Source organism: Pseudomonas sp. SAS7 (genome assembly GCF_052112345.1).
GTDB lineage: Bacteria > Pseudomonadota > Gammaproteobacteria > Pseudomonadales > Pseudomonadaceae > Aquipseudomonas > Aquipseudomonas putida_Q.
The window spans coordinates 113,985-171,655 of the sequence record NZ_JBEGGO010000007.1; the positions used below are offsets into that span (position 1 = coordinate 113,985).

Sequence of the window (57,671 nt, forward strand, 5' to 3'; positions counted from 1 at the left end):
ACAAAGAGCAGAACCGCCTGGATATCCGCGTCGACCATGCCGAGCGACTGGTGCGCATTGGCAGTGAACATGGCCTGCAACTGGAGCCGGTGAACCGTGGCATCGGCCGCTTCATGCTGGCCCAGGCCGCACAGTGGCTGCAGCGCAAATGGCCGCACTACCGGGTGCAAGGCATGGCGCTGCCGAACAAGGATGCCCTGAACGAGGACTCACGCCTGCGCCGTGACCACTGCTTGCGCGGGGTGGGTATCGAGGTGGAGTACGAGGACGGTCAGCACCTGAAGAGCCGTACCGTGGACATGACCGTCGGCCAGCTGAAGGCCGCCTGGAGCAACGAGCGCTTGCAGCGGGTGGACATTCTGGACGCCGCCAACCTGCTGCAGCAGGCGGACCAGCAGTTGCAAGAAATGGAAGGGCAACTGCGCGAGCGCGATGAGCGGGTGGCCAAGTATCACCGCGAAGACAGTGGGCTGCGCTTTACCATTACCTGCCTAGTGGCGTTTGCGGTGTTTCAGGCGGGGTTGTTGATCTGGATAGCCACCCGCTGATATCGCGTGAGCGGGTGGATGATGGGGCTGCTTTGCAGCCCCAAATAGCCTAAACGCGGGCCTTGAACAATTCCTGATGCTGGCGGCACTGCTCAGCGGTGAGCATGAACACCCCATGCCCGCCACGCTCGAACTCCAGCCAGGCAAAGTCCACCTCGGGGTACAACGCCTCGACATGGATCTGGCTGTTGCCCACTTCAACAATCAGCAAGCCCTTGTCGGTCAGGTGGTCTGCAGCTTCGGCCAGCATGCGCCGCACCAGGTCCAGGCCGTCGTTGCCGCAGGCCAGGCCCAGTTCTGGCTCGTGGTGGTACTCGGCCGGCATGTCGTCGAAGTCTTCGGCATCGACATACGGCGGGTTGGACAGGATCAGGTCGAAACGCTGCCCCGGCAAACCGCCAAAGCCATCGCCCTGCACCGTGTACACACGCCCGTCCAGGCCATGGCGCTCGATATTCTGGTTGGCCACTTCAAGGGCCTCGAACGACAGGTCGGCCAGCACCACCTCGGCCTCGGGGAACACGTCGGCCGCGACGATACCGATGCAGCCCGAACCCGTGCACAGGTCAAGAATGCGCGCAGGCTCACTCGCCAGCCATGGCTCGAAGCGTTTTTCGATCAGTTGGCCAATTGGCGAGCGCGGCACCAGCACACGTTCGTCGACGATGAACGACATGCCGCAGAACCACGCTTCGCCCAACAGGTAGGCAGCCGGCACCCGCTCTTCGATACGGCGCTTGAGCAAATGCTGCAGGCGTACCCGCTCGTCGTCCTCGAGCATGCAGTCCAGGTAGCTGTCGGCCACCTCCCATGGCAGGTGCACGGCACCCAGCACCAGCAGGCGAGCCTCGTCCCAGGCGTTGTCGGCACCGTGGCCGAAGAACAGGTCGTGCTCGTGGAAGCGGCTGACCGCCCAGCGGATGTAGTCGCGCAACGTGCGCAGACGGGATGTGATCACGGGGTACTCCTATTTCAGACCGGACAAAAGTCTAACAGCCCCACCCGCACATTTGTTCGTTTGCAGTGCCCAAAGGCTAGCCACAGGCCAGTAACCATGCCGCTTGCGTTGTCAACCATTCCCATTGGCGTCAAGGCAGGGGACAATAGGTATACAAAAGCCCTTCCAAGGAGCCCTTGATGTCCGTTCCAACCACGATGTTCCGCCTCACTGGCCGCGACTACCCGCCGGCCAAGCTGAGCCACGCCAGCCTGATCATCATCGATGCGCAAAAGGAGTACCTCAGTGGGCCCCTGCAGCTGTCGGGCATGGACGAGGCCGTGGCCAACATCGCCAGGTTGCTCGACGCCGCCCGCAAGAGCGGCCGTCCGATCATCCATGTTCGCCACCTGGGCACAGTCGGTGGCCGCTTCGATCCACAGGGGCCTGCCGGCCAGTTCATTCCGGGGCTGGAGCCGCTGGAAGGTGAAATCGTCATTGAAAAGCGCATGCCCAACGCATTCAAGAACACCCAATTGCACGAAACCCTGCAGGCGCTTGGCCATCTCGACCTGATTGTCTGCGGTTTCATGAGCCATTCCAGCGTCAGCACCACCGTTCGCCGCGCCAAGGACTATGGTTACCGGTGCACCCTGGTGGAAGACGCCTCGGCAACCCGCGACCTGGCCTTCAAGGATGGCGTCATCCCGGCGGCACAGATTCACCAGTGCGAAATGGCCGTCATGGCCGACAACTTCGCTTGCGTGGCCCCCACCGCCAGCCTGATCTGAGCAGCTGGGCATGACCGCCCGGCAGCCGGGCGGAACCCGATGGGCGGCAGCAGGTCGAATTCCGGATATCCACAGAGGAGAGCGGAATGAAGCTTAAAGGCAGTTTCGACGCCAAGCGCCTGCGCCCGCGCCAGCCGCGCAACTGGGGCGCCCGCCTGGCGGCCGGCCTGTCGGCGCTGCTGGCGACCCTGGGCGTGCTGCTGGCCATGGCCGGCGTCGCAGGCCTGTTGGGCAACTACCCTGCCCTGCAAGAACTCAATGCCAACAAGCCATTGTCCAGCATCCTCACCGGGGCTGGCTTGTTGCTGCTGTGGCTGGGCGTGCGCTTCTGGCGGCGCAGCCGTATTCGCTTGCGTCGCGGGCGGGAACTGAACCTGTCGCCGCACCTGATGAAAAAGCACGACTGATGATTTTATGTCGCCTGGGCGGGCCTCTTCGCGGGTGAACCCGCTCCCACAGGGATATCACTGGACCTGAGGGCAGCGGTATACCTGTGGGAGCGGGTTCACCCGCGAAGAGGCCCGCACAGGCTGCACATGGCCCCACAGTCGCGTAAACTACGCCGCCCACGTGGAGGCATCATGCAAGACGACGATTTTTCCCTGTTCAAGGCCGAAGTGCGTGGCGTCAAGCCAATCCGCCACGACCGCGCCGAAGTCGGCAAGCCAAAGGCCGACCGCCAGAAGCTGGCTGGCCTGCGCCAGGCCGCGACCGTGCGCAGTGACAAGGCCCTGGTAATCGACGGTATGTCCGACCAGTTCGTCATCGACGTTGGCGCCGAAGACGAGCTTATGTGGCGCCGCGACGGCGTGCAGGAAGGCCAGCTGCGCAAGCTGAAGCTGGGCCAGATCCCGTTCGAGGGCAGCCTCGACCTGCACGGCATGACCGTGGAAAAGGCCCGCGAAACCCTGTGGGATTTCATCGCCGAAGCCACCAAGCTGGAAGTGCGCTGCGTGCGGGTTACCCACGGCAAGGCCGCACGCCTGGACGGCAAGCGCCCAATGATCAAGAGCCACGTCAACACCTGGCTGCGCCAGCACCCGCAAGTGCTCGGTTTTGCCTCGTGCAGTGCCCGCCACGGCGGCACCGGCGCGGTGTATGTGATGCTCAAGCGAACCATGCTCGAAGGCCGCGACGAGTAACGCCGCGCTTGCAGCGCCGCCCTCACCGCCGTAACCTTCGTTTTTGCGATTTTTTCCCACAGGTAGATCCATGTCCCTGGAACAGAACTACACCGAGATCCTCAGCCAGATTGGCGAGGACGTCTCCCGTGAGGGCCTGCTCGACACGCCCAAGCGGGCTGCAAAGGCCATGAAGTACCTTTGCCGCGGTTATGAGCAAACACTGGAAGAAGTCACCAACAACGCTTTGTTCAGCTCTGACAACAGCGAAATGGTGCTGGTCCGGGACATCGAGCTGTATTCGATGTGCGAACACCACATGCTGCCGTTCATCGGCAAGGCTCACGTGGCCTACCTGCCCAAGGGCAAGGTACTGGGCCTGTCGAAGGTAGCGCGCATCGTCGACATGTATGCCCGCCGCCTGCAGATCCAGGAAAACCTCAGCCGCCAGATTGCCGACGCCGTGCAGCAGGTAACTGGTGCCGCCGGTGTAGCCGTGGTGGTCGAGGCCAAGCACATGTGCATGATGATGCGCGGTGTCGAAAAGCAGAACTCGACCATGATCACCTCGGTGATGCTGGGTGAGTTCCGCGAAAACGCCGCCACCCGCAGCGAGTTCCTCAGCCTGATCAAGTGATTGGCTGCTGACCCCAAGCCGACCCTGCCGGGTCGGCTTTTTGCATTTCAGGAGTTGCCCATGATCGTCAAAGCCCTGCGGGTTGGCCTCGGCCAGCTCATCGTGTTCGGTGACTGGATCAGCCGCCCGGCCAAGCGCAAGCGCGACGCCGCTGCCCAGGCCCGCGTCGAGCAAGCGGCCAAGGGCCTGGCGCTGTACCAGTTCCATGCCTGCCCGTTCTGCGTCAAGACACGCCGCACCCTGCACCGCCTGAACGTGCCGGTGGCGCTGCGCGATGCGAAGAACGACCCGGTGCACCGCCAGGCCCTGCAGGAAGGTGGCGGCCGGGTGAAAGTGCCGTGCCTGCGCATTGAAGAGGCCGGCAAGGTGACCTGGATGTATGAGTCCAAAGCCATCATTGCCTACCTAGATGAGCGGTTTGCGTCGGCCTGACAGATTCTAGTCATCCTGTGCCGGCGATAGGGCCGGTACAGGATGAAAATCAACCCACCATCGGCACATGCCGCGGGTGGCTGCTGACACGCTCAAGCCATGCCCGGACTGCCGGGTAATCGGCCAGGTCGAACCCGCCCTGCTGCGCCACATGGGTGTAGGCATACAACGCCACATCGGCAATCGAGTACTGCTCACCCACCAGGTAAGGCGTCATCTGCAGCTGTCGCTCCATCACCCTCAGTGCCTTGTAGCCGCCCTTGTGCAGCTTGCGGTATTCCTCTACCCGCTCATCCGGCAGCCCCAGGTAAAACTGGATAAAGCGCGCCACAGCAATGTACGGCTCATGGCTGTACTGCTCGAAGAACTGCCACTGCAATACCTGCGTGCGCAGACGCGGTTCGCTGGGCAGAAACTCGCTGCCATCGGCCAGGAAGTTGAGAATGGCATTGGACTCCCACAGGTAGCTGCCGTCCTCCAGCTCCAGCACGGGCACCTTGCCGTTGGGGTTCATCGCCAGAAACTCGGGCGTTTCGGTCTCGCCCTTGAGGATGTCCACCGGGTGCCATTCATACGGCCGGCCCAGCAGGCTCAACATCAGCTTGACCTTGTAGCAGTTGCCCGACTGGTAGTCGCCATAGACCTTGTACATCGCCCCTCTCCCCTGTCGCCGTATCTGTATCGCCCTTGTAGGAGCAGCCTTGCGCTGCGAAGAGGCCGTTTCAGCCCATGCATTTGCTGCGCCTGTAAGGGCCTCTTCGCAGCACAAGGCTGCTCCTACAAAAGGCAGGTGCCAAACCGTGCAGTTTTTTAATTGCGCCAATAGTTGGCGACTGTACGGCTAAAAGCAATGGCCGCTGTATGGCAAGGATCAATCTTGCGCGCTGTAGTCTGAAAAAACTGCTTACACCTTTACAAGGACTTTGTTCATGACCGATGCCACTTCCGCGCGCCTGCGGCCCCTGGCAGACACATCCCCGTCGGCTGTAGTCGCCGGCTTCATCGCCATGCTCACCGGCTATACCAGTTCGCTGGTGCTGATGTTCCAGGCCGGCCAGACAGCCGGGCTGACTACCGCGCAGATCTCGTCATGGATCTGGGCGCTGTCGATCGGCATGGCGGTGTGCAGCATCGGCCTGTCGCTGCGTTACCGCACCCCCATCACCATCGCCTGGTCTACCCCAGGCGCTGCGTTGCTGATCACCAGCCTGGGCGGGGTGAGCTATGGCGAAGCCATTGGTGCCTACATCACCTGTGCCGTGCTGGTGCTCATCTGCGGCCTCACTGGCAGCTTCGAGCGCCTGGTCAAGCGCATCCCGGCCTCGCTGGCCTCGGCGCTGCTGGCGGGCATCCTGTTCAAGATCGGCAGCGAAATCTTCGTTGCGGCGCAGCATCGCACATTGCTGGTGCTGGGCATGTTCTTCAGCTACCTGCTGGTCAAGCGCCTGTCGCCGCGCTACTGCGTGCTGGCCGCGCTGCTGGTGGGCACGGCATTGTCCGGCGCCCTGGGCCTGCTGGACTTCAGCGGCTTCCACCTGGAAGTGGCCAAGCCGGTGTGGACCACGCCAAGCTTCTCGCTGGCGGCAACCATCAGCATTGGCATTCCGCTGTTCGTGGTGGCCATGACCTCGCAGAACATGCCCGGCGTGGCCGTGCTGCGTGCCGACGGCTATCAGGTGCCGGCCTCACCGCTTATTTCGGCCACCGGCTTTGCCTCGCTGCTGCTGGCGCCATTCGGTTCGCACGGGGTCAACCTGGCCGCGATCAGCGCGGCGATCTGCACCGGGCCGCACGCCCATGAAGACCCGAGCAAACGCTACACCGCAGCGGTGTGGTGCGGGATTTTCTACGGCATTGCCGGGGTGTTCGGCGCGACATTGGCGGCGCTGTTTGCAGCGCTGCCGAAAGAGCTGGTGCTGTCGATTGCCGCGCTGGCGCTTTTTGGTTCGATCATGAACGGGCTGACCGTGGCCATGAGCGAGGCGCGCGAGCGGGAGGCGGCAGTGATTACCTTCATGGTCACCGCCTCGGGGCTTACGCTGTTCTCGATTGGCTCGGCGTTTTGGGGGATTGTGGCGGGGGTGCTGGCCTTGATGATCCTCAACCCGCGCAAGGGCTGAGGTTTATTGGTGCCTGTGCGGGCCTCTTCGCAGCACAAGGCTGCTCCTACAGGAATATCATTGGGCCTGAGGGCTGTGGTGCCCTTGTAGGAGCAGCCTTGTGCTGCGAAGAGGCCCGCACAGGCAACAGACATTTCGGCCCAGGCTCACAACCTGAAATGCCCCACCATCCCCTTCAAATCAGTGCCCAACTGCGCCAGTTGCACACTCGACCGCGCATTGTCCTGCATCGCCAGCGCCGCCTGGTCCGCACTGCCGCGGATCTGCGTGACACTGCGACTGATCTCTTCCGCCACCGAGCTCTGCTGCTCGGCCGCTGCGGCGATCTGCTGGTTCATCTGCTGGATCAATGAAACCGCAGCCGCAATGCTGCCCAGCGCGCTCTCGGTGTGCAACGCATCAGCCACCGCCAACCGTACCAGCTCGGTACTGCCACGGATCTGCGCCACCGACTGCTGGGCGTTACCGCGCAGGCTGGCGACCAGTACCTCGATCTGCTCGGTTGACTGCCGGGTACGCCGCGCCAACGCCCGCACCTCGTCAGCCACCACGGCAAAACCACGCCCCTGCTCGCCAGCGCGGGCAGCCTCGATGGCGGCATTCAGCGCCAGCAGGTTGGTCTGCTCGGCCACGCTCTTGATCACTTCGAGCACGTCGCCAATGGTATGGATTTCGGCACTGAGGCTGTCGATGCCGGCGCTGGCCGTTTCCGCTGCCGCCGCCAACTGCTCGATGCGCTGCATGCTCTGGCGCACCACCTGTTGCCCCGACCCGACCTTGTCGTCCGCCGCCTGGGCCGCCTGCGCCGCTTGCTCGGCATTGCGCGCCACATCGTGCACGGTGGCAGTCATCTGCTGCATCGCGGTGGCCACCTGCTCGGTTTCCTCCTTCTGGCTGCCCACCTCACGGTTGGTCTGCTCCGTCACTGCCGACAACGCCTGAGCGCTACCCGCCAGTTTTTCGATGCCTTGCTGCAAGCCGCTGACAATGCCCGAAAGCCCCGCGGCCATCTGCTGCATGGCCTGCATCAGCTGCCCCACTTCGTCACGACGCGGTGCCTGGGCGTCAAAACCCAGCTCTCCAGCGGCAATGCGCTGGGCGCGGGCGATCACATGCTTGAGCGGGCCGACCACCGCGCGGGTGATCAGCCAGGCGGCCAGCACACCCACCAGCAGTGCCAGGCCGGTGGCCAGGGCAATGGCCACGGCATTGCGTTGCAGGTCACCCTGCAGGGCCTGCTGCTGCCCCAGGTAAGCCTGGTCGACCCTCCCGGTGACTTGCTCGGCACTACCCTGCAACTGGGCTTTGAGCCCCTGCTCAAGGGCCAACTGGTCGGTGTATTCGTTGAGTTTTTCCGAGAAGCTGCCGATGTGCCCGGCCACCTCGCCCAGCACGCTCTGGTAGCCGGCATCGCTGACCGCGCCCTGCAACTGGCCAACCAGGCTGGCGGCCTCCACCGTCTGGGCGATGCGCTCCTGGCTTACCCCCTCCTCGCCCTTGCGGCTTTTTTCCAGGCGCACCCGCGCTTCGTCCATGGCCTGCAACATCAGCCGCGACACCTGCGCCACCTGCGCTGCCTGCTCCAGAAACTCGCCCCCCTGCTGGCCCTGGGACTGCTTGAGGGTATAGACGCCGTCGTCGGCCAGACCGGCCTGCAGCACATCCAGGTTGTTGGCAACGCTGGACACCGACCAGCTGGCCATGTCCAGCGCCAGCTCCTTGGCCTGCACCGCCGCTACAAAAGCCTCGAACGCTTGGCCGTAGGCGGCCAGGTCGGTTTCGGCCGCCAGCAATGCCGGCAGCCCACGGGCGCGCTCGGCCAGGCCCTGCAGGCCGTTGCGCAAGGCCTCGGCCTGCTGGATGTCGGAGCGCAGGGCAAACGCCTGTTCATGCTGCCGCAAGCGCAGCAGGTCGGTATTGAACTGTGCCAGCTGGCGCAAACTGTCGAAGCGCTGGCCAACGCTGTTCAGCGCGGCGATACCGATAGCCGCCACCGCCAGGGTCAGCACCAGCACCAAGGCAAAGCCCAGGCCGAGTTTGCGGGCCATGCCCAGGTTGGCCAGCACACCGTGCTTGCTCGCGCCCATCGCCGATTCCCCTTCTGCGTGCGAGGTTATCCCGAAGGCCAAGGGTGGCAACGTTGCACGCCGATGAACAAGGGCTTGGCGTCAGGATAGTGTCAAATAGCTATGAGCGTGTCGTTTTCAGCTTGGCAGAGGTCGCCCTGCATGCTGGAGGAAGGCCTGGGCACGGGAATCCTGCCCATAGGCGACATTGATGCGCAGCCAGCTGCTGGGCGCGCCTTGATAATCGAAAGCACTGCCAGGAGTAAGCAGCACAGCATGCTCCCGCGCCACCTGCTCAAGGCTGGCAAAATCCCTGCCTGGCACCCGCGCCCAGACGAACATGCCGCCACAGGGCTCACAAAATACCTGCCAACCCGCCTGCTCCAATTGGCCGAGAAGCTTGGCCATGTGCTGGCCCAAGCGTACGCGCAGGCGCTGCACGCTTTTGCGGTAGCTGCCATTGGCGAGCATCTGGCCCACCACCTGCTCGGCAAAGCGTGACGTGCCGATACCGCTGACCATCTTCAACTCGGCCAGACGCGCCAGCAACGCAGGGTCGGCGACCAGGTAGCCGACCCGCAACGAACTGCTGAGGGTTTTCGAGAAGCTGGCCATGTAGATCACCCGTTGCTCGCTGTCGAGGGTGGCCAGGCGTGTAGCCGGGCCCTCCTGGAAGTCGGCATAGATATCGTCCTCGACAATGCGCAGATCATGCTCGCGGGCCAGCTCCAGCAGGCGGTAGGCGACTTTGGGTGTGAGGCTGGTGCCGGTAGGGTTCTGGTAAAGGCTGTTGATGAACAGGCAGCGCGGCTTGTGCGTGGCCAGCAGGGTTTCGACGGCCGCCAGGTCCGGGCCCTCTGCGGTACGCGGTACCGGCAGCATGTGCACCTGGTGCTGACGTAGCAGGTTGTACAGGTTGTAGTAACCGGGGTTTTCCACCAATACCGTGTCGCCCGGGCGCAGCAGGGTACGCACTAGCAGGTCGAGGCCGTGGCTGGCGCCGTGGGTAGTGAGGATGTGCTCGGGGCCGGCAGCAATGCCCAACTGCGCCAGGCGCTTGTGCAATTGCTGGCGCAGGCTGGCCAGGCCCAGGGGTGGGCAGTAGTCGAACAGGTCCTGCGCGGCGCCACGGCTTACCTGCCGCACCGCCTGGGCCAGCTCGGTTGCAGCGCGCCAATTGCTGGGCAGCCAGCCGCAGCCCAGTTTCAGCAACTCGTCATGGCCCTCGCGAAACTGCCGCCAGTTGCCGTCGCCAGACTCACCCCAAGGCTGCGTATCGTCAATCGGTGGCCCGGGCTTGCGCTCGGCGACAAAAAAGCCGGTGCCGTGGCGGGCCTCCAGCCAGCCGCTGGCGACCAGGCGGTCGTAGGCCTCGATCACACAGGACGCACTGACCGCCTGGCTGCGGGCCAGCGCGCGGATCGATGGCAGGCGTGCGCCGGGGCGCAGCCGTTGCTGGTCGATCCAGGCTTGCAGGTGGTCGGTGAGTTGCTGCACCAATGGGGTGGGGCCGGTGCGATCAAGGGAGAAGTGCATGGGTAAGTGTTCGCTGATTTTGAGCAAACAGTTAAGCATAAATGGAGTCACGGTGTGTCTGGCAGGTGGAATAGGCTGGCATCAGAGTGAGCAGGCCCGGCCCATTCGCGGGTGAACCCGCTCCCACAGGCTTTTCACTCCTCTCGCGGCTGTGGTGATTCTGTGGGAGCGGGTTCACCCGCGAAAGGGCTGGTACAGCCACTTGAGAAACCAGGACCCCTACCCATGCCCTCCGCCCCGGCCCGTCTGGCCTTCGCCCTCTGCCTGATCACCTTGGCCGTCAACCTGCAGGCCCCGCTGTACATCACTTACGCCGACCTTTCCGGCCAGGGCGCCGCTGCCACTGCGGTGGCGTTCTCCGGCTATGTGCTGGGCGTGCTGCCCGTGCTGCTTGCCCTGGGCGGCCTGGCCGACCGGGTCGGGCGCCGGCCACTGATTGTGGCGGCACTGGCCCTGTCGATGATCGCCACCGTGCTGATGCTACTGGCACCCAGCCTGCAAACCCTGGGCCTTGCCCGGCTGTTCCTGGGCCTGGGCACCGGGCTGGCTTCGGCCACGGCCACCGCTTACATGGGCGAGTTGATGGGCGGTGAGCACACCCCCCGCGCGGCCAACTGGGTCACCGCCAGCACCTCGCTGGGCTTTGGCCTGGGCGCAGCGCTGACCAGCCTGTTCCTGCTACGCGGCCCCAGCCTCACACCCGGCAGCTTCCACCTGCAACTGCTGTTGGCAGCCCTGGCCATCGTGCTGGTCTGGCGCCTGCCCGACCCGCGCCCTGCCCAGCGCAACCCTATGCTGCGCCTGCCCTGCTACCCGCGTGGGAGCGTGGCCTATGGCCTGGCCATTTTGCTGGCATGGGCCTGCGTGGGCCTGGTGATCGCCTTGCTGCCAAGCATCCTGCGCCAACATGGCCTTAGCGCTTGGTCAGGGTTTTCGACCTTCTGCGTGATCAGCTGCGGGCTGTTGTTCCAGCCGATGGCCCGGCGCCTGAGCAGCCGCACGGCCACGCTGCTGGGGCTACTGATACTGCCGTGTAGCTATGCGGTACTGGCCTGGGGCGCTGACGGTGGACAGCTCAGCGCAGTTTTGCTGGGTGCGGTGGCGGCCAGCAGTGCGTGCTACGGGTTTATCTACCTGGGCGGGCTGGCGGCGGTGAACCAGTTGGCCGGCAGCGAGAAGACACGGGCCAGTGCCGGGTTCTTTTTACTGGCGTACCTGGGGTTCAGCTTGCCAGTAATCTTTACCGGGTTGTTGAGTGACCGGTTGGGATCACAGATGGCGCTACTGGTGTTTGGCGGGGTTTTGGTGGTGGGCTGTGCAGCGGTTGGGCTGGCATTGCTGGCGGGCTCTATGAAAGCCGCACAGGCAGCGCGGTCGGTGTAGGAGCGGCCTTGTGTCGCGAAAGGGGTGCGAAGCGCCCCCAGGATTTCAGCTTCGCCGCTTATATTGCCGGGGCCGCTTTGCGGCCCTTCGCGACGCAAGGCCGCTCCTACAGGGGCCGCACCGCCTTCAGGCCCGGCGATATTCAGGCGAAGCAGGCCACACGTTATCGGCTCAGATCGCCGTGGCCCCACCATCCACCGTCAGGCAATGCCCGGTGGTAAACGCGGCGCCATCGCTGCACAGGTACAGCACGGCGCTGGCAATTTCCTCGACCTTGCCAATGCGCCCCACCGGGTGCATGGCGGCGGCGAACTCGGCCTTACGTGGGTCGGCCTCGTAGGCGCGGCGGAACATGTCGGTATCGATTACCGCCGGGCACACGGCATTCACACGGATACCCTTCTTGGCGTATTCGATGGCTGCCGACTTGGTCAGGCCGATCACCGCGTGCTTGCTAGCGCTGTAGATACTCATCTTCGGCGCCGCCCCCAGCCCCGCCACCGAAGCAGTGTTGACGATCGCCCCACCGCCCTGGGCCAGCAGCAAGGGCAGCTGGTACTTCATGCACAGCCACACGCCCTTCACATTCACGCCCATGATGGCATCGAACTCCGCCTCGCTGCCTTCGGCCAGGCGCTGTTGCTCAATCTCGATGCCGGCGTTGTTGAAGGCGTAGTCCAGCCGGCCAAAGGCGGCAATCAGGCGCTCGTGCAACTGGCGCACCTCGGCGTCGCGGGTAACGTCACAGGCAATGAACAAAGCTTCGCCACCTGCGGCGTTGATCTGCGCCACCGTCGCCTCGCCACCCAGCGGGTCGAGGTCGGCCACCACCACCTTCAGGCCCTCACGGGCGAACGCCAGGGCCGTTGCCCGGCCTATGCCGGCTGCGCCGCCGGTAACCAGCGCTACCTGGCCGGAAAAGGTCATGCTCATTGCGTGCTCCTTGGGGGATGGTGGGGTCAGAGCATAGTCAGCCACCGCCTGGCCGGGCAGCATCATCACACCAGCGGTTGGGCTACCATGCTTGTCAGTGATGTTAACCACCTGCCTACATCAACAAGGTAGATTGAACGCCTAGCATCTTCCACTGCCCACAAGGACCCCGCCATGACCCAGACCAACCGCCGCTTCCTGCTCGCCAAACGCCCGGTCGGCGCCGTGCGCCGTGACGACTTCACGTTCGAAAGCGTGCCCGCCGAACAACCTGGCGAAGGCCAGGTGCTGGTGCGCAACCTGTACCTGTCGCTGGACCCCGCCATGCGCGGCTGGATGAACGAAGGCAAGTCCTACATCCCCCCCGTCGCCCTGGGCCAGGTGATGCGGGCACTGGGCGTGGGCGAAGTGGTTGCCTCCAACCACCCGGCTTTCAAACCGGGCGACCACGTCAGCGGCGCGCTTGGCGTACAGGACTATTTCACCGGCGAGCCCCAGGGCCTGCACAAGATCGACCCCAACCTGGCCCCCCTGCCCCGCTACCTGTCGGCGCTGGGCATGACCGGCATGACCGCCTACTTCGCCCTGCTGGAAGTTGGCCAACCCAAAGCCGGCGAAACCGTGGTCATCTCCGGCGCGGCCGGTGCGGTGGGCAGCATTGTCGGGCAAATTGCCAAGGTCAAAGGCTGCCGCGTGGTCGGCATTGCCGGCGGCGCCGAGAAGTGCCAGTACCTGAAGGACGAACTGGGCTTTGACGGGGTGATCGACTACAAGGCCGAAGACGTAATGGCCGGCCTGAAGCGCGAATGCCCCAACGGCGTGGACGTTTACTTTGACAACGTGGGCGGCGACATCCTTGATGCCGTGCTGACCCGCATCAATTTCAAGGCCCGCATCGTGATTTGCGGCGCGATCAGCCAGTACAACAACAAGGAAGCGGTGAAAGGCCCCGCCAACTACCTGTCGCTGCTGGTGAACCGTGCGCGCATGGAAGGGTTTGTGGTGATGGACCATGCCAAGGACTACGGCAAGGCTGCGCTGGAGATGGCCGGGTGGCTGGCCAATGGGCAGGTGAAGAGCAAGGAAGATGTGGTGGAGGGGCTGGAGACGTTCCCCGAGACGCTGCTGAAGCTGTTCAATGGGGAGAATTTTGGCAAGTTGGTGCTGAAGGTGTGACGTTGTGAGTTGCGTTTGGGGCTGAAAGCGCATGCCTTGAGGGGTTTAGCGCCTGTTAGATCGAGCGCCGCCCGCGCGGCGCTCGATCTCACAGGCAAAGAAAATGCCCTGCCGGACCGTCCAGCCATCACACCTCATCCAGCCCGAAAAAAAAGGCCAGCACACGCGTGCTGGCCTCTTTCATCACCGCGGGCTTTTACCCACGAATTTCCGCAACCACAGCAGCCAGCGCCTGCGCCGGGTCTGCGGCCTGGCTGATCGGCCGGCCGATCACCAGGTAGTCCGAACCCGCATCCAGTGCCTGGCGCGGGGTAAGGATACGGCGCTGGTCATCCTGCGCGCTGCCCGCAGGGCGAATGCCCGGGGTTACCAGCTGCAGCGACGGGTGCGCCGCCTTCAGCGCCGGGGCCTCCAGCGCCGAGCACACCAAACCGTCCATGCCCGCCTTCTGTGCCAGTGCCGCCAGGCGCAGCACTTGCTCTTGCGGGTCGACATCCAGGCCGATACCGGCCAGGTCTTCGCGCTCCATGCTGGTCAGCACGGTCACGCCAATCAGCAACGGCTGCGGGCCGCTGCGCTTGTCCAGCTCATCACGGCAGGCGGCCATCATGCGCAGGCCACCGGAGCAATGCACGTTAACCATCCACACACCCATCTCGGCGGCAGCTTTTACCGCCATGGCCGTGGTGTTGGGGATGTCGTGGAACTTGAGGTCCAGGAACACTTCGAAGCCCTTGTTGCACAGGGTTTCGACAATGCCCGAAGCACTGCTGGTGAACAGCTCCTTGCCAACCTTCACCCGGCACAGCGCGGGGTCTAGCTGGTCAGCCAGCTTCAGGGCGGCCTCACGGGTAGGGAAATCCAGGGCGACGATCAGGGGCGTCTGGCAGGCGGACATGGCAGGGTCTCTTGGCAAGTCGAAAACGGCGCGCATTGTAAACGAAGTGACGCAGGCTTTGGGGCCCGCAGGTCACGGAATTGGCCCGGCGGCGGCTAGCTTCTATAATTGAACCAACGGAACGGGTTACTGCTCAAATTTCGTACAAGCAATACCCCACCACCGTTTAAGGAGAACGACAATGCCCTGGTATGCCTGGCTGATCCTCATCATAGCCCTCGGCTCCATCGTCGGTGGGCTGATGATGCTGCGCGATACGGCAAAAAAATTGCCACTGACCGACGAGCAGTTGCGCAAAGTGCATGAGCGCAATGCCGAAGCGGATGCCAAGGATGCGCAAGACCGCTAAAGCACCCGACATGCAATTGAGGGCCAGGGCGAAAAGCCCTAGCCCCTCCCGGTTACTCCACCATCAGCTTGTCCCGGTTGCGCTCCAGCAACGCGTTCCCGATCCCCTTGATCTCCTGTAATTCATCCACCGAAGCAAACGGCCCATTGGCCTCACGGTAGGCCACGATGGCCTCGGCCTTGGCTTTCCCTATCCCGTTCAACTCCTTCTGCAACGTCAGCGCATCGGCGTTGTTCAGGTCTAGCCGCGGCGCTTGCGGGGCCTGGGCTTGAGCAACTACCGGCACCGGCTCGGCAACCGCCGTGGCGCTGGCCGGGGCAGCGCTGAGGGAAAAAGACAAACTGGTGAACAGCGGCAGCAGCAGGTACGACAGAACGTTATTGCGCATGGACAACACTCCTTGGGTTGGTCATTTTCCAGCAGCCGTTTTCCTTCAGCTGCGCAACAAACCCTAGTGCTAAATCCCGCAGCAAAATAGCCACCATCAGCGGCCAATGGTTACAGGAATCGTCTGGAACCGGCACAACTTCGCCTACCCAAAAAAATCAGCAATGGCCTCCACGTCTGGCTTCGTCCACGTTAAACAGGCAACCGCGCCAAGCTGGTAGCCAGATCCCCTTCGGTCAGGTACGCGCTGCCGATCAGTAGCTGGCCATTTTCCTACAACATCCGCTGATCATGTCCCGCCGTGCAACCGGCCCTTCGCCGGCCAGCAAATCTCCTGCGTTTAGCTGGCACCCTGCTGACCTCCTGCTAGATTTGTTCAACAATGGACAACCGGTTTGCTTAAAGGACCCGAGCAAGAGGACCACCGCCGTGCCTCTCAAGACCCTTACCGTATTCGGTACACGCCCAAAGGCCATCAAGATGGCACCCTTGGCCCTTCAGCTATCTCTCACTCTTCCAAATTGTAAAAAAGTGTACGAAAACGGACAGAGAACTGTATCATTGGATCCATTATCTAGTGGCATTTTGATTTCATAAGGGCATGGCGTGGTTGGTGATCCCCAGATTTGGCAAAATGAATACCCCCATGTTGTGCGTTATCGCGATGCCACCCTGCATTTTCAAACCGCCCTTCCCCACTATACCCAGCAAGCCATCGAGCAGCTGGTAGCACATACCCCAACCGCCAAACGCGTGAGTGCGCCGCTGCCGTGTAGCGCCAGCAAGCTTTTCGCCAAACGCGAAAAGCTCGACTCACTGAAAAAAAAGTGGCGTATGAAGCGCGGTAACCCGAAGCGCAACGGGATGTACGACTGGCCCATCGAAGAGCTGATCAATACGCGTGAAGCGGCCAAGCGAGGCGCCCGCGTTCCGGGGCTGATCGGTTATGGATACACAAGCTCGAAGCTTGGGCTGATGCAGGATTTTTTCCTCATTACCGAGTTGCTGCACGATCACGTCGACGGATTGAGCAGAACCCGCGCGGCACCCGAAGCAGTGAGCGCGGTACTTGAGGCAACCTTTGAGCTGTTGCATGCCCTGCAGCGTCGAGGCGTTACGCATATGGACCTGTGGGTTGCCAATGTCATGCTCCCCGAACAGGGCAAAGCTCGCGCCATCGACCTGGAAAACTGCTTCTTCGGCCACACCGACTACCCCGATGAAACCCTGGGCTTCCAGTTTGGGTTTATCTACTTCCGGGAGATTTATCGGTACATCACCGAAGCGGACTATGACAGTGTGGTAGAGCATGCGCTGGCCAGGTACTTCCCGAACGTTGGTCGCACGGGTTTTGACCGCATTTATGCATTGGCCAAGCACCAGGAGGTGGGGCGCCTGGCGCGGCGTGACATCTTCAGCAACGGCGTGCTGGAAAGCCGATGGTAAAGCCTGGAGCCGGTTTGAGGTATGGCAGCTGGCTTGCCCTGGAGCCCTTCAGCTAATGGATCAGGGCCGTTATGCGGCCCATCGCCGGCAAGCCAGGCTGCGTTATCGCTCCAACGGGCCCTGGCGCCGCTGCAGATACACCCAATCCACGATTTCACCCTGGGGCGAGTAACCGCTGACCAGTTCACGCAACAACTGCCGCACACGGGTGAAGTCATCGTCGGCAACCGCAGCCAGCAACTGGGTCAGCCGCTCACGCAGCAACTCCCACGCCAGGAAGTCTTCGTTGGCGACCATGATCATCGGGTGGGCTGTAGGTGATACGTCATCGCCGATAAGCAACTCTTCGTAAAGCTTCTCGCCGGGGCGCAGCCCGGTGAAGTCGATGGCAATGTCGCCCTGCGGGTTGCCCTGGCTGCGCACACTCAGCCCCGAGAGGTGGATCATTTTCTCGGCCAGCTCGACAATACGTACCGGCTCACCCATATCCAGCACGAATACATCGCCGCCCTGCCCCATGGCACCGGCCTGCACCACCAGTTGGGCGGCTTCGGGGATGGTCATGAAGTAACGGGTGATTTTCGGGTGAGTGACCGTCAACGGCCCACCCGCCTTGATCTGCTCACGAAACAGCGGAATCACCGAGCCGGAAGAGCCCAGAACGTTGCCGAAGCGCACCATGGTGAAACGGGTCTTGTTCACCCGGGCAATCTTGCTGCTGTCCCCATACATCACCGGCGCCGCCTCGCGGCTCAGCGCCTGCAAGATCAGCTCGGACAACCGCTTGGTGCTGCCCATGACATTGGTCGGCCGCACGGCCTTGTCGGTGGAAATGAGCACGAAATTGGCCACGCCGGTCTGCAATGCCGCCTGGGCAGTACACAACGTGCCGTAAACATTGTTGAGGATACCTTCGGCAATATTGTGCTCGACCATGGGCACATGTTTGTAGGCTGCAGCATGGTAGACCGTATCGACGCGCCAGGTAGCCATCACATCAACCAGGTGCTGCTGGTTGCGTACCGAACCCAGTATCGGCAAAAGTCGCACCGACAGCGACTCGCGCAAACTGCGCTGCTCCAACTCGCTCAATATGCTGTAAAGGTTGAATTCACTGTGATCGAACAACAGCAAGGTGGTTGGCCCCAGCCCGATGATCTGGCGGCACAGTTCGGAGCCTATGGAGCCACCTGCCCCGGTGACCAGCACGGTTTGCTTGTAGATACAGCGTTCAAGCAGCCCTTCCTGGGCAGGTACAGGGTCCCGCCCCAGCAGGTCGGCGATGTCCACGTCCTGGATATCATCCACTTTCACCCGCCCACTGGCCAGGTCGGCGAAGGCCGGCACGCTGCGTACGTGCAATGGGTATGGCTCGAGGAAAGAAAGAATTTCTTTTCGCCTTGCGCGCGAGGCCGAAGGTAGCGCCAGAAGAATTTCTTGAGCCCCCGTTTCCTTGATCATCTGCTGCAAATGCTTGGGCTTATAGACCTGCAAGCCAGAAATGACGCGGTTGGCAAGTTCGCCATCGTCATCGATAAAAGCCACGGGCCGCATCACCCGCCCCATTCGCAGCGCAGCCAGCAACTGATTACCTGCCGTACCCGCACCATAGATGGCAACTTTGATCAGGCCGTCGTCGCGGTTGGCAAAGGGTATCTGATGCGCCCCGGTAAACCAGTCACCCAGAAAATACTGACGCATGATCAGGCGCAAACCGCCGATGATGACCATGCTCAACCACCAGTAGTTGAAAATGATCGACCGCGGCACGACCACTTGGTGGTTGCTGTACCAGTACACCACCACCGCCAGGATGAGCGATGACAGGGTCACAGCCTTGATGATGGTGATAAGGGCGTCATTGCCAAAATAGCGCATCACCGCCCGGTACATGCCAAACCGGATGAACAGCGGGATGGCCACCACCGGCGCCGCCACGAACAACCAGGCGTGCGTGACGATGGGGTTGTACATTTCATCGATGCCCAAGCGCACGATAAAGGACAGCCACAAGGCGAACCAGATCAGCGAGATGTCCGTGCATACCTGAATGAGGCGTTTCTGGCGCCGGGACAGATTGACCAGATACTGGCGCATTCTGTCTTTCTTCTCGTCGCTCATTCGGCACTCCTCAGCGCAAAAGAACCTCGTGTGAATGACCTGAGCGCTGGGTGGCCAGACCATAGGCCCAGCAGCGCTCTACGATGGCTTCCTTGCTCGTCCATCCTATTCCTTTTTCCCTGCATGGTAGGTGACTGCCAAGACTATCAGAGGCACATAAGCGACCAGGGTTCCAATGGCGCCATCAACCTTGAATAGCACCACCGCCAGCGCTATTGGCAACAGCCAGCCGAGGTTGATGAGCGCGACGGCCAGGCTCACCGGGCGATGGCTGCCGTGCCGGCGCGAAGCATACTGATAGGCGTGGCTACGATGCGCTTCGTATACCTTGTCACCGCGCAGCAGGCGCCGCCCCAAGGTAAACGTGGCATCGACCACAAACACACCCAAAAGTATTAACCACCCCCAGAATAATAGCGGGTTTACCGAACCCGCCATCAATGCCAGCAAGCCCAGCACAATGCCGAGGAAGCCACTGCCCGCATCGCCCATGAAGATACGTGCAGGTGGGAAGTTCCAGAACAGGAAGCCAGCCACCGAGGCCGCCAGTAACAGCGGTAGCCATACAGCCTGAGCATGCCCGCCAAGCCAATAAAGCAGGGCCCCACCCAGACATACGCAAATGGCTTCGATACTGGCAAGGCCATCAATACCGTCCATGAAGTTGTACAAGTTGAGCAGCCATACCAGATACAGCAGGCCGATGACGGTGCTCAGCCAGATCGGCCCCAGCACCAGGCCGAAGACGGTGACAGGCGGCATCCCGCCAAGCCAGGCAAGCCCCCATCCAGCCGCTGCGAAATGCCCCAGCAAACGCCACCGTGCAGCGATATGCCCGTGGTCATCCATGAAGCCGATCAGCGCAACCAGCCCCCCCGCGCCGAGCAAGCTGACCAGCTGCGCCGGAGCGATGTACTCGCCCCAGGCCAAGCCAAGCATGGCAACCAGCACCGCCACCACGAATGACAGGCCGCCGCCACGCGGCGTTGGCAGGGTGTGCGAGCTGCGTGCGTTGGGGATATCCAGCAAGCTGCGGGACAGCGCATAGCGGCGCAGTACTGCGGTCATCCACCAGGACGCGAGGCCTGCCACGACAATCAGCCATATCATAAGCGGCGGGTTTCCAGAAAAGGTCGAGCGGCCATGTTCAGCCCTTGCTCCAACGTGTAAGGGGGGTGCCAGCCGAGCAGTTGCCGGTTCTTCTCGATATCCACCTGCAGCGAGCCGAGCAAGCGCTGGGCAAGGTCGGGCCGGCCGAGCAGCCGGGCTGCCCAGTGCAACAGGCCTGACGGAACAGGCAAAAGCAGGGCCGGCCTGCCCAGTGCGCGGCCCAGCGCGCGTAGCAGGTGCGCCAGTGAGACATCTTCGCCATCACTGGCCAGGAAGGTTTGGTTAGCAGCGCCCGGGTGGTCGATGCAGGTGACGATCAAGTCGACCAGATTCGCCAGCGACACCAGGCTGCGACGGTTATCCACCGCCCCGAAAGGCAAAGGCACACCCCGTTGCACGCAGCGCATCATGCTGCGGAAATTGGCTTTGACACCTGGCCCGTAAACCAGCACCGGGCGGATCACCACCACCTCCATGCCGCTAGCCGCCGCCAGTTGGCGCAACCCCTGCTCCGCTTCGTGCTTGGACAAGCCGTAGGCGTCCTGAGGTGCTGGTGCGTCATCGGCGCAAAGGGGGTGGCCGGGCTTACTGGCCTCACCGTTGACCTTGACCGAACTGATAAAAATAAAACGCCGCACACCTGCAGCCGCTGCCTGGCGGGCCAGGTTGAGGGTGCCCTCGACATTGACCCGACGGAACTCGGCCAAACTGTCGGCGGCGGTTTCCTTCATTACGTGCACCCGGGCTGCAGCATGCACCACCACGTCGACCCCTGACAGTGCCGGCGCCCAATCGGTGGTGGCAGCCAGGTCACCTACGGTCACGGCCTTAACGCCTTCGATAACGCCCGGGCCAGTGCCACGCAAAGCCGCCCGGGTTGTGAAGCTGCCCAACGTGGCCAGCCGGCTACAGACTGCACTGCCGACAAAGCCGCTGGCGCCTGTAACAAGAATCGTGCGTCGTTCCATGAAATTCGATCTCAATTCACCCAAGTGCCACCGAGGCTGCAAGGCAACGTAGCCCCAGGGCCGGGTAAGCGCTTACAACAGGCTACGGTAGAGGCTGGCATACGCACTGGCCATTGCCGATGCGGTAAATACTTCTTCGTACCGCTGCAACGCCTTGGCGCCCATGGCTTGCGCCAACAGCGGTTCATCCCACAAGCGCTGCATGGCCTGAGCCAGCGCTGCGGCATCACGCGGCGGGACCACAAGACCGGTCTGGCCAGCCAGGTTGATGAAGGTTGTACCAGAACCCATTTCACAGGAGATCAACGGTTTGCCATACATCGCCGCTTCCAGCAGCGAGATACCGAATGACTCGGAGCGCAGGTGGGACGGGAAGGCAAAGGCATAGCACAACTCAAGCAACGCCGCCTTGTCGTCATCCCCCAGGCCACCCAGGAACTGTACATTGTCCAGCCCCTTCTGCTGCGCCTGGGCCTTGAGCTGCGACTCCAGGAAGCCGCCACCCATGATCACCACCGGCAGCCGATTGATGTGCGCGGCCTCCAGCAGGTAATCCAGCCCCTTGTAATAGCGCAGGGCGCCGACGAAGAGGAAGAAGCGCTCGCCCAGGCGCGCTCGCCAATAAGCCAGTTTTTCAGCCGATGCCTTGGGGTAGGTGGCACGATCAAGGCCATAGGGAATGATTTCGACCTTTTCCTTGAAACGCGTCAGGACCGGGCTATGCGCAGCATAGTTGGGCGAGGACGCCACCACTCGGTCAACGCTGGAAAAAAACCGGTTCATCAACGGCTGGTACAGCTTCAACAGCCACTTCTGCTTGACGATATCGGAATGGTAGCTGACCACCGTCGGCTTGTTCAGCCGCGCCAGGAAATGCACCAGGTCCATGTAGGGCCAAGGAAAGTGGTAGTGGATAATGTCAGCCTGGGCGGCCAACTCGGCAAAATCCTTCATGGCCGACAGCGACAGCCCCGTCGAAGCCACATGCAAATCAAGCTTGGAGCGGTGCGTTACATGATTGGCCACTGCTTCGTTGCGGGCAGCGCCACGCGGGCTCAGGTAAAGCACCTCTGGCTGCACGCCATGGGCTCGAGTGCCTTCTGCAATCTGGAAGATGACTTGCTCGATGCCACCCATGGAGTCGGGGTAATAGGTTTTGAAAAAATGCAGGACCTTGATCATCGTTCGCTGACCGATTTATAGACCTCGATGGTTTCCTGTGCACAGCGTTCCCACGAGAAGCGCCCTGCATGCATCAGCCCCTGCTGCACCGCGTCCGCACGCCAGGTTTCGTCTTCCAGGCCCCGGCACAGCAACCCAGTCAGGCCTTCGACGTCGTCGGGCGAGCACATCAACGCCGCCGCGCCTGCCACTTCCGGAAGCGAAGAACTGTTGGAGCACACCACAGGCACCCCTGAGCTCATGGCCTCGAGCACGGGCAAGCCAAACCCTTCGTAGTGGGAAGGGAAGGTGAAGAGCCGTGCCCCGGCAAATAGCAGGGGCAAGTCTTCGCTGGCAACGAAACCGAGGTAGCGCGCCCAGCCTTGCTGTTGCGCCTGGGCAATGCGGGCATGGATCGCCTCACTCCGCCAGCCATGGTAGCCCGTGAGGATCAACGGCCAGCGTTGGCGTAATGCAAGGGGCAACCGACCATACGCATCCAGCAGCGTCTCGATATTCTTACGCGGCTCGATGGTGCCGACGAACAGGCTATAGCCACCCTGCTCAAGGCCGTGACGCGACAAAACTTCGCGCAATGCCTCAGGCGAACGAGGGTGGAACTCGGGCGAACTGGCCAACGGAACAGTGTGGATACGCTCGATCGGCCAGGCAAAATAATCTGCCAGTTCCTGCCGGGTATAGCTGGAATCGGTGATCAGCGCATCTGCACGCTCAAGTGTCAGCTTGAGCTCCTTTTGCAAATAGCGGGCAATCTGTGGCGCGTGGCAATGCGCCCAGGTGAAGGGCGACAGGTCATGGAACGTCGCCACGGTGCGGCCGGCAAACGACGGAAGGTAATAATTGGGGCTGTGATAGATGAAGTCGTCATGGCCACGCAACGCTCGCTCGCGCAAATACGGCATCAAGCGGCGATAGGCCTCCACCGCCAGCGCATTTTTTTGCACCAGACGCTTCAAGCCATGCACCGCATCCGACTTGTCCGTAGCCTGGGGCAGCGCCTGCAAGAACCTGCGCCCGGCGAACAGGCGCAACTCTTCAAGCTCGCTGTTTTGTTGCAGGCGCGAGGCCAGCTCGTAGGTATAGCGCCCGATACCGGTCAGTGGGAAGCGTACCGGCTCGACAGAAAGGATGAGCTTCATTTACCAGCAAGCATCCATCCCAGGGTGTCATCCAGCGAGGGGGTTTGCCAGCCGGGCACCAGCGCTTTCAGCAAACTGTTATCGCCGCACAGGGTCTTCACCTCGTTGGCGCGAACAAATGCCGGGTTAACCTGCACCTCGATGGCATGCCCAGTAATGGCGGAGCATTTGGCGATAACTTCACGCAGCGAGTGGGTAGAACCCGAACTCACATTGACCACCTGCCCCAAGGGGCGTGCCTCTATAAGGCCACGATACGCACGCACGACTGCACGTACGTCACTGAAATCTCGCCACACATCCAGATTGCCCAGCTCGATGGTGTCAGCCTGGCGGCGGAAGTGCGAAACGATCTTGGGCAGCAGGAAGTTTTCTGCCTGCCCAACACCGGTGTAATTGAAAGGACGCGTGATGACGATAGGCAACCGGTCACACCACAGCCGCGCCATGTATTCCATGGCCAGCTTGCTGACCGCGTAATCATTGGCCGGCGCCGGCGGGGTCTGTTCGCCCAGCATCCCTTCGGAAACGTTGCCATAGACGTTGGCACTGCTGGCAATCAACACGCATTCTGGTGTTTTGCCGCAGGCCGCAATGGCTTCGAGCAGGTTCCGTGTGCCTATCAGGTTGACTTGATAGAACGCATCGGCGGCACCATGCCCGACGAAAGCAATGGCAGCCAGATGCACGACGACATCTGGCCGCAGTTCGGCCAGCAACGCGCGCAGGCCCGGCCCATCGGTCAGATCGGCCTGACGATAGTCGGGGGCCTGCAAAGGCTGGCTCCCAGTCCCGAAAACTTCATAGCCACTGGCCCGCAATTCGGCCGCCATGTAGCGGCCGGTGAACCCGTGAATACCTGTAATCAGCGCGCGTTTACTGGCCATTTGCATCAGAACGAGAACCCTTTTTCGTTACGACGCAGGTCGGCTTCGACCATCATGCGGCACAGCTCTTCCAGGCTGGTTTTCGGTTCCCAACCCAGCACTTGCTTGGCCTTGTCGGGGTTGCCGATGAGCAGCTCGACTTCGGCCGGGCGGTAGAATTTCGGGTTGATGACGACCAGTACCTTGCCGCTGGCGGCGCAGGTACCCTGCTCGGCCTCGTCCTTGCCGCTCCACTTGATTTCGATGCCGACAGCCTTGAACGCCATGGACACGAAGTCACGCACGGTTTCGGTGCGGTTGGTGGCAAGTACGAAGGTATCAGGCTGTTCAGCCTGCAGCATGCGCCACATGCCTTCCACGTACTCTTTGGCAAAGCCCCAGTCGCGCTTGGCATCGAGGTTGCCCAGCTCCAGCTTGTCCAGCAGGCCCAGCTTAATCTTGGCCACGGAGTCAGTGATCTTGCGGGTCACGAACTCACGGCCGCGCAGTGGCGACTCATGGTTGAACAGGATGCCGCTGGTGGCAAAGATGTTGTACGACTCGCGGTAGTTGATGGTCATCCAGTGGGCGTACAGCTTGGCCACACCGTAAGGGCTACGCGGGTAGAACGGGGTGGTCTCGACCTGCGGGATTTCCTGGACCTTGCCGAACATTTCCGAAGTCGACGCTTGATAGAAACGTGCCTTCGGATTGACGATACGGATGGCCTCCAGCAGGTTCACAGCACCCAGGCCGGTGATTTCGGCGGTGGTCAGTGGCTGTTCGAACGATACGCCAACGAAGCTTTGCGCAGCGAGGTTGTATACCTCGGTGGCTTCGGTGGTTTGCAGCAGGCGAATGCTGGCCGACAGGTCGGTGAGGTCGTACTCGACCAGGTGCAGGTTAGGGTTGGTGTGAATGCCCAACTCCTCGATGCGCCAGAAGTTAACCGAGCTGGTACGACGATAGGTGCCATAGACTGTATAGCCCTTTTCCAGCAGCAGTTCCGCCAGGTAGGCGCCGTCTTGACCAGTGATCCCAGTAACGATTGCTTTCATGCGACTTAACCAACTCCGATAGTGCCGTGCGGGCATGTGTTAATAGGTTGTGATGCGGGCAGTTCCAGCCACGCATTTTCGGTTCCATGCCGAAGTATACATAGGTCGTACGCACTACTCGACTTACAAAGTACTGGCGCGACGCAAGCTGGCAGCTGCCGGGGCGCCTGGAACCGCCCAAAGCAGGGCAGGCGCCACCGAACGGTTTGGCGCCAAGGAAGGGAGAATAAGTGCCACGACCCGATGCCGCCACTTCAAAGCGTGTAGGAAGATTCCGAACCGGACGGTTGTTGGGGTTTGCCAAGGCGTTCGCGTGCAAATGGCACAGGAATGATTGGCCCGAAACAAACGTAGGAGCGAGCGCAGCTCGCGATGCGCCGCGCGGGCGGCGCTCGATATTTGCCCCACCCTCATACCCAAGACGAACACCCGCAGCCCGATCAGCTGCGTGCATCCACCCGCGCAACCTCGCCACCCGGCAAGCTGGTTTCCGGCACGGGGCTTAGCCACACATTGACGTTATCCACACTTTCCTGCGTCAACTCCCCCGCCCAACGGTTGAGCAGGAACAGGTTGGTGATGAAGTCGTACTGTGTCTTCAGCAGGTCGCGCCGCGCCTTGAATTCGTTCTGCACGGCAGTGAGCACATCCACGGCATTGACCACACCGAAGGTGAACGCCTTCTGCGCGGCAACGCTGGACTGCTGCGCCGATGACAGTGCATTACGGTTAGCGCGAATCTTCTCGACCGCAGCCTGTGCAGTCAGATAAGCGGTGGTGGTTTCCTTGACCACCTGACGCCGCACGCCTTCCAGCTGCTCCTCGGCTGCCAGCTGGTCATCGTAAAGGCCACGCACCCGCGCGGATGTAGAGCCACCGCTGTAGATCGGGATTTTCACCCCCAGCGAAGCCACATAACTGTCACTGCGCGGCGCCTGGGTGTTGTCGTAGCCCTGGTCGTTCTGCTGCGCGCTCAAGCTCAACGACAGCTGCGGATAGTGCTCGCCTTTACCCTCGCGTACCGCCGCATTGGCCGCCTCCGCCCCGCTTTGATACGACTTCAGCAACGGGTTGGTTTCAACTGCCTGGGTTACCCAGTTCTGCAAGGGCCGGGTCGGAGCCTGCAATGCCACGTCGTTGCGTACGCGGCTGAGCGGCTCGGTAATCGGCCGACCGACGATCTCGGCCAGGGCCTCTCGGCTCACCTGCACCTGGTTGCGTGCTTCCACTTCTTGCGCAAGCAAGAAGTCCACCCGCGCCTGCATGTCGAGCTTGTCGGTGATCTTGGCCATTTGCCGATCGAACATGCTGCTGACGCGGTCGAGGTTTTTCTGGGTCGCCCGCCGCTCAGCCTGCACCAGCGCCAGCTCGTCGTCTGCGGCCAGTGCCACGAAGTAGCGCTTGGCGAGGTCGACCGTGGCCTCTGCCAAGGTATCTTCGGCCTCATGACCTTTCTGGTCTTTCACGCTCTTGGATTTCTGGTAACGCTCCCAGGCCGGCTTGTTGTACAGGTACTGGGTGAGGCTGAGCGAGTAGGTCTCGGTATTATAAAGGTCTCGCTCAGCCTCATTCTTGCGCAGGATACGGCTAGAGTTGGCATTGGCCGCCACTTGTGGCAGCAAACCGCCGAGTGCCGCCCGCTGCTGCTCGTTGGCAGAGCGCGCACGCGCGTAGGCGGCGAGAACCCGCGGGTCCTCCAGGCGCGCTTCGCGGTACAACCCCGACAGGTCCAACGCATACGTGGATGCCGAAACCCCTTTCGGCTGCTCACCTACCGCACCCTTCCCTTCCACGGCCACCGCCTGCCAGGCGACCATGCACATCATTACTCCAGGTAGCAAACGCAGCACAATCATTCCTCGATCAGCGATTCAGCGAACATGTTGCGCGCCGGTTTCAACAGGTACTGCAGCATGGTGCGGTCGCCTGCGTTGATGAGGACCTCGGCTGGCATGCCGGGCTGCAGCTTGCGGTTGCCGAGCTTTTTCATGCCGTCTTCGGTCACCTTCACCCGCACCAGGTAATACGCGTCGCCTGTGCGTTCCTCGATCAGGCTGTCTGCAGAGATGCGCGTCAACTTACCCTCGATGACAGGGGTGGTGGCATTGTTAAATGCGGAGAAGCGGATATCGGCAGTTTTGCCGAGTTCGAGCCGGTCGATATCCTTGGTCGCCACCTTGGCTTCGATCACCAGTTCGGACTGAGCAGGCACAATGTCCAGCAAGGGCGTAGCCGCGCTGACCACACCGCCAATGGTGTGCACCTTCATGTCCAGCACCATGCCGCTTTCCGGCGCGCGAATTACCACACGAGAAAGGCGGTCGCGCAGGGCTGCTTCCTTTTCCTGAAGGTCGAACACCTGAGCCTGCACGTCCGACAGCTCCTTGGCCACATCTGAATCGAACTTCTTCTTCAACTGCACGATCTGCAGTTCGGTTTCCCCGATTTGCAATTTGGTCTTGGTGATCGTCGATTCGTGATCAGCAACCTCCGTCTTCAACATGTCCAGCTTGCGCTCCTGCTCCAGCAGGCGCTGGTTGTCGACAAAGCCTTCCGCCAGCAGCTCTTTCAGCTGCTTGATTTCACCGGTGTAGGACTTTTCCAGGCTGCGCTTGGTACGAATCATGTCGTTCAGGCCAGCAATTTGCTGCTTCATCTGCTCGATACGTTCGCGGTTGACCGAAATCTCCCCCTGCAAAGAATCGTGACGGGCCTTGAACACTTGCTGCTCGCCGGCCAGCGCCTCCACGGCCCGATCCGAATCGGTACCTTCCATGGATACAGCCGGGATGGTACCCATGCCGTCACGCTCAGCCCGCAGCCGCGCTTCTTTATAGCGGGCCACAATCAACTGGTTGCGGGTGGATTCGTACTCCGCACTCAGTTGAGACTCATCCAGCACAATCAGGGGGTCACCCTTTTTAACCAGGTCGCCATCACGGGCGAAGAGCTCTTTGACGATGCCACCCTCCAGGTGCTGCACGGTCTTGCGGTAATTCTGCACCGTCACAGTACCGGCGCCGTGTACGGCATTGCTCAATGGCGCAAACGCGGCCCAAGTGCCGAAGATACCGAAGGTGACAAACACAATGGTCAGCCCGATGCGGCGAATGCCACGATCGGAGGTGGGCATGTCATCGAAATTGTGGTCGAACGTGGTGATAGCTTTGCTGCTCATCTAGGAATCCTTTCAAGCGCCAGTGCTGGTCGTGACGGCAGGCGCAGCGGCTGGGGCCGCAGGTGGAGCGGGGTTAGGTGCTGCCGGGGCAGCCGCCGGCGGCTGAGGTGCAGCAGGCTGGGCAACGCGCTGCTGGGCCTTGGCCTGCTGCGCCAGTTCGGCGATAACGCGGTCGCGCTCGCCATAAAGCGAAATGGTACCGCCGGCCATGACCAGCACGCGGTCCAGGCGGGTGAGAATATTGGGGCGGTGCGAGACAATGAATACAGTTGCACCCGACTCTTTAAGCTTTTGCAGGGCAATGCCCAAGGCACGCTCGCCAACATCGTCGAGGTTCGAGTTAGGCTCATCAAGCACGACCAGGCGCGGCTTGCCATAGATGGCGCGTGCTAGGCCGATGCGCTGACGCTGGCCGCCGGAGAGGTTCACACCGTCGCTGCCGATGACGGTGTCGTAACCGTCTGGCAGCATCAGGATCATCTCGTGTACGCCAGCCATCTGCGCAGCCTCGACCACCTTCTGCGGGTCGACTTTGTCAAAGCGGGCGATGTTCTCGCTGATGCTGCCTTCGAACAGCTCGATATCCTGCGGCAGGTAACCGACGTAGGGGCCCAACGCTTGCTTGTCCCAAGCTGCGATATCGGCACCATCCAGACGCACCACACCGTGCTGCGGCGGCCAGATGCCCATCAGCGCACGTACCAGGGTGGACTTGCCCGCAGCGCTGGGGCCGACGATGCCGACAATGGAGCCGGCTGGCGCCACGAAACTGATGCTGCGCAACACCGGCGACTTGGCACCCGGCGGGGTTACGATCAGGTTCTCCACCTGGATGTGACCCTCAGGCGCTGGCAGAGGCATGCGCTCTGGCTCGTTTTTCAGATCGTCCATCACCTTGCTCAGGCGATCGTACTGGACCTTGGCAGCCACGAAGCCCTTCCAGCTGCCGATCATCTGGTCGATAGGCGCAAGCGCCCGGCCCAGCAGCAGCGAACCGGCCATCAGCAGCCCCGGGTTGATCTCATGCGTGATAACGAGGTACGCACCGATAGCCAGCATGATGGACTGCGACCAGGTCCGGAACGTCTTGGACGTGGAGCTGACCACCCCACCTTTATCGCTCGCCTCGGACTGCAGCATCATGATCTGGCGCTGACGCTTGGCCCAACGGTTCATCAAGGTTTCGAGCATGCCCATGGACTCGATGACTTCGGCATTACGCAGCGTCTTGGTGGTAACCACGTTGGAGGCCACGTTTTGCTTGTTCGCGTTCGCCAGCGCACTGCCAGTCATCCGGTGATTGACCACGGCGAGGATGGTCAGCACTGCACCACACGCCAGGGTCATCCAGCCGAACCAGGGGTGGAAGAGGAACATGACAATGGTATAGATGGGGAACCACGGCGCATCGAAGAATGCAAAAAGGCCCGGCCCGGTAAAGAACTGTCGCAACGACGTCAAATCATTGAGTGACTGCGCTGTCGCATCTGCCCCACCACTGGTCAGCGCACGCTTGAAGCTTGCGCGGTACACGTCACGGCTGAGCATCACGTCCAGCCGATTGCTGATCCTGACCATGATGCGCGAGCGCACCCACTCCAGCGCGCCCATCGTCACAACCAACACCGTCAGGATCAACGTCAGCATAAGCAACGTGGAGCTACTGCTTGACGGTACGACGCGGCCCGACACCTGGATCATGAAGAAGGTGGGCACCAGCATGAGGGCGTTGACGAAGAAGCTGAAAAAGCCGACCGAGAGAAAGCTGCTTTTACAGGCTTTGAGGGCGGCATGCAGGTTGTTGTCGGATTGTGAACTCATGGTATCCATACTGAGAAAGGCGAAAGCGGCGGGCAGTGTACCACCCACACAAAGGGGCAGCGTGTCAGATTATCTTTGAAACACCCCGCCTGGCCGACGAGTTGCATGCGAACATGAATTTTTCAGCCAAGTGGGTTGGGGCCAATGCAATCGGGGATACTGACCGAAACCAGCAAATGGCCACTATCACGGATTTGCAAGCCGACAAACGGCGCAATCCTGCCTTGAGAGACTGGAGACCTGCGCCATCTAAACTTGAAAAAGACGTGAAAACCTCATCAAATAACCCAAATACCTGTTTCCCAAGGCATTTTAGAATCAAAATGATAGCCCAGCGCCACACTCAGGAATTCCAGAAACGGGCACTGGGAACGCTCCAAGATTGCGTAAGTTCCATTGGCGCATGAAATTTTTTTTAGAATCTTTGGTTGACATCTTTTCCCTCTGACTGCATCTTCGCAACTCGCAGGGAGCCATCACTGGCCGTTTAGTGTATGCACGGGTCTGAGCAAGTTAGCTGCCAGTGTTTTTGCTTAAAAGGAGCTTAACAACGCCATGTCTATGCCATCACAGACCCTTGACGGCCTGAAGATCAGCTCACGTGTGACGCTGCTTGAGCCTGGCATGTACATCTTCCGTTACGCCTCGCAACCTCCTGCCGAAAAGCCCGTGTGCATTGCGCTGCAGCAGGCGCCGCTGGGCAAAGGCTCCATCGACTTCTTCCCCGCCGAAGGTATCAGCAAGAACATGCTGACCAAGCTCGGCGACACCATCGTGGCACGCGTCAAAGGCGGCGTGACGACGGTACTGATCACCGAATATCACATGTTCGACGACGTGATCGAGCCTATCGACCTGCGCATCGACCGCATCGATACCTCCCCTGCCATCATGCGCACCTTCGCTGTGGTCGCCACCGCCGAACCCGCTCAAGCCCTCGCCGACAACAACGCGCCCATGCCCCTGGTGGTCACCGCCCAGTTGCAGCACGCAGGCGAAGTGGTGTCCAGCGAAGGCTGGGTAGGCGCACCCGAAAGCGAATACTTCATTGAAGGCTTTGCCATTGAGTGGCCGAACAAGCCGGCCGGGGTCGATTTGCTTTACACCTGCATGGTGGCCGGCTCCGGCCCCAGCCGCAATGTTGCCACGGGCACCTTCGTAGGCGCCCGCGGCCAGGGCCTGCCCCTGATCTGCGCAGGCTTCAGCCTGGTAGGCCCCCTGCGCAAGCACTACGAATTAACCGGCCTGATCGCATTCGGCACTGCCGAGCCACAGCGCCTGGTAACCAATCAGATGATGCATGGCCCCAGCGGCAACGAGCCGCTGGTGGCGCTGCATATCGCCATTACTCCCGTTACGAAGATGAACGCTGCCCGCTCTAAATCTCCGTGGGAAAACTCTGCGCCTCAGCAGAAAATCAGTGCAGCAAGCCAACTGGCTTGAAGTAACAGGAACAAATCATGCAATACGATAACCCCGTAGCGGCCTCCCAGCTGCAAGAGCACCTGGACAACTCCACCCTGTCGGCCGGCACCGTTGCCGCTATCAGCTCGCTGCTGAACCTGACCGGCGAAGACACCACCGTTGGTGTGGCTTCGTTCGATGGCGTTAACCTGCAGCTGCCAACCAACGCCCCTACTCAGGTAGTAACCGGCGCGATCGCTGGCCAGAAAGGCGACCAGGTCACTCTGGACCTGTCCGCTGCCGAAGCCGCTGGCGCTAGCACCTACATCCTGGAAAGCGATGCCAACCTGGTTGTCACCCTGCAGGGCAACTCCGCTGCCCCTGCTACCTTCGCTGCCTTCGCTGCTGCTGACATCGCCGTAACTGCCGATGACAGCGCTATCGAACTGGTAGTGACCACCGGTAACGGCGATGACGTGATCACCGTGAACGGCGACCAGAACACCCACATCGACGCAGGTGACGGCAACGACACCATCGTTACCGGCAACGGCAACAACACCGTTATCGCTGGCGCTGGCAACAACAACGTGAAGACCGGCTCGGGCAACGACACCGTCGTGCTGAGCGGCACCAACCACGCTGACATCGTCGACACTGGCGCAGGCTACGACGTAGTGCAGCTGGACGGCTCGCGTGACGACTACAACTTCGCCACCGGCAACGGCTTCAACGTCAACCTGACCAGCGCTGCTCCAGGTGTTGGCCAAACCGCTTCGATCAGCAACGCTGAGTTCCTGACCTTCGTCAACGGTGACACTGTTGAAACTGTGGCCCTGGCTCACAGCGACGACGAAGCAGCTGCCCTGCGCCTGTACCAAGGCATCCTGGGCCGTGACGCTGACGTTGGCGGCGCGAAGACCTTCGTTGAAGCTGTCAACGCTGGCACCTCGCTGTCCGACATCGCCAACGCCTTCCTGAACTCTTCCGAGTTCGCTGGCGCCAACAACGCTACCGACATCAACGAGCTGTACAACGCTCTGCTGGGTCGCAACGCTGAAGAAGGCGGTTCGGCTGCATGGCAAGAGCTGCTGGCCAACGGCGGTTCCCTGTCTGACATCGCTGCTGCAATCGCAGTATCGGCAGAAGCTCAGGAACTGGACGCTTCCAACGCTACCTTCGTGAACGACCTGTACGTCAACGTACTGGGCCGTGACGCTGAAGAAGCTGGCCTGAACAACTGGGTAGACGCACTGTTCAACGGCGCAAGCCGTGCGGACGTTGCCAAAGCCATCGTTGGTTCGTCTGAAGCATCCGACAAGTCCAACAGCGACTTCGTCGACGCTCTGTACCAGTCCGCTCTGGGCCGTACTGCTGACGAAGCTGGCAAAGCTGCCTGGACCGAAGCTCTGGCTGCCGGCGTTTCGCACGCTGACGTCGCCCTGGGCATCGTTGGTTCCGCCGAAGCTGTTGAGCACATCGACAACGTCGTTGTGCTGCACGGCCAAGTGTAACTAGCCCTGCTCTAGCCAAGGATACGCCCAGCCGCAAGGCTGGGTCGTATGCAAAAAGGGGCGACTTTCGGGTCGCCCTCTTTTTATTTTTTGTAGTAAAGCCAAGCCTATGTCCAGACACCCCGACCATGGGCGCGAAACGCTCATGGATATTTTCCACCGACACCGCCAGGCCAACGAAGCAGGCCTTGCTGCTGCCGTACTGGAACGCGCCTTGCAAATCGCCGAGTATCGGCCAGAAGCACAGGTTTGGAAGGGTATAGAGGCGCTCCCGGATGCGCCTGCGCTGGCATTTTTATTTTTTGGCAACGCCGCACAGGCGCTGCCTGACCGCGCCGACATTCACGCACTTATTGGCCGCAGCCTGTTGGCCCAAGGGCACGCCCACCTGGCAAGCCGGTACCTTACTGAAGCCTGGCGCAAGCAGCCCAACGATCCGGCGCTGCGCATGTCGCTTTGGCAGGCATGCAGCCACTCCGAATCCCCTACAGCCCTGCGACATATGATTCTCGCGCACCTGCCCGAGATCACCGCTGCCAATGAACTCGCGTTTGTGCTCAAACTGCTGGCGGGGCAGCCAGAGCCACTGACTACCATTGGTGTCGTCCGCTACCTGCCCGAGCAACGGGAGATCCACGGCTGGGCGATTGACCTGCGCAACTTGCAAGCCCCCCCAGCCCTGAAAGTAGAAGTGAATGGCCGGCAAATCGACACCCTTGCCAGTGCGCCACACCCACTGCTGAGTGCAGCCGGGCTGCCAGGCACACACGGGGGCATCCGCATTCGCGTACCCGACCCGACACCCGAGGTAAAGGTAAGCTTTGCCAATGGCAGCGCCCTGCTTGGCAGCCCCGTGTTCGCAATGCCGGCATTCACACCCCCCGCCCCATTGGCTGCGCACGGCAAAGCGCAGGCTGTAGATGTACTGATACCGGTGTACAACGGCCTGAATGAAACCCTGGAATGCATCAACAGCGCCCTGGAAGCCCGCAAGCGCAACCGAACACCGCATCGACTGGTTGTGATTGAAGACGCCACTCCGGTACCTGCGCTTGCCAAAGCACTAAAGGTTTTGGCTGGCAAGGGCAGGATCACATTGGTGAACAACCCCGTGAACCTGGGCTTTATTCGCAGCATGAACAGGGGGATGGCGCTGAGCCCTGGTAAAGACGTCGTGTGGCTGAACGCTGACACCCGCGTTCACGGTGACTGGCTCGACCGCCTGCGCCAGGCCGCCTACAGCGATGCCAGCATCGCCTCTGCCACGCCCTTTACCAACAATGGCGAGCTGATGAGCTTTCCGCGCAGCCAGGTCAGCCACGACATGCCCAGTGCAGCCGAACAAGCCGAACTGGACGACCTTGCACGCGACACCGACAGCCCGCCGGTTGATATCGAAACCGGTTGCGGCTTTTGCCTTTACATCAAACGCGAGGCACTGGACGAGGTCGGCTACCTGGACGAACTGCACCTGGCCCGCGGTTACGGCGAAGAGACCGACTGGTGCTTGCGCGCGCGCAGCCACGGCTGGAAGCACGTGGGGGCGCCCAACGTATTTGTGGCACACCAAGGTGGCATTTCATTCGGCGCAGAAAAAATTCTCCGCGTTGCGCAGAACAACGCTGTATTGCGCAAACGGTACCCGGATGCGTCGGCTCGCTACCAGGCTTTTTGCCTGCGCGACCCCATAAAGCCGGCACGTGACGCCCTGCAACGTGCGCGCCTGGCGCAGCTTGCCCGCTACGCAGGCAAGCGCCACGGGGACTGGCCAGCACGGGGGGGAAAAACCCTGCACCTCAATAGCAGGCAGGCCAACGACGCCCGGTTCAACCTGACATGGCAGCATGACACACATCGCACATGGGTCTGCTTGCAGGCGCCTGTGGCAGCCCTGCCCCTTAATCTCGACTTCGAACTGCCGGAAGACTTCGACAAACTGGTAGAAGCGCTTCGCCTGCTACCTCAAGACGAGCTCGTATTCGAAAGCCTGCACCGCTGCCCCGTTGAACTGTGCAGGCTCCCTGCCCTACTGGGCACACCCTATCGCATTGCTTGCAGCGATCCGCGCCTGCCGCATAACGATACTCTGTATGACTGGCAGCGCTTCGCAAGCGAGGCCGCCAGCAGCCAACTGCCTCGGCAAGCACTGCAAAGTGCGTATGCGCCCCTCCCCGATAGCCATGTGTTGACCGATGCCACTCCAACACCAGCAGAACTGCCCGCGGACACACCTCGCGCAATCCTGATCGGCGACAACCTCGACGCCACAACAGGCCACCAATGGCTGGCATTGGCACGCCAGCTGGCACGTCAGGCACTGCCCACGGTATTGCTGGCGAAGGCAGAAACACCATGGCTGAAATCACTTCAAGCCACTGGCACGGTACACCTGCTGCCGCAGATAGCTGGCTTCTCATTTGCCGACCGGGCCAAAGCTGCTGGCTGTGACGCCGTACTGAGCCTGGCTGAAAACCCAGATGCGGGCTGGCCCGCAGCGGCGCTTTCCGCCGAGCTAGGCGTGCCGCTGTACGCTAACCCAGGGGCAATTGCCGACGAACTCGGCGCAGCCCCGATTACCCAATTACCTTTCTACTGAGCCAAGCCTGATGCCCCACGCAGCCCTTGATACGCCCCAGGCGGGCGACCCTATCGTCAACCCCGCCACTGCAATCGGAGCCATCATCGGCCTGCAGGGCGACGTATTGCAGGGCTGGGCATTCGATGCAGCCCAACCCGAGCAACGCTTGATCGTTGAAGTGCTCATCGATGGCGCCAGCATCGCACTTGCCCGCGCCGACCAATACGAACCCTGTGCTCCACAGGGAGACCAATTTCACGGCTTTTCCGTGCAGCTGCGCCAAAGCTGGCTGGACGAAGCCCGCTCCATCACGGCGCAAATAGCTAATACCGGCTTGCCACTTCAAGGACAGGTGCAAATCCCTGCCGCGCCGACCCTGGATACCTCAGCCATTGCTTCACAGGTTTGGCATACAGGCGGCCTACGCTTGAGCGGCTGGGCATGGGACCCCAAAGCGCCCCGCCGACACGTTCAAATCAGCGTACGCGAAGGCGGCAGTGAGGTCGCGAAAGCAATTTGCGACCAACATCACCAGGCGCTGGCCTACCGAGCGAGTGCCGACCACGGCTTCGCCGTCGACCTGCCCTGGGAGCTTGCCGATGGTGAACTGCATGTTCTGGAGGTAGTGAACGACCTTGGCCAGCCATTGCCAGGCAGCCCGGTCCGCTTGTGTTGCCTGCCGGAGGGGCTTGAGGGGTTGCTTCAACAACTACCTGTAGCCGAGGACGACCGCACCCTGGCCCTGTTGGGCGGCCTCGCCCGGGAGCAGGCTTTGCGCCTCCCCAAAAGCGCCGGCTGGCATTTGTACCCACAGTGGTTTGACGCTTTTCAGCGCCTGGGCGACGCACCCGCCCCCGCCCTGCAAGGTACTCTCGGCATCCTGTTGATCAGCGACGGTGACAACCCCCTTGAGCAAGCCAGCCTGGCGAGCCTGGGCGCTGACCGTCTCGGCGTGCATGCCCTGGCAGCCACGCCACCGCAGATGCTCACCCGTGGGCTGCGGCAATTGCTCGAGGCGGGGTGTGATCGGATCCTGCCGTTAGTTGCAGGTGACAGGCTGGCAGAGCATGCGCTTACCCACCTAAGCGCCCTGCTGGACGACGGCAGTGCTTGGGGCTACGCCGACTGCGATCGCGATGGCGCACAAGGCGAACGCAGTTTCCCCTGGTTCAAACCCGCGTGGGACATTGACCTGTTCATCGGCGCCGATATCTTTACGCCAGGCGCAATATTTGGCAAAGAGGTTATTGAGCAAGCGCTGGCACTGCTACCCGCCGGGCCGGGCACACAGGCCTGCAACTTCCACCAGCTGAGCGCGGCGGCGGCGCTAGCCACGCAGCGCAACAAATTATGCGTGAGCCACTTGCCCCGCGTGCTGTACCACCGCGCCCACCAGGCTGCCGCCAGCCCCGAGCAGGCAGCGCCCTCCCCCGAACGCCAGCAGGCTATCAGCTGGCTGTGCGAACAGTTGGCCACAGGGGCGACTGTGAGCAGCGTGGACAATTACCCCGCCTTGCTGCGGGCCCACTGGCCATTACCCGTGGAACTGCCCCGTGTCAGCCTGATCGTGCCAACCCGTGACCAGTACAAATTGCTGGCCGCGTGTATGGAAGGCTTACTTAACGACACCGATTACCCGAACCTCGAACTCATTGTTGTGGATAACCAATCCACCGACCCGCAAACCCTGGATTATCTAACAGCATTAAATGACCGGGGTGTCACAGTGCTGCGCCATCCTTTCCCGTTCAATTACTCGACCATCAATAACCGCGCAGCAAATCTGGCAACGGGTGACGTGATCGGCTTGGTGAACAACGATATCGAAATCATCGACAGCGGGTGGCTGAAAGAAATGGTGGCGCAACTTCTGCGCCCGAACGTGGGCGCAGTGGGGGCGAAGTTATTGTGGCCCAACCGCATGGTCCAGCACGGCGGTGTAGTAGTAGGTATCAATGGCCTTGCCGCACATAGTGGCAATACGCTAGCAGCAGACGATCCGGGATATCTCGGTTTTAACCAGCTAACGCGTCGCCAAAGTGCAGTTACGGCAGCCTGCATGCTCATGCGCAAAGCGGTGTTCGACGATGTGGGTGGGCTTGATGAGCTCACATTCCCGGTAGCATTCAACGATGTCGACCTCTGCATGAGAGTTCAACAACAAGGGTTGCATCTGGTGTGGAGTGCAGGTGCACAACTCATCCACGCAGAGTCCGCCAGCCGCGGCAAAGATTTGGCGCCTGAAAAAAGAGCGCGCGCTCAACGCGAACAGCAAAAATTCATTGAGCGCTGGACGATCGGCCACTACAATGACCCGTTTTATAATCCATCGTTGGCAACGGACTACTTGACCGGGCCATACGGTGGATTAGCAATGCCCGTAAGCAGCTTTGCTAAACGCAAGCACCCCCAGCCTGCCAATGGGTCATGGGATGAAAGGAATCAATAGGTGTACGGCATGGATGGCAATGCCCAAAAATTTTCACTTCTGTTCACTGTGCTGGTTCTTTTGACCCACGCACTGCGTTATGCCGTGCCTGACACATTGTTATTCCAATCAGTTCCAAGCTTAGCCCGGGTTTGCGGTATGGCAATAAAAATTTATTGCCTGATTAACCACACAGTAAACAAGCGCTTTATTTCATCAGGGCACGGCATCGACACCCACGCACGGTCGCTGCCCCAGCGCATGCGCGCGTCCCTATGGCTGCACTGCCATTATCAGGGGCGGCCAGCAAACCTCCACTCGTACTCAATTGCAGACCAAACGCCATGAATTCCCTCTCTGCACCGGCAGCATCAAGTACCGAAGTCAACGGCCATTTCGATTACATTCTTGACGACCGCGCATTTGGCTGGGCGTTTGCTCCTGCTCACCCACAAAAACGGCTGACCATTGAAATTATCGCCAATGGTGAAATCGTTGCCCAAGGGCTTGCGCAACAGTTTCGAGAAGATTTGCAAACTGCCGGGATAGGCGATGGTTGCTATCTGTTCGATTTGCAACTGTCCCATGAACTGTTCGACGGCCAGGTACATGACCTGACCGCACGCGTTGCAGAAACGGGTGGCATTCTTGGCGGCGGCCCTCACGCCTTCGGCCCAGAGCGCCGCGAACCCAGCTACCAGCAGATCCCTCGGGCGCTTGGCCTGGCCATGCTTACCGAAATGATGAAGCAGGCCAACTACAGCCGTTTTGCCGGCAACCTGCGCAACTTCACCCAGGCCTATAGGCTGGCATCACGCCTGCAGGAAACCGGCGAGTTCGCGGAAGCCCGGAGTGCATGGACCACCATCAACGGCGCACTCGGCGAAAACCCGCTGGGTTACTGCAAGCTGGGCGAATGCCTGATGCTGCTGGGCTTTGCCGGCGAAGCCCTTGCCGCTTTCCGTGTGGCAGCCGGTTGCGACCTGCGGCTACATTGGGCACACCTGGGCATGGCCAACAGCCTGTTTGCCTTGGGCCAATTCGAACAGGCCGAAGAAGCAATACAGGTAGCCATTGCCCTGCAACCGCAGGACACCGCCCTGGCAAAACGACTGAAGTACATGCAAGACCACAGCCTGCCGCAGCGTGTTGACCTGCTGCTTGGCCAACAGCAGCGCGACGCAGCCATCGCCCTGCTCAAATCGTTCCTGCTCAAGCGCCCGGACAGCACTCAAGCGTGCGCATTGCTGGGTGATCTACTGTGCGAGCCCAGTGACAACACCCTGCCTGGCATGACGCAACTGCATGAACTGCGCAAGGCACAGTGCATTCTTGAAGCCCTGCTGGACGACGTCGAAACCCGGCTGAACGAGGCCATTGAGTAAATGAAAAAGCTGCTGCGGCACATTCATGAACACAGCGCTGACGGCCTGGACACCAGCTTGATCGTGGGTGCCGGTACCGGCAGCCTGCTGGGCGACTGGCGCCAACTGGGTAGCCGTCAGTTGCTGCTGGCCGAGGCACATCCACGCCTGGCCGAGGAACTGGGCCGTCGCTTGCGTCATGATCAGGGCGAACACCTGCTTGCCGTCGCCGTTACCGGTGACGAACAGCCTGTGGCAACGTTACAAGCGCTGAACAACCTGGCCTACAGCAGCCTCAACCAGGCAGTCGACCTGTTTTTCTACTACCCCAACCTGCGCCGCGATGAAGCATTGCAGGTTCCTGCGCGCAGCCTTGAAGCGATCGTGGCAGAACAGGCCCTGGACGGCCGGCAGCCCCACGCATTGCTCATTGCCGCACCGGGGCAGGCATTGCAATTACTGCAAGCTACCCCTGCAGCCGCACTGCACACCTTTAGCTGGGTGATTATCGAATGCAGCAGCGAGCCGCTGTACCAGGATGATGCCAGTGACAGCGAGATCATCGCCTGGATGGACGGCATAGGCTTCGAGCTGGTGACCGACAACCCGGACGCCATCTTCCCGCAAAGCCAGCTGCTATTCGAACGCAACACTACGCGCCTGGTACAGCATCGCCTGCACAGCGAAGTTGCACAGTTGCGCTCGCAGTCTTCGGCTGAAGCACAAAACAGCCAACAACAATTACAGGACCTGGAGCAGCAACTGCAGCAACGCGATGCCGCCTTGCTCGAACTGACCGGGCTGGCTAACGAGCAAAAACAACAGCTCGATGAGTTGGTAAGCGAGAACGCCCGGCTCTTCTCTGCGTGCGAAGCCATGGAAGCCCAACAAGCCGAGCTGCGCCAGGCGCTGCAAGACCAGACCGGCCAGGCTAGCGCGCGGCACGCGCAAATTGATGCAATTGCCAACGAGCGCGATCAGCTTGCCAGTGCTTGCGAAGCGCTAGGGCAACAGCATGCAGCGTTGACCACAGCTTACGACCAGCAGGCCAGCCAGATAGCCGACCTGCAAGCAGAACTTACCGCGCTGGGTAGCCGCAACGCCGAGCTGACCAGCGTCAACGAGGCGCTGGAAAACCAGCGTGCCGAGCTGGCTGGCGCCTACCAGGCGCAGGCCCATCTTGCAGACGAACACCAGGCCCGAGCTGACGCGCTAAGCGCCGCTGCCGACGAGCTTGCAACCCAGCGCGATGCCATGGCCAAGGAAAACGCGCGGCTTTCTGAAACCTGCAATGCACAAAGCGCATCGGCCGTTGAATGCAAGGGGCACCTGGACAAGGTCAGCGAACAACGCGATCAGTTGCAGAAGGCGCTGGCCGAACAAAAGGGTACATTCGAGGCCAATCAGGCTTATGTGCACACGCTTGAGCGCGAAGCGATCGAGTATCAACATCGGCAGCGTCTGCTGGAAGAAGAACTGGTCAAGAGCGAAGCCCAGCTCGACTTGATCAAGGATTTGCTTCTGCGCGAGCCAGGGCTCTGAAGGTGGGCCTGCCAATGTTTAAAGCCATTGCCAACTGGCTGCGCCGTCGTAACACACCGGTCGGTGGCCAACAGCAGGCCGCAGCGGCGGTGGTTGTGGAAGATGCCGACGAAGGCCTCAATGCGCAGCTGGTCCCTTATGATGAAAACCTGCTGGAGCGCAGCCGTACCCAGTGGCAATTCGGGGATTGGCAGAGCCTTGCCGAGCTGCAACGCGAAACCCTGCAGCATCACCCGGACCGCGCCAAGTTGGCACTGCTGGCTGCCGGAGCCCACCAGCAACTGGGCAACATGACCGCGGCGCGCCAGTTCACACGCCTGGCCCAGGACTGGGGTTGCAGCAAGAAGTTGATCAGCCAGGTGCTGATTGCCGGCGTGCACAATACTCTGGGCCGCGCCACGGCCATTGCTGGTCGCTCGCAACAGGCGCTGGAGCACTTCCAGAACGCCGTGAAAATTGCCGCGCCCGGCGCAGATGTACGCCTGCTGGTACAAGCCCGCGTGCGCGAGGAACTGGGCCAGCTTGGGCTGCCAGCCCTCGAAGCCCAGCAAAAGCCAGGCCCAAGCGCCATTCGCCCTGCCCCCGAAAAAAACGCCGTTCAGAAGTTGTCCGAGGATTTGCAGAAGCAGCACGCAACCTTGAGCGAACAAATCAGGCAGCAGAACGCGGAAATGATCAAAGTGCGCCAGTCTCTGGAGCGCACGGTGAAGTCGGAGATGCTGAATGCTGCACAGCAGCTGGAAGCATTTATGGGCGTTCAGAACTATTTGAATCACGGCGAACATTTGCCCGGCATGCACGGTTGGCCGATCAGCCCGGACTTTGCGCTGTACCTGGTCGAATTGATCGACGGCAATGATTATGACTTGATCCTCGAGTTTGGCTCTGGCACTTCAACCGTAGTCATTGCCAAAGCGTTGGCGAGAATCGCTCGCCAGCAACACGGCAAGCCTGCCACCGTGCAGGTGGCATTCGAACACCTGGAGCAGTACCACGCGCAAACGCAGGCGAACTTGCAACACGCGGAATTACTGGGCGCCGTGCAACTGGAGCTTGCGCCTTTGGCTGACTTCAAGGCACCCAACGGCAGCACATACTCATATTACAGCTGTCACGCCGCCCTGCATAAGTTGGCTGAGCAGCTAACTTCAAACATCAAAATACTGATTATAGTCGATGGCCCACCTGCATCGGTTGGAAAACATGCGCGATACCCTGCAGTGCCTTCGGTACTTGCAGGATTCAAAGGTGCGCACATCGACATCTTGCTCGACGACTACATCCGTGAAGATGAAAAGGAAATCGTCCAGCTATGGCTGAAAGACATCGAAGTTGAGGGCCTGAATGCTCAGATGTCTACTCGCAAAATGGAAAAAGACGCTTGTCTTATCTCCATCCCCCATAAGGTGTAAACGAGCATAATCTCATGAAAATCCTAACAGTATTCGGCACTCGCCCCGAAGCAATCAAGATGGCACCCCTTGCGCTTGCACTCGCAGCAGATGAGCGCTTCGAGGCGAGAGTTTGCGTAACTGGGCAGCACAGAGAGATGCTCGACCAAGTTTTGGACTTGTTTGAAATCAAGCCAGACTTTGATCTTAACATCATGAAGCCAGGCCAGGACCTCACGGATGTAAGCACTTCGATCCTGCAAGGCATGAAAAGCGTCTTCCAGGATTTCAGGCCTGATATGGTCCTGGTTCATGGCGACACGGCAACTACTTTTGCTACGACCCTGGCTGCCTACTACCACCAAATACCTGTTGGTCATGTTGAAGCTGGGCTGCGCACCGGAAATCTATATTCCCCATGGCCGGAAGAGGGTAACCGCAAGCTGACCGGAGCATTGGCTAACATACATTTCGCACCCACCGATGACTCGCGAGCGAATCTACTGCGCGAGGGGGTTGCTGATGCTTCTATAGTCGTGACCGGCAACACTGTAATCGATGCGCTTTTGGACGTTGTAAATCGCCTGAAAAACGATGAAGTACTGTATAAAAAAGCCTCAGCACCTTCTAACTTTCTGGATCCGTCTCGCAAGCTGATTTTGGTTACCGGGCACCGCCGAGAAAGTTTTGGCAGCGGCTTTGAACGCATTTGCCAGGCGCTGCTTGAGGTTGCTCAACAGCACCCAGAAGTTGATATCGTCTATCCAGTCCACCTGAATCCTAACGTAAGAGAACCTGTGAATCGCCTGCTGTCAGGCATTAACAACGTTCACCTGATTGAGCCGATGGACTATCTGCCTTTCGTTCATCTGATGACTCGCTCACACATCATTCTTACTGACTCAGGCGGCATTCAAGAAGAAGCGCCATCTCTGGGCAAGCCTGTTCTAGTAATGCGGGACACCACCGAAAGGCCCGAAGCCGTTGCTGCTGGAACCGTAAAGTTGGTGGGCAGCGATGTGGCAAATATAGTTCGTGAACTGAACCGACTTCTGTCGGACCACGAAGCCTATAAAGCCATGAGCTTTGCTCACAATCCATACGGCGACGGCACTGCTTGCCAAACAATTATTCAGGCGTTACTGAAAAACGCTTAACCCTTAGCCCTTGCGTGCATGCTCGGTATCGTTGCCAGCATGCAGCACACAATGTCAGGAAAGACCATGCCAAACTCTAAATATTCCTTTGAAACAATTTCTATGATTGGCCTTGGCTATATCGGCCTTCCAACTGCAACTCTTTTTGCTTCGCGCAAGAAGAAAGTGATCGGCGTCGACGTTTCTGAACACGCAGTGAATACCATTAATAGTGGCAAAATTCACATTGTAGAGCCCGAGTTAGACATGTTGGTTCATGCCGCAGTGACTGAAGGTTATCTGCGCGCCACTCGTACGCCCGAACCAGCGGACGCTTTCCTTATCGCGGTCCCAACACCGTTCAAAGGCGACCACAAGCCTGACCTGAGCTATATTGAATCCGCTGCCAAAGCCATTGCGCCTATTCTGAACAAAGGCAATTTGGTCATTCTCGAATCGACCTCTCCTGTCGGTGCCACGGAGCAAATGTCTGCCTGGTTGTCCGAAGCGCGACCGGATCTCACCTTCCCACAGCAGGCCGGTGAGGAAGCCGACATCCAAATTGCACACTGTCCAGAACGGGTACTTCCTGGCAAAGTCGTACACGAATTGGTTTCCAATGACCGGATCATCGGTGGCATGACACGCAAAGCCAGCGAAATGTCTGTCGCGCTTTACAAGATCTTCGTTGAAGGTGCTTGCATTGTCACCGACGCACGTACTGCTGAAATGTGCAAGCTGACTGAAAATAGCTTCCGCGACGTTAACATTGCCTTCGCCAATGAACTCTCAATGATTTGCGAAAAACTCGAAATCAGTGTTTGGGAACTAGTAGAGCTTGCGAACCGGCACCCACGCGTAAGCATTCTTCAACCTGGCGCTGGTGTAGGTGGTCACTGCATTGCTGTTGACCCATGGTTTATCGTCGACACTACTCCTGACGAAGCGCGTCTCATCCGCACCGCCCGAGAAGTTAACGACTTCAAACCTGAATGGGTATTGAACAAAATAAAAGCGGCTGTTCTGGACACAATGGCCACCAAACAAGGCAGCACCATTTCCGATATTAAAGTAGCCTGCCTGGGTCTCGCTTTCAAACCTGACATTGACGATCTTCGTGAAAGCCCAGCTGTTGATATCACCCGAAATCTGGCTGCCTTGGGCTGCCAAATCGTGGCGGTAGAACCAAATATCGAAGTGCTTCCACCAAAGCTGGCACAAGCTAACATCAGCCTGGCGACTTTGGACGAAGCAGTCGAAACTGCGGACGTCATATGTGTTCTAGTAAAACACACCCCGTTCATTGAAGCTGTGGAAACCCTGCGCCAACACGCATACTGCATTGATTCAGTGGGTATTTTTGCATGATCAGCAAAGAATCAACGGTCATCAACAATCAACTTAAAGAAGCAAGGGCAACCTTGCTTCCGAAAAAAAATCAAGTGCGGCTTGCCGCCTCCGAATACAGCAAAGGTAATTACGAGTCTGCGCTCGAAACCTACAAATATCTGGCAGAAACTATTGGCCAGAAATTTTTTGATGCCAATATACTTCTGTGCGAGCGTCGCCTCCAAGGCATTGAAGTAGGTGCAAACTTTGCTAAGAACATCGTAACGCCGCACCTGAATCTGACTAATTCAAGGTCCGCGGGTGCGCCGAGCATCACAAGCGTGAAACCGACCAAACGCTTGCGATCCATATCAATTATGGACGAGATTTCCGAAGAGTGCTGGCGTTATGAAATGACCAGCTACCCCATCAGCCGAAAAAATTATACTGAGCAGATTGATAAATCCGTGTCGGATTTTTGCTTTTTGGAGAGCTGCTGGAAAGGTAATCGTGGGACTTGGGAGTATGCTTTCACCTCTCCCGGGTTGAAGCACGCGAACGCTCAGGCCCTGCTAGACGCGATCGTGAAAGTAAAGAAAAAAATGCCTATCATCTTCTGGAACAAAGAAGATCCGATGCATTATGACCGCTATCTACCAATTGCAAAACATGCTGACATAATATTCACAACTGACGCAAACAAAGTCGCCGACTACCAGCGGGATATTCCTAGCGCACAAGTACACGCGGTTCCCTTCGCGGCACAACAAAGAATCTGTAATCCGTCGGACAGATTCCGCACCACTCCAGAATCCGTGTGCTTCGCTGGTTCATATTATGGTGTCGGGCACGACGAAAGAAAGCGTCAAATGGATGCACTACTACCGTCCATTATTGAGTTCAATGGCGCCATTTATGACAGAATGTCAAAAATCGATGGCGATCGTTACGCGTTCCCACCGCAATATACGCCGTTCATTAGGGACGCGGTACCTTTTACCGAAGTAGTGAAACTATACAAACGCTTTAAAGTATTCCTGAACGTTAACACCATCATTGACTCCCCAACGATGATGTCCCGCCGTGTTTACGAATTGCTCGCATGTGGAACACCAGTTGTATCTACCCCCTCAAAAGCTATCGAGGAGCAATTCGCGGGGATCGTTCACGTTGCAAAAGATGCGGACGAAGCTAATGTCATCATCGAAAAGCTTCTGACTGATGAGCACTTCTGGGAGAAGTCATCTCATATCGGCTACCGAGAGGTGATGAAAAAACATACCTACTCGCATCGCCTACAAGATATTCAAAAATCGCTTGGGCAGGTAGCAGATGATTCTGCGCCCCTAATCAGCATTATTACCTGCACCCGTCGCCCAAACATGATTGACCGCATCGTCGAAAACATGACGCGGCAAAACCACCCTAATTGTGAACTGATCCTGGTCCTCCAGGACTTTAATGAGCAGCAAAGAGTTGAGTTGGTTTCCAAGCTCAAAGCGACACCCTCTAACATCAAGCGCGTCGAAGTCATTGTAAATGATAGCCAGGACGTGACCCTTGGAGAGCGCTTCAACGATGCTGCAGCTTATGCAGAGGGCGAGTATATCGCAAAAATGGACGATGACGATCTGTACTTTAAAAACTACTTGTCGGACATGATTATTCCATTCTCCTTCGGCGATTATGGACTTGTTGGAAAAAAAGAGCTATTCATGTACCTCTCTGGATCCAGCAAGCTAATTAAGCGTTTCCCTGGAGTCAAACACTGCGAAGCGGACTTTGTTGCTGGTGCGACTTTTGTATTTAAAGCCAGCGTATTCCACAAGTACAAGTTTCAATCTCTCAACCGCGGGGAAGACAGTGATCTGATTGGGCGCCTCAAAAAAGACGGGATCAAAATTTACGCATCAGATCCTTTCAACTTCATCGTATGGAGAGGTGCAACATCAGCTCACACCTGGGACGCCACAGATGAATACTTCCTGTCCGGAAAACAAACGGAAGTAATCGCTGACAATTTGGACACAAGTGTATGTGATTTTTAAGTCACTTACGCGAAACAATTGTTTATATGAAATTATTATGCGCTTTTCAATAGAACCGATCAACCTAGAAATGGTCTATACTGATGTGAGCATACCTCCTGCACACACTCACACTAGGAATCGTTCAAAATAATCATTTTAAAAGCAAAGCGCATAAGCTTTAATTTTTAGAATAGCACCAGGAGCTCGCAGTTATGAGTAAACATACAAACTACTCGCGCGGATTTATAATTTCAGCCGAGCCGGTGAAGTCAGAGATCAACAATTGGCGCACCGAAAATGCCCTGGGCTTGAACTTCCATTTTGATCCTCGTGTCAGCTTTGACTACCGTATAAAGGATGGTCAATTCTGCGTGATGCTTGGCACTGCCCTTGATCTTGACTCGGGGGATTACGGCACAAGCCTTGTTACCCCAACTCTCCTTGATGCGTTTATCACTGGAGAGAATACGCTTTTTGAGAAGCTTGATTCCATTAACGGTAGATTCTTACTTCTTTATGGGACATACAACAGCGACTCCTCCAGCATTCGGATGATTAACGACGCAACGGGGATGCGAAGCGTATTTTATTCGACCACGCAGCCCTTATGCATCAGCTCTCACCCTGATCTTGTAGCTAAGCAAATAGGCGCTTCAAGAAATGATTATGGAAAGTGGCTGACCGAATACAGCAGCTATCACTTACCTGGAAACACCACCCTCTTCCACAACATAAAGCAACTGGTCCCCAACCACTTGTTTGACTGCGAATCAAATAAGCTTATTCGCTTTTTCCCTCGAGAATCCCTGCACACTCCTGACGACATCAATGCGACCATTGATGAGTTAGCGGAGATCTTGAAAAGCCAAGCAGAGCACCTAGCCGCTCATAATCGCATTTTGTGCTCGATTACGGCAGGCGTTGACAGCAGGGTTACATTGTCTGCGACCAGAAGCATTTCCCGAAATGTGAAGTACTTCACTTATTTTGGGAAAGAAGGCGAGCTATCCAAGAACATCTTGCCTATAGATAAACTGATTGCTACAGAAATCAGCAGTAATCTCGGTCTAGATCATGACCTGATCGATCTATCCGAATCTGGCCGTTCTGAAGCGTCTAAAAAATTAAAGAACGAGATTCGCACTTCACATGTGACACACAGTCCGACTGTAGCTGCCGAATACATCCTTCGCTATGCAGATCAGAACTTGCTGCATCTGCGCTCCAACCTTTTGGAAATCGGAAGGATTTTCTACAAAAACTCCTACAACTTACCTAGGAAGTTAGATACAAAATCAGCCGTGACATGTTATTCGTCACGCGCCGAAAATGACCAGCCGGTCATAGACATCTTTGATCAATACTTGAATGAATGCAATTATAACAACATTGAAAACTATGACCCTTACGATTTATTCTATTGGGAATACCGTATGGGTGCTTGGCATTCGCTGGTTCTGCTAGAGAGTGACTCGGCGTTTGACACATTCATCCTCTTCAACAACAGACGCTTTTTGAGCAAATTGCTCTCCATACCTGAGCCCCTTCGCCAAGGTCATGACCTTATGCTGGAGATTTGCGCACGCAACTGGCCAGCTCTGCAGTTTTGGCAAATCAATGAAAAAACAAATATCTACTCGGAATTCAAGGTCGCCAGCAGTTCATTTTCGGACGCTATGAACCTGGAGGCCGCTCAGATCTCCAGTTCGTCGTCTTCGGGTACTGAGAACCCCACACTGTCGATCATGCGATCACCGAGAAGCGTGAAATTCTCTTTCGTCAATTCCGCGCCCACAATTGGAGAGATGATCAGCTTCAAGCTCAGCATCAGTGTTAACGAACCGGAGGACAGCTTCCTAGTCGCTCACATCAAAACTCCTTATGCTAATCCTAATATACCCGGACGGATTGAGTATCAGGTTCTGATCGATGGCAAAAAGCTTTTGACAGCAGACGTATCAGCCTGGAAGGACACTAACCAAGTAGTGATTCCTATACACCCATACCACACTGACGCAGAAAAAGCTGTCAACTTTGAAGTCCGTGTAAACTGCCTTCGAAATTGTGAGCCATGGAACTGGGGCAGAGCTGCGACTGTTATCATTGAGCGAATTTCGCTTCGAAAACAACCTGCATTACCCGGTACAAAAACCATTTGCTCGTCAAACCCATTCGCTCACTTAGAAGTAAATACTTAAGAGCGAACCGAACTAACGGCAGGATCAAGCGCTGTAACGGTTTGATCCTGTATAAAAAGAAATTTACGGGTGCGGGAAAATTGCTGATGACATATACGCGCCGAAGGACCATTTGCACTTGAAGATTGCACTATTGGCGGACGCATTCAGCAGTGCCGCATTCAGCCTCGCTGCCGAGCAAACCGAGCACATTCATCCCGATTCGTTCGAAGAGCAAATACTACGTTCTTCACCCGACATCCTTCTCGTGGAGTCGGCTTGGTTAGGCCAAGATGGCAGTTGGCAAAAAAAGCTGGCACCTCCAGGCAAGGAAATTTTGAGATGCCTAGAGTTGTGCAAATCCCTACAGATTCCAACGGCATTTTGGAATAAGGAAGACCCTGTACACTTCGGCACTTTTATCGCGCTGGCAAGGTTTTTTGACCATGTCTTCACAACTGATATCGACTGCATTCCTCGGTACAAGAAGGCGCTTGGCCATGATCGTGTGTCCCTGCTGCCATTCGGCGTTCAACCTAAACTCCACAACCCCCTGAATACCGTCGAGCGACAAAACGCTTTTTGCTTCGCCGGTTCTTGGTACCAACGTTACCCGGACCGTCAAATGGAGTTCAGATCTCTAGTTGAATCAATCTCAAAAATTGGTCGATTGGATATTTACGATCGCAATTATCTGAATGAAAAATCAGAAACAAAATTCCCGCCAGAGTACACCCCATTAATTAAAGGTTTTTTGCCCTTCACTCAAATTGACCTGGCTTACAAGGGCTATCGATTTGCAGTAAACATAAACACTGTCACTCAGTCGCAAAGCATGTTTGCGCGGCGCGTGTATGAGCTTATGGGCAGCAACAGTCTAGTTGTTAGCAACCCTTCAAAAGGGATGAAACTATTTTTTGGCGACTTGGCTATTTCGAGCCCTAACAAATCCACACTTGAAGACAAGGTCTCATCAGTATGGCACGACGAGACCAGCTATCGAAAACAACGTTTAATGGCGTTGCGAAAGGTTTTGAGTGAACATACTTACGAGCATCGCCTACAGTATATAAAAGCTCGAATCAACGGGGAGCGCTGGCAGCCTGCGCGATCAGAGATATTGATTTTGGCAATAGCACGAAACGCTGAACGCGAGCGCCGCATTATTGAAAATATTAAGCGCCAACTTCATCCTTGCCGGTCATTAATTTTACGCACTTACCATGAAAATGATAGCCAACCAGCACCAACTCAAGGCTATAAAATCACTATTCACACTGCGCACCCTGAATATGAAGCTGCAGTCCAAGCTGCATTATGCGAGCATTCTTGGCTGACATGTTTCAGCAGCGATGACTTTTATGGACCTCATTACTTAACCGACCTTTCACTTGCAACTCAGTTTACCCAAGCTAACGCTATTGGAAAAAGATCATATTTCACCGCTCAAAACGGCGCCTGTAACCTCAATGAGGATGGCTTTCAGTATAGCTACGTCGACAGGTTATTCGCCCGCTCTGCAATAATACGGACGACGAAACTACCAACTGGATGGCTGAATCAAAACCTGGAAGATATGGAAAATACCATCATAAATTGGCCCGACACAATACTGGCCACTGATGAATTCCAATACTGCCACAATGGCTCCCAGCTTTCCTCATCGACAGTAATTGATTCAGTTTCCGACTTACCTCTGAACTGTGGGTTATCTTTAGCCGCAGATATTCTCCCTATTGCCGAGCGCCTTTCTGCTGCTGACTATCGCCAACCAATCGTTTCCGCAACTGCGGTACAAATCACCGGGGAGACACTTTACGACTGGTTAAAAAACCGATTGCCGGAGGCGGTAACCCTTGAACTTCAGGGCGACTCCCTACTGATAAAGTCGCAACTCGATCATAACAATTGCGCTACACTATATGCTTCCAACCGATTCAGTCGCAGCGAAATAAATCTTTCCGAAAACAATCAAGTTCGTTTGATTTCAGAGCACGCTCTCACTGAATTGAATACACTCTTCGAATTTGAAAACGATAGTCGAACTGGGATTGGTCACACCGTCAACAGTGCCGGCGCTGCTTATTCGTTAATCCTACCTGAAAACTGTCATTTTTTACGTTTCGCACTACGTATCCAAGGACCTGGCACTGCGCTTATCCACTCCCTTGTACTCGGAAGAACTTTTGAACCCTCAGCAGTTTCACTCGAAAAGTGCGTTGGCTCATCTAATAAAATCAAACAAGACCCTATCAGGACATTCCTCCGATCAGGAGCTTCTCCCGTGTCGCTAACTAATCGAGCCCAAGCAGCTTTTCAAGCAGGACAGTATGAGTTAGCTATAGGTTTTTATAAGAACGCTATCCTGGAGCAGCCAGGGCTGGCTCACCTCTACCAACTGAGCATTGATATTGCTGAAAGGCGGCTTGGCAATCACACAGAGCAAGCAAAGTCCAGCCAAACAGTCCCGTTGCAACTCAGCATTGACAGCCCCAGAAGTGATTACCTCACTAATGAGACACCCGTTGTTCTCAACGAGATCTACAATTCGATTGCTAAGCTCTCACCCAACCTACCGAAAATTGCGACTCCGCATGCTTCGCTAGTATCGGTTGTATTGACCACCGAAAATGATGCCGGATTTGTCGAGCAAGCGGTTGACTCAGTACTCCGCCAGAGCTGGGCAAACTTAGAGTTGATCGTGGTTGACAATGCCAGTACTGACCAAACATGGCAAATACTAGATCGTTTGCGGAAAACTGTTGGCAATCTTTTCTGCTATCGCCTTAACACCAATCTCGGAAAAAGCTTCGCAAGAAACCTAGGCCTACAGAAGGCTCATGGCGATTTTTTGTTCTTCCAGAGTGGCAATGAGCTCTCTCATCCCGAACGTATTCGTCTAAGCATGCACTACCTGGTGCAGCCAGATGTTATTGGAGTTATGGAAGGCCGCGCAAAACTTCTCACTCCGTCAAACCGAGTTCTTGCAGCGGCGCCGGACAACTATATATCAGAAACACTCCCAGCTCTGAGCCGTACCACGTTGGAGCGTATAGGCTATTTTGGCTATTTCAAAAACTCATCTGATGACGAATTCAACTTACGACTTCGTACTTGGGCATCATTCGAGAACAGTTCTATTCCTGAGATGGAGCACCCGCTCGTCTACCAGGCTTTGGTGGATGAACTGACTGCTGCCACCCCATCTCAATCTGGCGCGTTGCAAATCAACGATAATCGCGTAGCGCATTGCAAACGTTCCAAAGAGGCCTTCGCCCAGCTACACCAAGAACTCGGCGCAGAAAGCTTCCAAGAGTTCTTCCGCTTCCCGGTCATTCGTGACCTAATCCCCGTTCCACCAGCGCTTAGCAGCCTCGCCAACCCCGTCCAACCCGTGGTCGTCAGCCTGTGCTCCATCCCAGAACGCGCCGAATTGCTGCGCCAGGTACTCGCTAGCCTCGCGCCTCAGGTTGACGCGATGCACATCTACCTGGACCGCTATGATTCGATCCCAGACTTCGTCCGCAATTGCCACCCCAAAGTAACGGTCTACCTGTCCAAAGACCACCCAGGTCTGCGCGACAATGGCAAGTTCCTGGCGTTTTCCGCACTTGCAGAAGACTGCTACTACTTCACAGCAGATGACGACATCGTATATCCCCCTGATTACGTCGCCAGCATGGTGCGACGCATCGAGAATTACGAGCGCCAGGCGGTCATCGGGGTACATGGGGTACTACTACCAGAGCAGGCAGAAGGTTACTTCACGTCCTTCCGCAAGGTGCACATGTTCAAAAAGGAACTGGAACGGGATGCGTTGGTGAACAACCTGGGCACCGGCACCGTAGCGTTCCACTCGGGTCTGTTGCGCGGGCTGGACCTTACCCATTTCGGTACGCCGGGCATGGCAGACCTGCACCTGTCGGTTTTCTGCAAGCAACGCAATATTCCGATGGTGGCGCTCGCCCGCCCCGAAGACTGGCTGCAGGAACTGCCCTCGCCCAATACCAGCCTGTACAATGAATTCCGGCAGGCGGACGACCAGCAGTCGGCACTCATTCGTGCCCACAAACCCTGGGGTTATGCAGCGATCAGCAAGGCTGTTGCCGGGGCTTCGATGCGCGCAATCAAGCCTGACACAGGCGAACGCCTGCAACGGTTGATACCCATACTACATGCTTGCCTGAAATAGCCCAGGCACCAAGGCACCGCTTTGGCACTTCGCAGGGCCGGCTGAAAAGCCGGCCTGCTTACATTATCTGCTGTTGAGTACGCCTAGGCGCGCAAGGGAAAGCACACTATGAACATCACCCCTCCCCAGTGCCTGCCACTGCCCGGTGCCTGGGTATGCAGACCATGAAAATCACAGTCGTCGGAATGGGCTACGTAGGCCTTGCCAATGCCGCCCTGCTCGCTCAACACGTGCAGGTAGTAACGCTGGACCGCGACCCGGCCAAGGTAGACGCCATCAACCAGCGGCGCTCGCCCATTGTCGACCCGTTGCTTGAAGACTATCTGCTTAACAAGCCGCTCAACCTGCAAGCAACGCTCGATGGCGCAGAGGCTTACGCCGATGCGGCCTTCGTCGTCATCGCCACACCCACCGACTATGACGTTGAAAGCGGCCGCTTCGATACCCGTTCCGTCGAGTCGGTGATCCGCGATGTGCGCGCAGTGAATCAGGCGGCCACATTGGTGATCAAGTCCACAGTGCCCGTCGGGTTCACCGAGCGCATGCGGAGCTTGTTCGGTTATGACGACATCATTTTTGCGCCTGAATTTCTGCGTGAAGGCCAGGCGCTCTACGACAACCTGTACCCTTCTCGTATCGTGGTTGGCGGGCACTCCGCAGGGGCCAGGCTATTCGCCGAACTGATGCAGCACAGCGCGATCAAGAAAGACGTGCCGGTACTGCATACCGGCGCTACCGAAGCCGAGGCGATCAAGCTGTTCGCCAACACCTACCTGGCCATGCGCGTAGCGTACTTCAACGAGCTGGACAGTTACGCCGAAAGCCACGGCCTGGATACCCGCCAGATCATCGAAGGTGTCGGGCTGGACCCGCGAATTGGCAACCATTACAACAATCCCTCCTTCGGCTATGGCGGCTACTGCCTGCCCAAGGACACCAAGCAATTGCTGGCCAACTACAGCGACGTGCCGCAGACCCTGATTCGGGCAATCGTCGATTCCAACCGTACCCGCAAAGACTTCATCGCCGAGGCCATTCTCAAGCGCCAGCCGCGACGAGTGGGTATCTATCGGTTGATCATGAAAGCCGGCTCGGACAATTTCCGCACCTCGTCCATTCAAGGCATCATGAAGCGCCTGAAGGCCAAGGGGGTGGAGGTGGTGGTCTATGAGCCGGTGCTCAAAACTGCGACCTTTTTCAACTCTCCGGTCCTGGCCGACCTTGAAGAGTTCAAGCGCAGCTGCGATGTGGTCGTGGCCAATCGGCTTACCGATGAAATCAACGATATACTCGACAAAATTTATACCCGCGACCTGTACAGCAAGGACTGAGCGCGGCCATGACATGGCTACCGTTTTTATGGAGACATCGATGCAAACCCTACTCTCCGGCCTGAGTGAACAGGCCAGCCGCGCGTATGTAGGCGCCTCATTTGACGACGCATTTTCGATTCAGTGGAAACCCGCTGCGCAGTTCATGGCCGGCGTCGACCTCACCCACGCTTCGGGGGCACACCAGCGCGTGTGGTTGTATCGCGCACCTTGGTCCTGGTTGGCCGATGGTGCCACCGTCGATGTCGCAGCGGCACTGCACCAGTGGCAGGCCGAGCAACGCGCAGTGCTGCAACTGCGCCGCACGCTGCGTCAGCGTTTGATTCTGGTGAACATCGACAGGGTGACGCCGCAGGCGCTGTTCGAACGCCTGGGCCTGGCTTACAACGACCAGCCAGTGCAGCTGTTTACCGACCCGTTGGCGGCCACACTGGCTGGCGTCTTCGAGCAGATGGCGCCCGAAAGCTGGACCCTGTACGAAGCGTTGGAAGCTGCAGCATGGCTGCCAAACGGTGAACCGGAATTCCGCTCCAATCGCCCACTGCCAACGACTACAGGGTTGATCGAACTGCTGGACCTGATCCATGCCGGCCGGCAATTGCCCAACGCTCAACTGCAGTTGCATGAGCGGGAAAGGGCCATCACCAGCCTGCGCCGTGAAACGGACCAAGCGCGCAACACCCAGCAAAGCCGCAACGATGAGCGCGAGCAGGTGTTGTCGCAGTTGCATCGCGCACAGCAAGCGCTGGCGGATCGTGAAGCAGAAAGCCAGCGCCTCAAGGACCAGCACAGCAGCCTGCAGCAACAGCTGGCCCAAGCGCAGACGGACAAGCAGCAGGCTATCCAGGCGGCCGTCAGTGTGGGTTCCAAGCCATTGGCAGAGGAAAACCAACTGCTGCTGGCTCAACTGCATGACGTGCAGGAAGAGCTGGAAAAGCGCCATCAGGCCGGCCTGTCGCTCGAACAACAAGTCGCAGCCCTGAAGCTGGAAGCCGCGCAGGCTCGCGCAACGCAACAAAAAGCCCAACAAGCGCATGCCGACAGTAGCGTTGCACAACGTTACAAGGAAGAAAGCGAGCTTCTGCTGGCGCAGTTGCACGAAGTGCAAGAAGAGCTGGAAAAGCGCCACCTGGAAAGCCAGGGTTTCAACGACAAGTACGCCAAGCTGAAGAAAGAGCTGGACCAGACCCTTGCCGCGCAACAGCAGGCCGGCGTGGACCTGGCTGGCGCTACAGCCAATGCCCAGGCGCTGGGTGAAGAGAACGAGCTGTTGCTCTCGCAACTGCACCTGGTGCAGGAAGAGCTGGAAAACTACTACCTGGCCAATCGCGAAATTCTTGCGGCCATGGACCAATCCAACCACACGCTGCACCGTGCCCGTAAAGTGATCAGCCGGGTGGCTGCCAATGTCTAAGGCCCAGGCGGCAAGCCCGTACAACAGCGTGGTCGACCCCCAGTGGTACGTAGCGACTTATCCGGATGTAGCGGCTGCAGGTGCAGACCCGCAACAGCACTATGAACAACATGGTGCCGCTGAGGGCCGCTTGCCCCGGTACCTACAAGCCTACCGCCTGGAGTCGGCCCTGTGGGGCGGCTTCAGCGGGCTGGCGTTGCCGGAGCTCAGTGCCCTCCAGGCACACACCGAGGACCGTGAAGAGCAAGCCTATGCTTCCTGGGCCCTGGCCCGCTGGCATGCCAGTGCCTCGCAATGGTCGAGCGCGCTGCCATACATCGACGCCCTCGCACAGCCACTGCCACCTTACATCGGCACCCTTGGCCCAATATTGCTAAGGGCCGAGGTGCTGCTGCGCAATGGCCAGCAGTCGCTTGCGCAAGCCTGCATCGCCGAGGCCATCGCAGCAAAAGGCATGCAAGCCGACTTGTGCCTGGCAGCCGCCAATGTGTCGCTGGCCACCAAGGGCACCCAACACCAGCCGCCAGCCGCTCTGCGCCTGTTCTGGCTTAACCGTGCGCTTGCCGCTGCCGACCTGGCACCGGTTGCCCTGCGCAACCCCGCAGCTACGCTCACCCTGGATAACCTTCAGGCCGCGGCTGCCGCGACGGTTCCGCCCCAGGCCCAGCCAAAAATCAGCGTGATCATGCCGGCGTTCAACGCCGAGGTGTTCATTGAAACGGCGCTGCGCAGCCTGCTGGCTCAAAGTTGGAGCAACCTGGAAATCCTGGTTGTGGATGACTGCAGCAGCGATGCCACGGTCGAGCGTGTTTCTGAGCTGGCCCGAGAAGATGCGCGTATCGTGCTGTTGCAGCAACCGGTAAACCGCGGCGCTTACGCTGCGCGCAATACAGCATTGAAGCACGCGACCGGCACGTTCGTGGTCAACCATGACAGCGACGACTGGTCCCACCCCCAGCGCCTGGAGCTCATGGCCACCCCGCTGCTGCAGAACCCGGGCCTGGTCGGCACTCTGGCTGAGTGGGTCAGGGCCGATACCGAGCTGCACTTCCAATGCTGGCGAATGGAAAACAGCCTGATCGAACCGAGCGTTTCCACCATCATGATGCGCTGCGATGCCGTGCGCGAACTTGGCGGCTGGGATGAGGTGCGTGTCGCGGCCGATCATGAGCTGCGCCAACGCCTGCAACGCCGCCATGGCGCCGAGGCGCTGGTCTACCTGCTGCCTGGGGTACCGCTGGTCATTGCCCGTCATCTGCCACAATCGCTGACCATGGCTTCCGGCACACATCTGCGCTCAACGTTCTTCGGCCTGCGCCAGCTGTACAGCGCTCTGGCCGATACCTGGCATGCAATGGCAGAAGATGCGGCTGACCTGCGTTTGCCTGAAAGCGCTGGTGAACGCGCCTTCCCGGCACCCGCACCGATGCTGCGCAAATCATCTGCCCAGGCCAGCTACGACTGGTTGTTGATCAGCGACCTTGGCGAAACAGCGCGCAGCGCCAAGGCTTTGCGCCTGATACTGGACAGGTTGCAAGGGCAAGGTGAACGCGTTGCCTTGCTGCATTGGCCAGACTATCAGCGCCCCGGCCTGGTGGGCCCCGACATACTTCGCAAGGCCGTCTTGGGTGCGGTAGA

At 58.7% G+C, this 57,671-nt stretch carries 45 protein-coding genes and 1 pseudogene (2 of these 46 cut by a window edge); 27 read left to right on the forward strand and 19 right to left on the reverse strand.

Annotated features, from left to right (window positions below):
• Positions 1-548: the 3' portion of a hypothetical protein gene (locus ABI582_RS13255; protein ID WP_442119392.1), read on the forward strand. Its footprint begins 235 nt before the window's first position; 548 of the gene's 783 nt are visible here — the last part of the coding sequence; its start codon lies beyond the left edge, outside the window; it ends in the stop codon at positions 546-548.
• Positions 549-597: 49 nt separating this feature from the next.
• On the opposite strand, the gene prmB is transcribed toward ABI582_RS13255, so the two are convergent.
• Entirely contained in the window at positions 598-1,506 is a 909-nt protein-coding gene (gene prmB, locus ABI582_RS13260; protein WP_016500966.1) for a 50S ribosomal protein L3 N(5)-glutamine methyltransferase, read from the reverse strand.
• 179 nt (positions 1,507-1,685) lie between these two features.
• Between prmB and ABI582_RS13265 the strand changes: the two genes are divergently transcribed.
• The 5 genes from ABI582_RS13265 (at position 1,686) to ABI582_RS13285 (ending at position 4,466) form a co-directional block, all read left to right on the forward strand.
• Positions 1,686-2,276, forward strand: a complete 591-nt coding sequence (locus tag ABI582_RS13265; RefSeq protein ID WP_012271080.1) for a cysteine hydrolase family protein — start codon at positions 1,686-1,688, stop codon at positions 2,274-2,276.
• A gap of 86 nt (positions 2,277-2,362) precedes the next feature.
• Entirely contained in the window at positions 2,363-2,683 is a 321-nt protein-coding gene (locus ABI582_RS13270; protein WP_016715063.1) for a hypothetical protein, read from the forward strand.
• A 174-nt stretch (positions 2,684-2,857) separates the two neighbouring features.
• Positions 2,858-3,418, forward strand: a complete 561-nt coding sequence (locus ABI582_RS13275; protein ID WP_010952859.1) for a Smr/MutS family protein — start codon at positions 2,858-2,860, stop codon at positions 3,416-3,418.
• Positions 3,419-3,488: 70 nt separating this feature from the next.
• Positions 3,489-4,034 carry a GTP cyclohydrolase I FolE gene (gene folE, locus ABI582_RS13280; RefSeq protein ID WP_019473978.1) on the forward strand — a complete coding sequence of 182 codons (546 nt, stop codon included), beginning with the start codon at positions 3,489-3,491 and terminating at the stop codon, positions 4,032-4,034.
• 60 nt (positions 4,035-4,094) lie between these two features.
• Entirely contained in the window at positions 4,095-4,466 is a 372-nt protein-coding gene (locus ABI582_RS13285) for a glutaredoxin family protein (protein WP_019473979.1), read from the forward strand.
• A gap of 49 nt (positions 4,467-4,515) precedes the next feature.
• Here the strand turns inward: ABI582_RS13285 and ABI582_RS13290 are convergent, their stop codons facing one another.
• Positions 4,516-5,118, reverse strand: coding sequence for a glutathione S-transferase family protein (locus tag ABI582_RS13290; protein ID WP_258655667.1), 603 nt, complete (start codon positions 5,116-5,118; stop codon positions 4,516-4,518).
• A 277-nt stretch (positions 5,119-5,395) separates the two neighbouring features.
• On the opposite strand from ABI582_RS13290, the gene ABI582_RS13295 reads away from it, so the two are divergent.
• Positions 5,396-6,586 carry a benzoate/H(+) symporter BenE family transporter gene (locus ABI582_RS13295; protein ID WP_442119393.1) on the forward strand — a complete coding sequence of 397 codons (1,191 nt, stop codon included), beginning with the start codon at positions 5,396-5,398 and terminating at the stop codon, positions 6,584-6,586.
• A 146-nt stretch (positions 6,587-6,732) separates the two neighbouring features.
• On the opposite strand, the gene ABI582_RS13300 is transcribed toward ABI582_RS13295, so the two are convergent.
• From ABI582_RS13300 to ABI582_RS13310, 3 genes and pseudogenes are all read right to left on the reverse strand, one after another.
• On the reverse strand, positions 6,733-7,614 hold the full coding sequence (locus ABI582_RS13300) for a methyl-accepting chemotaxis protein (RefSeq protein ID WP_442119479.1): 882 nt from the start codon (positions 7,612-7,614) through the stop codon (positions 6,733-6,735).
• A gap of 27 nt (positions 7,615-7,641) precedes the next feature.
• Positions 7,642-8,673: pseudogene (locus ABI582_RS13305) on the reverse strand (methyl-accepting chemotaxis protein); the annotation flags it as partial.
• A gap of 117 nt (positions 8,674-8,790) precedes the next feature.
• On the reverse strand, positions 8,791-10,188 hold the full coding sequence (locus ABI582_RS13310) for an aminotransferase-like domain-containing protein (protein WP_442119394.1): 1,398 nt from the start codon (positions 10,186-10,188) through the stop codon (positions 8,791-8,793).
• A 225-nt stretch (positions 10,189-10,413) separates the two neighbouring features.
• On the opposite strand from ABI582_RS13310, the gene ABI582_RS13315 reads away from it, so the two are divergent.
• On the forward strand, positions 10,414-11,571 hold the full coding sequence (locus ABI582_RS13315; RefSeq protein ID WP_442119395.1) for an MFS transporter: 1,158 nt from the start codon (positions 10,414-10,416) through the stop codon (positions 11,569-11,571).
• Between the two features lie 171 nt (positions 11,572-11,742).
• Here the strand turns inward: ABI582_RS13315 and ABI582_RS13320 are convergent, their stop codons facing one another.
• A complete protein-coding gene (locus tag ABI582_RS13320) occupies positions 11,743-12,504 on the reverse strand; it encodes an SDR family oxidoreductase (protein WP_338746448.1) in 762 nt (253 codons plus the stop codon).
• A 174-nt stretch (positions 12,505-12,678) separates the two neighbouring features.
• On the opposite strand from ABI582_RS13320, the gene ABI582_RS13325 reads away from it, so the two are divergent.
• Positions 12,679-13,680 (forward strand): NADP-dependent oxidoreductase, encoded by a 1,002-nt coding sequence (locus tag ABI582_RS13325; protein ID WP_442119396.1) that lies wholly within the window; start codon positions 12,679-12,681, stop codon positions 13,678-13,680.
• A gap of 196 nt (positions 13,681-13,876) precedes the next feature.
• Here the strand turns inward: ABI582_RS13325 and pyrF are convergent, their stop codons facing one another.
• Positions 13,877-14,578 carry an orotidine-5'-phosphate decarboxylase gene (gene pyrF, locus ABI582_RS13330; protein WP_338746446.1) on the reverse strand — a complete coding sequence of 234 codons (702 nt, stop codon included), beginning with the start codon at positions 14,576-14,578 and terminating at the stop codon, positions 13,877-13,879.
• A 181-nt stretch (positions 14,579-14,759) separates the two neighbouring features.
• On the opposite strand from pyrF, the gene ABI582_RS13335 reads away from it, so the two are divergent.
• A complete protein-coding gene (locus ABI582_RS13335; protein ID WP_016500979.1) occupies positions 14,760-14,927 on the forward strand; it encodes a DUF2897 family protein in 168 nt (55 codons plus the stop codon).
• A 52-nt stretch (positions 14,928-14,979) separates the two neighbouring features.
• Here the strand turns inward: ABI582_RS13335 and ABI582_RS13340 are convergent, their stop codons facing one another.
• A complete protein-coding gene (locus tag ABI582_RS13340) occupies positions 14,980-15,315 on the reverse strand; it encodes a ComEA family DNA-binding protein (protein WP_442119397.1) in 336 nt (111 codons plus the stop codon).
• A 605-nt stretch (positions 15,316-15,920) separates the two neighbouring features.
• Between ABI582_RS13340 and ABI582_RS13345 the strand changes: the two genes are divergently transcribed.
• Positions 15,921-16,760 carry a lipopolysaccharide kinase InaA family protein gene (locus tag ABI582_RS13345; RefSeq protein WP_442119398.1) on the forward strand — a complete coding sequence of 280 codons (840 nt, stop codon included), beginning with the start codon at positions 15,921-15,923 and terminating at the stop codon, positions 16,758-16,760.
• Between the two features lie 102 nt (positions 16,761-16,862).
• Here the strand turns inward: ABI582_RS13345 and ABI582_RS13350 are convergent, their stop codons facing one another.
• The 10 genes from ABI582_RS13350 to ABI582_RS13395 form a co-directional block, all read right to left on the reverse strand.
• Positions 16,863-18,881, reverse strand: a complete 2,019-nt coding sequence (locus ABI582_RS13350; RefSeq protein ID WP_338746441.1) for a polysaccharide biosynthesis protein — start codon at positions 18,879-18,881, stop codon at positions 16,863-16,865.
• Positions 18,882-18,986: 105 nt separating this feature from the next.
• A complete protein-coding gene (locus tag ABI582_RS13355; protein ID WP_442119399.1) occupies positions 18,987-19,991 on the reverse strand; it encodes an MraY family glycosyltransferase in 1,005 nt (334 codons plus the stop codon).
• Positions 19,988-20,959: a UDP-glucose 4-epimerase family protein gene (locus tag ABI582_RS13360; RefSeq protein WP_442119400.1), complete on the reverse strand. Its 972-nt coding sequence runs from the start codon at positions 20,957-20,959 to the stop codon at positions 19,988-19,990. The genes ABI582_RS13355 and ABI582_RS13360 overlap by 4 nt, the downstream gene beginning before the upstream one ends.
• 72 nt (positions 20,960-21,031) lie before the next feature.
• A complete protein-coding gene (locus ABI582_RS13365; RefSeq protein ID WP_442119401.1) occupies positions 21,032-22,141 on the reverse strand; it encodes a glycosyltransferase family 4 protein in 1,110 nt (369 codons plus the stop codon).
• Entirely contained in the window at positions 22,138-23,280 is a 1,143-nt protein-coding gene (locus tag ABI582_RS13370) for a glycosyltransferase family 4 protein (protein ID WP_338746437.1), read from the reverse strand. Before ABI582_RS13370 ends, ABI582_RS13365 begins: the two co-directional genes overlap by 4 nt.
• Positions 23,277-24,173 (reverse strand): GDP-mannose 4,6-dehydratase, encoded by an 897-nt coding sequence (locus ABI582_RS13375; protein ID WP_442119402.1) that lies wholly within the window; start codon positions 24,171-24,173, stop codon positions 23,277-23,279. The genes ABI582_RS13370 and ABI582_RS13375 overlap by 4 nt, the downstream gene beginning before the upstream one ends.
• A complete protein-coding gene (gene gmd / locus ABI582_RS13380; RefSeq protein ID WP_059395268.1) occupies positions 24,173-25,204 on the reverse strand; it encodes a GDP-mannose 4,6-dehydratase in 1,032 nt (343 codons plus the stop codon). Before gmd ends, ABI582_RS13375 begins: the two co-directional genes overlap by 1 nt.
• Positions 25,205-25,644: 440 nt before the next feature.
• Positions 25,645-27,060: a TolC family outer membrane protein gene (locus tag ABI582_RS13385; RefSeq protein WP_338746436.1), complete on the reverse strand. Its 1,416-nt coding sequence runs from the start codon at positions 27,058-27,060 to the stop codon at positions 25,645-25,647.
• Positions 27,057-28,382 carry an HlyD family type I secretion periplasmic adaptor subunit gene (locus tag ABI582_RS13390; protein WP_442119403.1) on the reverse strand — a complete coding sequence of 442 codons (1,326 nt, stop codon included), beginning with the start codon at positions 28,380-28,382 and terminating at the stop codon, positions 27,057-27,059. Before ABI582_RS13390 ends, ABI582_RS13385 begins: the two co-directional genes overlap by 4 nt.
• A 12-nt stretch (positions 28,383-28,394) precedes the next feature.
• Entirely contained in the window at positions 28,395-30,203 is a 1,809-nt protein-coding gene (locus ABI582_RS13395) for a type I secretion system permease/ATPase (RefSeq protein WP_442119404.1), read from the reverse strand.
• 561 nt (positions 30,204-30,764) lie between these two features.
• Between ABI582_RS13395 and ABI582_RS13400 the strand changes: the two genes are divergently transcribed.
• The gene (locus tag ABI582_RS13400) at positions 30,765-31,646 is read left to right on the forward strand and encodes a hypothetical protein (protein ID WP_084966288.1); all 882 of its coding nucleotides are present in this window, start codon (positions 30,765-30,767) and stop codon (positions 31,644-31,646) included.
• A 17-nt stretch (positions 31,647-31,663) separates the two neighbouring features.
• Complete coding sequence (locus ABI582_RS13405; protein WP_442119405.1) at positions 31,664-33,121, forward strand: DUF4214 domain-containing protein; 1,458 nt, start codon at positions 31,664-31,666, stop codon at positions 33,119-33,121.
• Positions 33,122-33,416: 295 nt separating this feature from the next.
• Here ABI582_RS13405 and ABI582_RS13410 read toward each other — a convergent pair whose 3' ends face one another.
• Positions 33,417-33,890 (reverse strand): hypothetical protein, encoded by a 474-nt coding sequence (locus ABI582_RS13410; protein WP_442119481.1) that lies wholly within the window; start codon positions 33,888-33,890, stop codon positions 33,417-33,419.
• Between the two features lie 93 nt (positions 33,891-33,983).
• Here ABI582_RS13410 and ABI582_RS13415 point away from each other — a divergent pair, with 93 nt between their 5' ends.
• The 14 genes from ABI582_RS13415 to ABI582_RS13480 all read left to right on the forward strand — a co-directional run.
• The gene (locus ABI582_RS13415; RefSeq protein ID WP_442119480.1) at positions 33,984-35,717 is read left to right on the forward strand and encodes a glycosyltransferase family 2 protein; all 1,734 of its coding nucleotides are present in this window, start codon (positions 33,984-33,986) and stop codon (positions 35,715-35,717) included.
• A gap of 10 nt (positions 35,718-35,727) precedes the next feature.
• Positions 35,728-38,148 carry a glycosyltransferase family 2 protein gene (locus tag ABI582_RS13420; RefSeq protein ID WP_442119406.1) on the forward strand — a complete coding sequence of 807 codons (2,421 nt, stop codon included), beginning with the start codon at positions 35,728-35,730 and terminating at the stop codon, positions 38,146-38,148.
• A gap of 9 nt (positions 38,149-38,157) precedes the next feature.
• Positions 38,158-38,475 (forward strand): hypothetical protein, encoded by a 318-nt coding sequence (locus tag ABI582_RS13425; protein ID WP_442119407.1) that lies wholly within the window; start codon positions 38,158-38,160, stop codon positions 38,473-38,475.
• The gene (locus tag ABI582_RS13430; RefSeq protein ID WP_442119408.1) at positions 38,472-39,512 is read left to right on the forward strand and encodes a tetratricopeptide repeat protein; all 1,041 of its coding nucleotides are present in this window, start codon (positions 38,472-38,474) and stop codon (positions 39,510-39,512) included. Before ABI582_RS13425 ends, ABI582_RS13430 begins: the two co-directional genes overlap by 4 nt.
• Positions 39,513-41,033, forward strand: coding sequence for a hypothetical protein (locus ABI582_RS13435; RefSeq protein ID WP_442119409.1), 1,521 nt, complete (start codon positions 39,513-39,515; stop codon positions 41,031-41,033).
• A 95-nt stretch (positions 41,034-41,128) separates the two neighbouring features.
• Positions 41,129-42,445, forward strand: a complete 1,317-nt coding sequence (locus ABI582_RS13440; RefSeq protein WP_442119410.1) for a methyltransferase FkbM — start codon at positions 41,129-41,131, stop codon at positions 42,443-42,445.
• Positions 42,446-42,459: 14 nt separating this feature from the next.
• Positions 42,460-43,581 (forward strand): non-hydrolyzing UDP-N-acetylglucosamine 2-epimerase, encoded by a 1,122-nt coding sequence (wecB, locus tag ABI582_RS13445; RefSeq protein WP_442119411.1) that lies wholly within the window; start codon positions 42,460-42,462, stop codon positions 43,579-43,581.
• A 66-nt stretch (positions 43,582-43,647) separates the two neighbouring features.
• A complete protein-coding gene (gene wecC / locus ABI582_RS13450; RefSeq protein ID WP_442119412.1) occupies positions 43,648-44,928 on the forward strand; it encodes a UDP-N-acetyl-D-mannosamine dehydrogenase in 1,281 nt (426 codons plus the stop codon).
• On the forward strand, positions 44,925-46,937 hold the full coding sequence (locus tag ABI582_RS13455; RefSeq protein WP_442119413.1) for a glycosyltransferase family protein: 2,013 nt from the start codon (positions 44,925-44,927) through the stop codon (positions 46,935-46,937). Before wecC ends, ABI582_RS13455 begins: the two co-directional genes overlap by 4 nt.
• Before the next feature lie 194 nt (positions 46,938-47,131).
• Complete coding sequence (locus ABI582_RS13460; protein WP_442119414.1) at positions 47,132-49,117, forward strand: hypothetical protein; 1,986 nt, start codon at positions 47,132-47,134, stop codon at positions 49,115-49,117.
• A 118-nt stretch (positions 49,118-49,235) separates the two neighbouring features.
• Positions 49,236-53,288 carry a glycosyltransferase gene (locus tag ABI582_RS13465; RefSeq protein WP_442119415.1) on the forward strand — a complete coding sequence of 1,351 codons (4,053 nt, stop codon included), beginning with the start codon at positions 49,236-49,238 and terminating at the stop codon, positions 53,286-53,288.
• A gap of 164 nt (positions 53,289-53,452) precedes the next feature.
• Complete coding sequence (locus tag ABI582_RS13470) at positions 53,453-54,619, forward strand: nucleotide sugar dehydrogenase (protein ID WP_442119416.1); 1,167 nt, start codon at positions 53,453-53,455, stop codon at positions 54,617-54,619.
• Between the two features lie 40 nt (positions 54,620-54,659).
• Positions 54,660-56,033, forward strand: coding sequence for a hypothetical protein (locus tag ABI582_RS13475; RefSeq protein ID WP_442119417.1), 1,374 nt, complete (start codon positions 54,660-54,662; stop codon positions 56,031-56,033).
• A protein-coding gene (locus tag ABI582_RS13480; protein WP_442119418.1) for a glycosyltransferase crosses the window boundary here: on the forward strand, positions 56,026-57,671 show its 5' end (the start). It continues 1,690 nt past the right edge of the window; only the first 1,646 of its 3,336 coding nucleotides appear in the window; its start codon is at positions 56,026-56,028; its stop codon lies off the right edge, out of view. The genes ABI582_RS13475 and ABI582_RS13480 overlap by 8 nt, the downstream gene beginning before the upstream one ends.

What these genes read in the sequence shown, in the direction of transcription:
- ABI582_RS13265 (WP_012271080.1), top strand. Translation starts at nt 1,686, where the DNA reads ATGTCCGTTCCAACCACGATGTTCCGCCTCACTGGCCGCGACTACCCG.
- ABI582_RS13270 (WP_016715063.1), top strand. Translation starts at nt 2,363, where the DNA reads ATGAAGCTTAAAGGCAGTTTCGACGCCAAGCGCCTGCGCCCGCGCCAG.
- ABI582_RS13275 (WP_010952859.1), top strand. Translation starts at nt 2,858, where the DNA reads ATGCAAGACGACGATTTTTCCCTGTTCAAGGCCGAAGTGCGTGGCGTC.
- folE (WP_019473978.1), top strand. Translation starts at nt 3,489, where the DNA reads ATGTCCCTGGAACAGAACTACACCGAGATCCTCAGCCAGATTGGCGAG.
- ABI582_RS13285 (WP_019473979.1), top strand. Translation starts at nt 4,095, where the DNA reads ATGATCGTCAAAGCCCTGCGGGTTGGCCTCGGCCAGCTCATCGTGTTC.
- ABI582_RS13290 (WP_258655667.1), bottom strand. Translation starts at nt 5,118, where the DNA reads ATGTACAAGGTCTATGGCGACTACCAGTCGGGCAACTGCTACAAGGTC.
- ABI582_RS13295 (WP_442119393.1), top strand. Translation starts at nt 5,396, where the DNA reads ATGACCGATGCCACTTCCGCGCGCCTGCGGCCCCTGGCAGACACATCC.
- ABI582_RS13300 (WP_442119479.1), bottom strand. Translation starts at nt 7,614, where the DNA reads ATGCAGGCCATGCAGCAGATGGCCGCGGGGCTTTCGGGCATTGTCAGC.
- ABI582_RS13310 (WP_442119394.1), bottom strand. Translation starts at nt 10,188, where the DNA reads ATGCACTTCTCCCTTGATCGCACCGGCCCCACCCCATTGGTGCAGCAA.
- ABI582_RS13315 (WP_442119395.1), top strand. Translation starts at nt 10,414, where the DNA reads ATGCCCTCCGCCCCGGCCCGTCTGGCCTTCGCCCTCTGCCTGATCACC.
- ABI582_RS13320 (WP_338746448.1), bottom strand. Translation starts at nt 12,504, where the DNA reads ATGAGCATGACCTTTTCCGGCCAGGTAGCGCTGGTTACCGGCGGCGCA.
- ABI582_RS13325 (WP_442119396.1), top strand. Translation starts at nt 12,679, where the DNA reads ATGACCCAGACCAACCGCCGCTTCCTGCTCGCCAAACGCCCGGTCGGC.
- pyrF (WP_338746446.1), bottom strand. Translation starts at nt 14,578, where the DNA reads ATGTCCGCCTGCCAGACGCCCCTGATCGTCGCCCTGGATTTCCCTACC.
- ABI582_RS13335 (WP_016500979.1), top strand. Translation starts at nt 14,760, where the DNA reads ATGCCCTGGTATGCCTGGCTGATCCTCATCATAGCCCTCGGCTCCATC.
- ABI582_RS13340 (WP_442119397.1), bottom strand. Translation starts at nt 15,315, where the DNA reads ATGCGCAATAACGTTCTGTCGTACCTGCTGCTGCCGCTGTTCACCAGT.
- ABI582_RS13350 (WP_338746441.1), bottom strand. Translation starts at nt 18,881, where the DNA reads ATGAGCGACGAGAAGAAAGACAGAATGCGCCAGTATCTGGTCAATCTG.
- ABI582_RS13355 (WP_442119399.1), bottom strand. Translation starts at nt 19,991, where the DNA reads ATGATATGGCTGATTGTCGTGGCAGGCCTCGCGTCCTGGTGGATGACC.
- ABI582_RS13360 (WP_442119400.1), bottom strand. Translation starts at nt 20,959, where the DNA reads ATGGAACGACGCACGATTCTTGTTACAGGCGCCAGCGGCTTTGTCGGC.
- ABI582_RS13365 (WP_442119401.1), bottom strand. Translation starts at nt 22,141, where the DNA reads ATGATCAAGGTCCTGCATTTTTTCAAAACCTATTACCCCGACTCCATG.
- ABI582_RS13370 (WP_338746437.1), bottom strand. Translation starts at nt 23,280, where the DNA reads ATGAAGCTCATCCTTTCTGTCGAGCCGGTACGCTTCCCACTGACCGGT.
- ABI582_RS13375 (WP_442119402.1), bottom strand. Translation starts at nt 24,173, where the DNA reads ATGCAAATGGCCAGTAAACGCGCGCTGATTACAGGTATTCACGGGTTC.
- gmd (WP_059395268.1), bottom strand. Translation starts at nt 25,204, where the DNA reads ATGAAAGCAATCGTTACTGGGATCACTGGTCAAGACGGCGCCTACCTG.
- ABI582_RS13385 (WP_338746436.1), bottom strand. Translation starts at nt 27,060, where the DNA reads ATGATTGTGCTGCGTTTGCTACCTGGAGTAATGATGTGCATGGTCGCC.
- ABI582_RS13390 (WP_442119403.1), bottom strand. Translation starts at nt 28,382, where the DNA reads ATGAGCAGCAAAGCTATCACCACGTTCGACCACAATTTCGATGACATG.
- ABI582_RS13395 (WP_442119404.1), bottom strand. Translation starts at nt 30,203, where the DNA reads ATGAGTTCACAATCCGACAACAACCTGCATGCCGCCCTCAAAGCCTGT.
- ABI582_RS13400 (WP_084966288.1), top strand. Translation starts at nt 30,765, where the DNA reads ATGCCATCACAGACCCTTGACGGCCTGAAGATCAGCTCACGTGTGACG.
- ABI582_RS13405 (WP_442119405.1), top strand. Translation starts at nt 31,664, where the DNA reads ATGCAATACGATAACCCCGTAGCGGCCTCCCAGCTGCAAGAGCACCTG.
- ABI582_RS13415 (WP_442119480.1), top strand. Translation starts at nt 33,984, where the DNA reads ATGCCGGCATTCACACCCCCCGCCCCATTGGCTGCGCACGGCAAAGCG.
- ABI582_RS13420 (WP_442119406.1), top strand. Translation starts at nt 35,728, where the DNA reads ATGCCCCACGCAGCCCTTGATACGCCCCAGGCGGGCGACCCTATCGTC.
- ABI582_RS13425 (WP_442119407.1), top strand. Translation starts at nt 38,158, where the DNA reads ATGGATGGCAATGCCCAAAAATTTTCACTTCTGTTCACTGTGCTGGTT.
- ABI582_RS13430 (WP_442119408.1), top strand. Translation starts at nt 38,472, where the DNA reads ATGAATTCCCTCTCTGCACCGGCAGCATCAAGTACCGAAGTCAACGGC.
- ABI582_RS13435 (WP_442119409.1), top strand. Translation starts at nt 39,513, where the DNA reads ATGAAAAAGCTGCTGCGGCACATTCATGAACACAGCGCTGACGGCCTG.
- wecB (WP_442119411.1), top strand. Translation starts at nt 42,460, where the DNA reads ATGAAAATCCTAACAGTATTCGGCACTCGCCCCGAAGCAATCAAGATG.
- wecC (WP_442119412.1), top strand. Translation starts at nt 43,648, where the DNA reads ATGCCAAACTCTAAATATTCCTTTGAAACAATTTCTATGATTGGCCTT.
- ABI582_RS13455 (WP_442119413.1), top strand. Translation starts at nt 44,925, where the DNA reads ATGATCAGCAAAGAATCAACGGTCATCAACAATCAACTTAAAGAAGCA.
- ABI582_RS13460 (WP_442119414.1), top strand. Translation starts at nt 47,132, where the DNA reads ATGAGTAAACATACAAACTACTCGCGCGGATTTATAATTTCAGCCGAG.
- ABI582_RS13470 (WP_442119416.1), top strand. Translation starts at nt 53,453, where the DNA reads ATGAAAATCACAGTCGTCGGAATGGGCTACGTAGGCCTTGCCAATGCC.
- ABI582_RS13475 (WP_442119417.1), top strand. Translation starts at nt 54,660, where the DNA reads ATGCAAACCCTACTCTCCGGCCTGAGTGAACAGGCCAGCCGCGCGTAT.